Origin of the sequence: Novosphingobium sp. 17-62-19 (assembly GCF_002256775.1) — a bacterium.
GTDB lineage: Bacteria > Pseudomonadota > Alphaproteobacteria > Sphingomonadales > Sphingomonadaceae > Novosphingobium.
In genome coordinates this window covers 1-57,671 of record NZ_NCII01000020.1, presented here as the reverse complement: position 1 = coordinate 57,671, position 57,671 = coordinate 1, and the positions used below count along the sequence as shown (strand labels likewise).

The window sequence follows — 57,671 nt, the reverse complement described above, 5'->3', positions numbered from 1 at the left end:
TGCCAAAAGCGCTGGCGATTGCCGCCGATGCACAACGCTGGGGTGCCGATCACATCCATGCTGAATTTGCCGGACACCCCGCCACCGCCGCATGGATCGGACGGCGCATGGGGGGGCTGCCCTATTCGGTCAGTTGCCGCGCGCACGATATTTTCCGCACGCAACGCCTGCTGGATGCCAAACTGTCCGAAGCGGGCGGCATCCGCACCGTCAGCGAATTTGGCGCGGCCTTCCTGCACCGGACAGTCCCCGCCATTGCCGAACGCCCTATCCAGGTCATCCACTCCAGCGTGGACACAGCCCGCATCGCGCCTGTTGACACTGTGCCTTCAACCGACCCATTCCGCATCCTCTATGTCGGCGCGCTGGAACCCAAGAAGGGCGTCGAATACCTGCTCGAAGCGCTTGGCGCGGTAGGCGAGCGGTTGGGCAACTGGCAGCTGGACCTGATCGGCAGCGGCCCCAGCGCCGAAGCGCTGAAAGCGCAGGCCGCATCGCTCGGTGATCGCGTGCGCTTTCGCGGGATGCAGCCGTTCGAAGTGGTAGCCGAAAGCTATCGCACCGCCAGCGTTTGCGTTGCCCCCAGCGTGATCGGCCCTAGCGGCCGCCAGGAAGGCATTCCCAACGTGATGATCGAAGCTCTGGCCTATCAGCGCCCCGCCATCACCACTGCCATATCCGGCATCCCCGAACTGATCCGCGATGGAGAAACCGGCCTGCTGGTGCCGCAGCGCGATAGCGCGGCGCTTGGTCAGGCATTGTTGCGCGTTTTCACCGATCCTGTCGCCGCGCTGGAAATGGCCAAGCGCGGGCGACGTCATGTGGAACAGGAATTCGACCTCACGGCCAATGCTTCACGCCAGCTGGCCATGATGGCCGCTGCCTAATAGGCGGTGCGGTCTGGCTGCTTGCCCAGCGCCCGCTTGATCCCGTGCGTCACCGCCTTGAACCCGCGATGCGCGCTGACCTTGGCCTGATCGGCCAGCGGGCTTTGGCCGGGCAGGGCGGGTTGCAGGCCAAGTTTGCGCAACTGGTGGTTCACCAGATGCAGCCGCGCTTCGCCATCGCTCAGCCGTGAACGCCATGTAACGCTGAACGAGATCGATACCTCAGGCCCGTTCTGCACCCAATGCGGTGCCTTTACCGGCACGTAGACCGCATCACCGGGCTGCATCGCAAAGGGCCGGGCCTGCGCTTCGAAGGCATCGCGATGCACCAGATTGCGGTGCGCGCCGCGATGGAATGCCTCATGCGCCTCCTGCGGCACCATCTCGGTGCTGTCCGCCGGATAGACGTTCATCGTCTTACCGCCTTCAATTTGCAGCAGGATGTTGTGTTCGGGGTCCATGTGGAACGGCGTGACCGAATTTGGTGCAGACAGGAACACGAAGGATTCCGGGCGCACAATCGGCCCGGTCAGCGGAATCACCAGATTGGCGATATCGGCCAGCAGCGCGTCGAGCAGGCGGGCATAGGCAGGCACGTGCTCCACCTTCTTCATCACCATCCAGCACCGGTTGGTGTCGATCGTCCGCACCACGTCTGCCGCCGTCAGCGGCACAACCTTGGTCGCCGAAGGGTCCTGATTCACCGGCACATCGCCGATTGAATGCTCAACGTGGGATGCTGGCAGACTGGCAGCCAGTTCTTCAAGCGCGGCGCGCGTGAGCAGCGGATGGCCCACAAGGCCGTGGTTCAGGCCGCAGGGCAAGGCGGGGTAGGCCGAAACAAGTGCCGCGTGCCCGGCTGGTGTGAAAAGGACGGTGTTCGTCGTCATGGTTCAGTTCGTTTCCATCTCTGGAACAGGGGCGGTTTGCGCGTGCGATCTGGCCTTGCGCCGGTCCATCAGCGCGGTCAGCCCGATGATCCCCCGGCCGACCAGCGTGGGCTGGCCGATCACCACCGAGCAGACAGGCATACGATCCACCCACAGGCGGTTGATCATCGGATGGTCCGGGCGGGCGCAACTGTCGCACCGGGTCAGCCGGTCGCCGTCAAGCATGGCCTGCAGGTATTCCAGTTCCAGCAGCACCCCCGGTGAACTGGCGGCATGGCGCTCGTCATAACTGATCTTGTACTGAAAGGCCTGACCTTGCCCGTTTTCGAGGCAGGCCAGCATCGACAGCGGCTCGCCATCCAGCGTCATCCGCCAGAAATCGAGCCGACCCAGTCGGTGCGCTTCGTCCAGCAGACGATGCACGCATTGCTGCAACGCCGGATCGCAGGCAGCGGCCACCCCATCGCGGCCTTTCCAGCCTACGGTTTCAAGGCCAAGCAATTGTTCGGTCCAACTGGCCGCAGGCATTCCAGTGCCAAGCTGTTCCACACGCAACTCGCCTCGGTCCGCCAGCCGCCGCTTCAACCGGCGATATTCCTTCAGCACTTTGCCGCGGATGTTGCTCGCGCAATAGTCGGCGGCAGCAGGCCCGTGGTTCAGGACCGCCCGTTCCAGCCTGCGCGTCAGCCGGTGCGGCCACGCCCCTTGGCCCAGTATATTCAGCAGCGCGGCTCCCACCGGGCCTTGTTCATCCAGTGTGGAAAGCCGCAACATCGGCTGCCACCAGTCCCGCGCCAGCATCGCCAACATGGCTTGCCACACGTCTGTTTCCAGACCTTTGACGATCAGCGGATCGCCCAGCGCCCGCACGCGTTGGTCCCAGTTCTGCCAACCGATGGTCACGCCCCCGGCACGCCACGGCATCAGCGGCAGCAATCCGGCCCAACTGCCATCATGGTGCTCCACCAGCAGCAGTCGCAATCCGCGGCCTTCGGGAAGGGTCTGGCAGGCTTGCACTGCCCAGTGCTCGTAAAAAACGTTGGAATTGGCGCACCTTGCCGCCAGCGCCTGCCAGCGCGCTACGTCGGCCAGCGCATCTTGCGGCTCGATCCAGCGCGCGCTCAGCATCAGCGGGCCTTACCGGCAGGGGCCGTCACATCGATCTTCACATTGTCGACCCAAAGTTCCGCCGGTTCGGGGTTCGAATTGGCGGTCAGCCCCACTTGCACCCGGTCGATCCACTCCATGCGCTTGGTCATCAACGTGCGCCCTGTGCCGCCGACAACTTCACGTCCATCAAGAAAGGCCCGCGCCCAGCCATCGTCGCCCGCCGAAACAAGCATTTCATAAGCAACATGGTGCCAGCGGCCACGCTCCATCTGCGGCCCTGCATCGTTCATCCACGCCCGCGCAACATCGATCTTCGAACGGTCGATCCGCAGCCGCCCATGCCGCAGGTAAAGGCGCACGCCGGGATTGTGCGACCACCCGCAGTCCGCGCATTCCAGATCCACCAGTTGCAGCGAATTGCCGGGGCGGCCATGCGGCACCATCATGTCAAACGAGACGCGGATCACGCTGCCCTGGCCCGCAGGCGCAATGCGGGCCACCAGCGCCGCCTTGGCCACCGTCTCACCCCGCTTCGGCCCCGCCAGCGCATGAAGCGCCAGCCCGCCGCGCCCCGCGACCGGCTCTGCACGTACCTCACCATCGACGCGCTGCTGAAAATACCACGGACACTCATCCGATCCGGCGCACAGCCCATTGTCGAACGTGTCAGCCAAGTGCTGATCGCCCTGCGCCGGTTGGGCCGCTCCGGGGGCAAGCATAAGCCCGAAGCCGATCACCGCAGCGGCCCCGACAATCGCAATGCCCCACTTCACTTCGCAGGCGTCCACTGGCTGTAGCGGCGACCGGTGGCGAATTGCCACACGCCCGTCAGCTGTCCGGCAAGATGCAGCGCCAGCCCGTGCAGCATCCGTACCGGGCGCGGCCAGCCAATGCCCTCGGCCAGCCCGGCAACCCCGCACAGCACCAGCAGGCTGAGGCCCCCACACGTCGCCGCCCAGAACCACGCCGCCAACCCCTGCGCCGCCAATGCCGCCATCAGCGAAAGCGGCCACAGCGCCACAAGGAACAGCGGGGCCAGCCGCCGCAACAGCTTGTGAACGATCAGTCCGAAGGCATAGCCGCCAGTCACAAACGGATTCATCAAACGCCGCCGCCGCCACAGGCCGGTCATCCCCCGCACGGTAATGCGCACGCGCCGACGGAAGTTGCGGTGGCTGCCCGCAATGCTTTCCTCCACCACGCGCGCGGCAGGCTCGAACACGATGCGCTGCCCGCCCGCAACCGCTGCCGTGCTGATATAGAAGTCGTCGGTCACATCGCCCGGCACTACCGGAAACAGCCCGCGCCTTATGGCAAACAGCCCGCCATCGGCACTGCTGCACCCGATCAACCGGCTCTCAGCCGTGCGCAGCCACGATTCATACGTGCGGAAAAGCCCGTCAAACTGCGCCAGCCTGCGCTTCCCACCACTGGCCCGGTTGACCACAACCGCGCCTGCCACCGCACCCACTGCCGGATCGGCAAAGGGCCGCACAATAGCGTCGATCGTGTCGGGCAGAAACAGCGGATCGGCGTCGGTCAGGATCACGATATCGCCCTGCGCCAGATCGATGATCCGGTTCAGCACCGAAGCCTTCCCTCCGCGCGGGCAACGCACCACCGTCAAGCGCGCGTCATCAACACTCTCCGCCAGCAAAGCCGTGTCATCGGTAGAGCCATCGTCGCCAACGATCACGGCAACCGGCCAAGGGCTATTGTCCGCTGCGGCCAGCACCGTTTTCAACTTCTCGAGGATGCTGCCTTGTTCGTTATAGGCCGCGATAAGAACTGTGACCGAAAGGCCGTGGGGCAGGGCATGGCCCGCCCCATCATCGCGCCGTGGTTTGATGCCGTGCAGCAGCAATAGCGCCAGCGGATAGCCAAGGTAAGTCATGGCCAGTACAAGCACGAGCGCTAGGGAAACGGCAGCCGATGTCATCCTCCCGCGTTAGCCGGGCCGAGTTGAAAAGCGCTTAACAGTAGCGTGAAGTTAGTGTGGTGATTATCCGCAGCAGGCTTGCGCTGCAAAGGCGATCAGTTCCTGCTCCAGCCTACGATCATCACCGCCGATGTGCATGGTGATGCTATAGTGATTGTGCCCGCGCACCACGCCGCCAGCCGGAAGGCAGCCTTGATGCAGCAACCGGTCCTGCATCAGCCCCACCCATTCCGTCTGGAAACGCACCGGATCGAATTCAGCGCAACATGCCATGATCGGCAGCCGAACTGCGGCTAATGCATCCTTGGTCCAGCGCTGAGGATAGAGCGCCGGTTCGCCGGTATAAAGCGCGTCACGTGCATCGGGCGGCGTGTAGCCGTAAAGGCCCGACAACAGGATCAGCCCCCGCACATCCGCCTCTGCCTGCGCAGGGCCGACATGCTTGACATAGCCAGACACATGCACCGCCCCAGCCGATGTGCCGCACAGGATGATCCGCTGTGGATCGCCGCCATGATCCGAAGCGTTCGCTTTCAACCACGAAACCACAGCCCCAACGTCTTCTGCACCCGCAGGCCACACATGATCGGGCGCAAGGCGATAGTTGATGACCACGCCAAGGAACCCTGCGCGCGCCGCGATACGGCCCATGTTGGTGTTGGCCAGGCTGCCGTTGTCGCCCTTGTCGCCCTTCAGAAATCCGCCACCATGCACAAATACCAGAATGGGCGCGCTTGCTTTGCCCTGTGGCTTGTAAAGGTCGAACCGGTGCCGCTCGTGGGGGCCATAAGCCACGTCCTGCACCGAAACCGGCACCGCAGCGGCTAGCGCGCGTTGCTGATCGGCATAAAGCGTCCCCAAGGCTTGCAACACTTGCGGCCCCAGTTCCCGTCCCATTTCGGCAATGCGGGCGGCAATATCAGCAGGCTCTGTCATCACATGTCCCCTGGTTCCCGGCGCCGTGCTAGCCATTGCCGCTCATGCTGCATAGTACTACAAGGCAATGAAGCTATAACCATCAGGAATGATCATGGACATCGATACGCGCCACTGGCGGGCCTTGCGCGCGGTGATCGAGCACGGATCTTTCAACCGCGCCGCAGAGGCCCTTGGCGTCACGCAACCTGCCATTTCCAAAAGCATCGCGCTGATTGAACGTGTCGCCAAGGCGCAAGTTCTGGAACGCGGGCATCGCGGAGCGGTGCCCACACCGGCGGGCGTCATACTTGGACGCACGGCCATGGCGATGACCAACCTTGCCCGGCAGGCGCGCGATGAGCTGTCCTCGCTGGGTGAGGAAGCACTGGGGCCACTGATCGTCGGCGCAACGCCCAGCGCCATGCCCGGCCTGATGCCCGCCGTGTTCGGCCACCTGTGTACACGCGGTGGCCCCTTGCGGATTGGCCTGCGTGAAGGGCTGGATTCCGAACTCCAGCCCGCGCTCGAAAAGGGCGAGATCGGGCTGTTGGTCGGCCCGGTCACCGATATCGGCGGGACCGATGGCGGCAGGCCATCACCCAACATCGTCGAAGGCGTGCTGCTGACCGAACGTATGTATGTCGGCATGGCGCGCGGAAACCCGCTGGCGCAGGCCCCGACATTGCGCATTCAGGATTTGCTGGATCAGCCTTGGGTCTTGCCGACCGGTGGCAGCCGCTTTCACCAGTTGATCGAGGCCTTGTTCCTCAGCCGGGGCCTGCCTTGGCCGGCAGACGTGATCCGCACCAACTCGCTCTACCTGCAAAAGCACATCGCGCTGGCCAGCAACCGCCTGTTCCTGCTGACTGATGTGGAACTGATCGGACACGAACCGCAGTTCGCATGGGTTCCACTGGCCGACAGTCCGGTCCGCAAATTCGGTTGGAAGCGCTTGAAAGCAATCGTGCCCAGCCCGATGGCAAAGGCGTTCATTGACGTCATGACGGACCTGATCGCCGCCCACCGCTAAAATGCCAGCGGAAAATCAGACGTCTTCCCACCACCCGCTTCCGACAACCCGCCTCCCACAATCCGCTCATGCTGAGTTTGTCGAAGCATACTGCACGGCGCCGATGCAGACACCCTTCGACAAGCTCAGGGTGAGCGGGCCCTGGCAAGTCGAAGCAGTCAGCCCACGTGATACATTACACTTCGTCGATCACCGGGTTGGACAGCGTGCCGATCACACCGATGGACACTTCGCAAACATCGCCGCCCTTCATGTAAAGCGGCGGCGTTCGTTTGTCGCCCACGCCTCCGGGCGTGCCGGTGATGATTACGTCGCCGGGATTGAGCGGCGCGAACGTGGAGCAATATTCGATCACGAAAGCCACGTCCCAGATCATGTCCGAGATGGGCTGATCCTGCACCAGTTCACCATTCAGCCGGGTCTGCACGCGCTGGCTGGCAAGGTCGGCCACATCATCGGGCGTGACAAGGGCAGGGCCAAAAGCGCCGGTGCCGGGGAAGGTCTTGCCGGGCGTGAACTGGATGTTGTGGCGCTGCCAATCGCGCACCGATCCATCGTTGAACACCGAATAGCCCGCCACATGATCGAGCGCCGTGGCGCGGGGAATGCGGCGGCCACCTTTGCCGATCACCACGGCCAGCTCGCCTTCATAATCGAACCGAGTGGTTTCGGGCGGGCGCACCAGCGGTTCGCCATCAGCAACCAGACTGTCGGCCCAGCGGGTGAAGATTGCCGGAAATTCCTTCTGGTCGCGCCCGGTTTCGGCCACGTGGGTGGCATAGTTCAGGCCCACGCAGAAGATCTTGTCGGGGTTCGGCACCACCGGCAGCAAGCGCACATCGGCGCGGGCAAAGCTGGCGTTGGCGGCAAGCGCTGCCAGATCGCCATCCAGCACGTCCTTGAGGAAAGCAGACGCCCCTTGAACGCCAAGATCCTGCACGGTCTCGCCATCAAGGCGGCCAAAGCTGGGGGTGCCGTCAGGGCGTCGAAAACTGATGTAACGGGCCATTGTCTTTTCTCCCGGGAGGATTTGCCTTGCATGTCCGGTGGTTCCAGCCAGTGCAAGCGCGGCCGTGCCGCCAACAAATCCCCGTCTGTTGATGTTCAAAGCGGGGCAGGTTCCCAATCGCGGCGGCAACGGAAGCGTTCCTCGGCAACGCGCAGGGCCGCAAAGTCCTTGTCCGAAACACCCCACTGGTCAATGCGCTGTTCGGGCCAGGTCCAATCGTCCGGCTCACCAGCGCGATAGTCCAACGGGACTTTCTCGACGGCCGTCGAATACTCGATCACTGGCCCGAACGGCGCGATGTAATAGGCATAGACATTGTCGCCCGGCCCATGCCGCCCCGGCCCCCATGCAGGCGCAAAGCCATTGTCGCGCATCCAGCCAATGCCGCGCATCACCGCGTCCAGATCGTCCATCTCGAAAGCCACGTGGTTCAGGCTGGCAAAGCCCGCGCGGGCAAACGCAGTGGAATGGTGACTGTCGTTACAGCGCACGAAGACCATGCCCTTGGTCCGGTCAGACACGCGGAAGCCCAGCACGTCTTCAACGGCATGGCCCATCATTTCGGCATCGGCGGCGTTGAACACCACGTGCGTCAGCTTGACCGGGGAGACGCGCTTGCTGGCCTTGGTAAAGCCTTCAACTGGCGCAACCTCCTTGGTGCCCGCCAGAAAGCGCAGGATCGTGCCTTCGGGCAGTTCCACCACAATGCCCGAACCATCGCCGGGATCGGATGAATTCACTGGCCGTGCTGCCCAACCCTGCTGCGTCACGCGCACCTTCAGCGCGGCCATCTCCTCCTCTGAACACACGAAAGTGGTGGAACACACAAATTCTGCGTCCGATTTTTCAAACGCCACCAGATAAGGGGACGGTCCGGTGCCGCGCAGGTAATGCGTTTCGCCGCGCACTTCTGCGGGATAAAGGCCCCACACGTCCACCATCCACGCCGCCGCGCCCGCCGGATCGGGTAGTGCCAGTTCGATGCTGCGCAACTTCACTTTGCATTCTCCAGATTGAACCCGGCAGCGCGAATGCCCGCCAGCGCGCATTCCTCGTCACAATCGCCGGTATCGCCGCTGATCCCCACCGCGCCGATCACTGCGCCCGCGTCGCGGATCAGCACGCCGCCGGGCGAGAACGCGATATTTCCGCCTACCACTGCCGTAACGCTTTGAAAGAAAGCTGGATTGCCCTTGGCGCGCTCTGCAATCACGCGGGTATCATCGCCCATGCCGATGGCGCCCAGCGCCTTTGCCCGTGCGATGTCATGGCGAAACATGGTCGCCCCATCTTCACGGGCAAAGGCTACCGGATGCCCCCCGGCGTCCAACACGATCACCGCCAGAGCCTTGGCAGAGCGCGCGCGCGCTTCGGCCAGCGCAGCGGTAACAATGGTCTGTGCAGCGGAAAGGGAAAGGCTCACGCGGCAACCTCCTGCTTGTTCTTCAACAACATATCGCGCAACGCGAGAAGGTCGGCCGCCTTGCCCGTGCCGAACACATAGTGGTCAGGCCGCACCAGCACAGCTTCTGCTTCATGGGCGTCAAGCCACGCCGCCACTGCACCACCATCGGGCAGGTCGGCGGCGACTATCGCTCCGGTCGGCCCACCAGCACGCACGAACAAGCGCCAACCCTGTCCGGTCAGATCATCCAGCTTGCGCCCATCACACAGGATCGGCTGCACAAACCGCATACCCGCCCCAGCAGTGCCGGGCGCAACGAAGCCCGTTGAAATCGCCGGGATCAGATCCGCCGCCGTCTCGCCCGCCTTTTGCGCGGCCTGCTCACGGATTGCCGCATCGCGCGCCGTTGCCTTGGCAGCATCAAGCTCGCAAATATAGCGCCCCGCCGCCACCGCCGCACCAATCACGCCGCGCACATGCGGGTCGCGTTCGGGCTGATAAGTGCTGAGAATGGCCTCGTCCGAGCCATCATTCACAATCGCCGCCATTTTCCACGCAAGGTTGGCCACATCGCGCAAGCCATGACACATGCCCTGCCCAAAGAACGGCGGCGTCTGGTGTGCGGCATCGCCTGCCAGAAACACCCGGCCCACCTGCCATTGCTCGGCCACCAGACCGTGAAAGCGATACGTGGCGGCTCGCACGATCTGGTGCGGAACCTCCTTCGTCCACGAACCGATCAGCGCCGCGACGTTCTCAGGCTGCATCATCACCGCATCGTCCTCACCGGGCAGCAGCATGAATTCCCAGCGGCGGTGATTGCGCCTTCCGGGCACCACCGTGGCGGGGCGGGCAGGGTCGCACATCATCACCGACAGGCGCTGCAAATCAGCATCGGCGGGCACACCGGTCAGTGTTGGAAAAGTGACCGGGCCTTCCACTTCGGCATCGACGACAAGCCACGGCTCCTCGAAATCGAGGTCGTCCAGCTTCACGTTCAGCGCTTTGCGCACAGGGCTGCGTGAACCGTCCGCTGCGATCACCCAGCGTGCGTCCAGGTGCATCTTGGTGCGCTTTTGGTGCATTTTGGTGTCGTTCAGGAAATAGCGCACCCGAACGTGGCTATCATGCTGTTCCAGCGCGGAAAATTCGGCGCCAAGCAGCAGTTCGATGGCCCCGTTGTCCGCAAAGGCATCACGCAGGTGCGTTTCGAATTCTGGCTGGTAGAAAAAGTAGTCGTTGGACCAACCGAACGGCTTGGGCTTGCCCACGGTGCCCATGTAGCGGATCACGCCATGATCGGCGCCCACGTGCAGATGGCCGTCCGTGGCCACCATGTCGGGCAGAACGCGGTCAATCACGCCCGCGCTCTGGAAAAGGCGCATCATTTCGTGGTCGAGGTGAACTGCGCGGGGGAGGGGGTAATGCTCGGTCTCTTTTTCCAGCACTATGACCGAAAGACCCTGCTTTCCCAGCAGGTTGGCAGCCATAGCTCCGACAGGGCCGCAACCGATGATCGCAACGTCGATCATGCTGCAGGAGTCTTGTAGAGCGCGCCGCCCTGCATGATCATCACCAGCCGCGCCTTGTCCTGCAGGATGCTCACGTCCTGCGTCGGGTCCCCATCGACCAGCAGCAGATCAGCCAGCCAGCCTTCGCGAACGCGGCCCACTTGCAGGTCCATCAATTCGCCACCCAGTGCCGTCGCGGCCGTCAACGCCTCGGCTGGACTATAGCCGAAATGATCGACGAAGATCTGCAAGTCGCGGGCGTTGCGGCCATTGGGATTAAACGGAAATCCATAGTCCCCGCCGATCAGGATGCGCATTCCGCGCGCCTTGAGCGCCGGCACCAGCTTCGCCTCCAGCGCCATGCGTTCAGCAGCGCTTTTCTTCATGTGGCTCATGTCGATATGCGGCGGCGGGGTGGCTTCCAGCGCGGCGATGGAGACGCCGGGCGAGGGGGCGTAGAAGGTGGTGTCCTTGGCCGCAATCATCGCATCGGCGGCGGCTTCATCGGCATAGGATGCGTGGTAGATGATGCGCGCTCCGGCCTTCAGCGCAAGGTCGATGGCCTTTGGGTAATAGGCGTGCGTGGCAATCCACAGGCCTGCCTCACGCGCAGCCTGCCCAGCGGCTTCCATTTCCTCGTCCGTGTAGAGCACATCGCCCGCAGAGCCGGGCTTCAGCGCATCTTCGCCCGAAACCACCAGCTTGAGCGAGCCGACGCCCTGCTCCTTGCAATAGGCCACGAAATTGCGGATCGCGTCAGGCCCGCGCCCGTTGAAAACGTCCCCGGTTTCAACGCCTTCTGCGCCTTCGGGGCTGCGTTCCAGCGTGGAGGGGATTAGGCGTGGTCCCGGAGTTTCGCTGGATGCAATGGCCTTTGCCAGTTCAACTTCGATGCCATCGCCCAGCGCGCCTGCGGAAAAGGCGCTGGTGAAACCATGATCGAGCAGCACGCGCGCATTGCGCCACGCCGCCACTTTCAGCTCTTCAGGCGGGAGGATGAACTGGTGGTAGATTTTCTCGACCGAAGAACCCCAGGTGAGGTGGGCGTGCGATTCCACCATGCCGGGCATCAGCGTCATGCCCCTGCCTTCGATCACGTGGTCGAAAGCCTGCCCGTCAAACGCACTGGCGGCGTCTGCAATAGCCTCGATCCGGTCACCGGATACAACTACAGCGTTGTTTCCGCTGTGCATTGTCTCGCCATCGAAGATCGCGACATCTCGGATCAGGGTACGCATGGTCTTCTCCCGGAGTGCTTTGGCTTGTTCCGGGGTTCTAGGGTGACGAGACTATGCCGCCTAGTTCTATTGAATGATAAATGTATTCCGAATTGGAATGGTAAGAGACCGGACCAGTCCAGCTAGTAAAGCTTCACTTCGATCAACCGCGGCCCAGCCTCGCCGTTCGCGTTCAGCAGCGCGCGGGCCAAGTCTTCGGCAGTTTCCACGCGGACGCCGGGGACGCCCATCGATTTGCCCATCGCCAGCCAGTCTATCGTCGGGCGGTCAATATCGATCATGGTCAGCGCGCGTTCGGTGGGAGCGGGGCCTGCGCCCATGTTCGAATATTCGGCCTTGAGGATGTTGTAGCTGTTGTTGGCAAAAACCACCGTGGTCACCGGCAACTGTTCGCGCGCCTGCGTCCACAACGACTGGATCGTGTACATCGCGCTGCCATCGCCCACCAGGCAGATGGTGCGGCGATCAGGGCAGGCCATCGCCGCGCCGGTGGCCACAGGAGGGCTGTAACCGATTGAACCGCCGAGGTTGTTGATCATGTCGTGCGGCAGCGCGCCGAGCGTATAGCTCATCGATTCCCGGCCACTGGTGAGGGATTCATCCACTACGATGGCGTTTTCGGGGATGCCAGCGCACAGGGCGTGAGCAATGCTGATCGGGTCCAGCTTACCGGACGGGGCGATGCGTTCCGCCGCTGCCTGCAAACGCGGCGCGCTGCCGCCAAGGCCAAGCGCATCGACCAGCATTTCCAGCCCGAGAACGCTGTCCTCGTCCGGTTCGACCAAGGTATGAACGATGGCGTCGGGCGCTTTCATCAGGCTTGGCCGGTCAGGATAGGCAAAGAAGGCCACCGGCTCGCGCGTTTCGACCGTGATGATGTGCTTGAAATCCTTTAGGAAGGCCATCGCAGCGGGGACCGCGTAAGGAATGCGTTCCAAGGACACGCGGCCAGCGCCGCGCTCTATCCGGGTGGTGAAGAACTGCGATCCGAGCCTGCACCCGGTCCCTGCGGCTACCTTTCCGGCGAGTTCCAGTGGGGCGGTGCGCGCGGCCTTGTTGGCAAGGATCATCAGCGTTGGCTCGCCCGATCGCAAGACCTTGGCCACGGCTTCGATGCGGGCAGGATCAGGCGCTTTGCGGGGCTGTGCGGCAAAGCTTGGCGTGGCCGAGCCGCTGGCGTCCTGCCATGCTGTATCGCCCGGCAGGATCAACGTGGCGATCCGGCCCGGATGCTCCGATGCCTTTGCCACCGCAGTTGCGGTATCCCAAGCGATGCTCTGCGCGCTTTCGGCGCGGCGGACCCAGTGGCTCAGCGGGCGGGCCAGTCCTTCAATGTCGGACATGAGCGGCGGATCATACCGCAAGTGCGAGGCGGAATGTTCGCCCACGATGTTGACCATGCCTGAACTAGCGCGCCGGGCATTGTGGATATTGGCCAGTCCGTTGGCGAGGCCGGGGCCGAGGTGCAGCAGCGTGCTGGCCGGCTTGTCGCGCATCCGATACCAGCCATCGGCCGCCCCGGTGCAAACACCCTCGAAAAGACACAGCACCGATTTGATGCGCGGCGTTTCCAGCGCCGCCAGAAAGTGCATTTCCGACGTACCGGGATTGGCAAAGCAAACTTCGATGCCGGTGTCGGCAAGCGTCCCGACCAGAGCGTTCGCGCCGTTCATTCCGATCAATTCCTCGCCTTGTGGCCCTGACAAACAACGCAGCGGGACCACGCCGGGGGCCTTAGAGCACTTTCCGACCAATCTGGCTCACCACGATTGCCGCAGGAAGCTTCTCGGCAAGGAGCCTTGTGCAGGGCGGGCTGGTTGCCCGTCCAAACAAGGCGACGCGGTCCGAGGGGCTCCCTGCGGCAACCCCGCAGGGGCGGGCCCCTTTTGGCCGATTGCTGCGTCTCTCCTCGGTCACTATGCAATGGCATGGCTCCCTCCTCGATCCTTGCACTCGGCCAAAATCGGCTCCGTCGTGGTGAGCCAGATTGGTCGGAAAGTGCTCTAATAGACTAACGGTAGCCGTGTTTATTCGGTCGTTCAACGGCTCCATCTGGTTACGGCGGGAACCATGTCTTCGCGCGCTCGTTCAAATCGCGAACAGGAGGACATATGCTAGGCAAGATCATTTCCGCTGTTGTTGGCAAAAAGATTGCTGAACGCACTCCCGATATGAGCGAAGGTGGCGGCGCGCTTTTGGGCGTTGTTGCAGCCACGGCCATGCGGCGCATGGGGCCAATGGGCATGGTGGCAGCAGCGACCGGAACCTGGCTTGTTTCGCGCCATTTCAAGAAGAAGCAGGCGCGCCAGCGGCACCTGCCGTACTGATTGATCCTGACTGGCGGGCCGCCCGCTCCCTCACGGAGCAGGCGGTCTTGCCGCAGGTTCGATCCAGATAGATTTTTCGGCGCATTTGTATGGCGCGAACGGAGGTGGGGCGTTTCAGCCCTGCCTTCGTGTGTGCTTGCGCGCGCACACTTTCCAAGGGACATTTTCAATGGCCAAGACAGCACCTGAACCTTCCGCCGCCAGCCCCGCACTTGAAAACGGTCTGGCAGACCACCAGCCGGGCAGTGGCAAGGCCAGCTACGATACGGCATCCGGCAATGCCGGAGAGACGCATCAGAACGCCACGAGTGGCAACGATGCCTCAGCCTTTCTGACGGACAACTTTGGCCACCGCATTGCCGACAACCAGAACAGCCTGAAAGCTGGCGCACGCGGCCCGACGCTGCTTGAAGACTTCATCCTGCGCGAGAAGATCTTCCACTTCGATCACGAACGCATTCCCGAACGGATCGTCCACGCGCGCGGATCGGGCGCGCATGGCGTGTTCGAAGTGACCAAGGCGATCCCTGAACTGACCAAGGCAGGTCTGTTCCAGAAGAAGGGCAATTCCTGCCCGGTCTTCGTGCGCTTTTCCACCGTCGCAGGCGGGGCAGGTTCGGTCGATACGCCGCGCGACGTGCGCGGGTTTGCCGTGAAGCTCTATACCGATGAAGGCAACTGGGATCTTGTTGGCAACAACATTCCGGTGTTCTTCATTCAGGATGCGATGAAGTTTCCCGATCTTGTCCATTCGGTGAAGATGGAAGCCGACCGTGGCTATCCACAGGCCGCCAGCGCGCATGACACCTTCTGGGATTTCGTGGGGCTGATGCCTGAAACGATGCACATGATCATGTGGGCCATGAGCGACCGCGCCATCCCGCGCACCTTGCGGATGATGGAAGGTTTTGGCGTCCACACCTTCCGCTTCATCAATGCTGCGGGTGAAGGCAAGTTCGTCAAATTCCATTGGAAGCCTGTGCTGGGCATGGAATCGCTGATTTGGGACGAGGCCGTGAAGATTGCCGGGGCCGATCAGGATTTCCACCGCCGCGATCTGTTTGAAAGCATCGAGGCGGGCAACTTCCCGGCGTGGGATCTGGGCGTGCAGGTGTTTGACGAGGAGTTTGCGGCAAAGCAGCCTTACGATGTGCTGGATGCCACCAAACTGATCCCCGAAGAAGATGTGCCGGTGCAAATCATCGGCCGCATGACGCTCAACCGCAACGTCGACAACTTCTTTGCCGAGACCGAGCAGGTGGCGTTCCTGCCCTCGAACGTGCTTCCCGGCATCGATTTCTCCAACGACCCGCTGCTGCAGGGGCGGCTGTTCTCCTATCTCGACACGCAGAAGTCGCGCCTTGGCACGACCAACTTCCATCAGATCCCGGTCAACGCGCCCAAGTGCCCGTTCCACAATATGCAGCGCGATGGCCTGATGCAGACGCTGGTCCCAACTGGCCGTGCCAACTATGAACCGAACTCGCTGGACGAAGCGGGCGAGGATGCAGGACCGCGCGCGTCCGTGGACACGGGCTTCACCTCGTTCCGCGAAAATGGCGAGCGCAATGACCCGACCGAGAAGGTGCGCGTGAGGGCAGACCTGTTTGCCGATCACTACAGCCAGGCTGCGCTGTTCTTCCAGTCGCAGACGACAAGCGAACAGGCGCACATTGCTTCGGCAATGGTGTTCGAACTGTCGAAGGTTTCACTGGAACACGTCCGGGTTCGCGTGCTTTCAAGGCTGCGCAATGTTGACGAGGCGCTGGCAAAGCGGGTGGCCGATGGTCTGGCGATGGATCTGCCGGAAAAGGCCCCGGCGGCGCGTGAACCTGTGAAGATGAAGCCGTCGGATGCGCTTTCCATCCAGAAGCAGGCGAAGATGACGTTTGAAGGCCGCAAGGTCGGCATCCTGTTTGCCGAAGGTTCGGACAAGGAAACGATCGACAAGCTGAAGTCTGGCGTTGAAGCGGCAGGCGGCAGCGTGTTCCTTGTCGCGCCCAAGGTTGGCGGGATCGCGGTCAAGGGTGGCACGCTCAAGGCCGATGGCAAGCTGGAAGGTTCGCCCTCGGTGCTGTTCGATGCGGTGGCTGCGGTGCTGATGCCTGATGCTGCGGCAAAGCTCGCCACGCAAGGCGCGGCGGTGCAATGGTTCATGGACGCCTATGGCCATTGCAAGACCATCGCGCATTGCAAGGGGACACAAGTGATCCTCGACAAGGCAGGCGTAGAGAAGGACGAGGGCGTTGTGCCCAACGAGGAACTGCTGAACATCGGCCCGGTGCGCCACTTTGCGCGCGAGCCGAAGATCCGTGATCTGGCCTGAGGGAGTGATCAACATGGCAAGCAAAACCAAACGTGAAGCGCCCGCTGAGGCGAAATCCAAAGCTGTAGCCAAGGCCAAAGCCATCGCGCCCGATGTTCCGGCGCGGATCGGGACAACCCCGGAGACCGACCTGCGTGGGCTGCCCGATATCTTCGGGCGCCTGATTGAGGACCATGACCGACACCGCGCGCTGCTCGCCATGATCGAGGTAACCGAGGGCAAGAGCGCAGACCGCGAGGCTCTATTCGAGGAACTGGTCTATGAGCTGAAATCCCACGCCGCTGCCGAGGAGCAGGCGCTGTGGTCCACTGTCCTGCGCAACCCGGAAACCACCGAATTTGCACGCCACGCCGTGGCCGAGCACAAGGACATCGACAAGATGCTCGATGACCTGACCGCGCGCGACATGGGCAAGAAGAAGTGGATGGAGCGCTTCGCTGATCTGAAACACGAATACCTGCACCACATCCGCGAAGAGGAGCAGGAGCAGTTTGTGGAAAGTGAGAAGATTCTCACCGAAGCCGACCGCCAGCACATGCGCGATGTTTTCGAGCGCCGGAAGACAGAAGAGAAAGCGCGGGCCGAACTCAAGCCGAAGCTCAAGGTCGAAGACATCGCCTGACGATAACGTTGCGGCAGGGCCTGTCGTGTCTACTGACCGGCAGCGCCCTGTCGCGTGCGTTTCAACCGGGCCAGCGATGGCGTTACCAGCATTCCGTGGATCACCACCGAACTCACGATGATTAGGCCCATCGTCCCCCACAGGCTGTGCTCATGGTCAAACCTGCCGTGATTGATGCCGTAGCTCAGGTAATAGACCGAACCGAGCCCCCGTATCCCGAAAAAGGCGATGATCCCTCGTTCAAGCCCCTGAATGGGTGAACCGATCAGGCTCAACAGACCTGCCGCAGGGCGCACCACCAATAGCGCCAGCGCGGCGAATGCAATCTCTGCCAGCCCGATGCCAGCGAGGAGCCCCGCAGCGAGCATTCCTCCGAACAGCAACAACAGAAGCATCATCAGCAGGCGCTCGGCCTCGTCCGCGAAGTCGTGCAGGCGTGTGTTGAAGTCATGGCCTCGTGCCGCACGGCGCATCATCAGCCCGGCGATAAAGACGGCAAGGAAGCCATATCCATGGACGAATTCGGTCAGGGTATAGACCGTCAGGGTTGCCCCAAGTGCGACAAACCCGTCGCCAGTCCGTGAAAGACGGGTGTTGCTTGGCAGTCGGTAGATGATGACACCGACCAGCCAGCCGAGCCCCGCTCCGGCTGCCGTTCCCGCGCTAAGCCGCCATAGCACATCCACCAGCAACCAGTCGCCAAGCTTTGCCGAGGCGAAGCTCCCCGCAGCGGCCAGAGCAAGCGCGAGGTGGATGAAGGGAAATGCCAGCGCGTCGTTGAGACCGGCCTCGCTGGTCAGGGTGAATTCGGCCGGAGCGTCTTCCTCGCCGGGTTCGATCTGGATATCGCCGGCCAGCACTGGGTCGGTCGGCGCCAGCGCTGCTGCAAAGAGCAGTGCCGTGGCAAGGCCCAGCCCCAGCAACTGCTGCCCCAGAACCATCAGGGCAATGATGGTTACAGGCATTGCCACGGCCAATAGCCGCCATGTCGCGCGCCATTTCCTGTCGTTGACCGGCTTGCTGATCTTCAGCCCCGCTCCCATCAGCGAGACGATGACGATCAGTTCTGCGGCCCGTTCAATGAGGCCGGGCGTCTTTTCGGGATGAGGGGCAAGGGCGGAAAAGGGTGGAAGCGAAAATACCACGACGCCCAGCCCGAGGCAGATCATGGGAAGGGATAGCGGCCATTTGCGAAGCACCAGCGGCAACCACGCCACCATCAGGATAATCGCACCCAAGCCACAAAGGATCGGGAAATAGTAGTCTGCCAGCGCATCGACGTTTGCGCCGACGACCGCCGCCTCGGAAATGATCTCGATCAGCGCCATGGCCACGCACCGTTGCGGGGCGGGCCATGATGGTCAAGCGTGAAGCGTCAGGCCGATTGCCGAAAGCTATTCCTCCGCCTCTCCTGCATCACCCATGCGGAACTCGTTCCACATGCCGTTGATGATCCCGAACGATACGGCAAGGCCAAGGCCGAGTATCCAGGTGAAGTACCACATCGTCTTGATTCCTCAGTAGAAGTCGGGGCTATGCTGGATTTCGCGCATCGTCAGTCGCCCGAACATGACGCGCATTGCCCATGCGGTGTAGGCCAGGACCAGCGGCAGCATGACCACTGTCACCAGCAGCATGATCCACAGCGTCAGATGGCTCGACGATGCGGTCCACACCGTCAGGCTTGATGCCGGATCGATGGAACTGGGCAGGATGAACGGGAACATCGACAGCCCCACCGTCGCGATGATCCCCACCGTCGCCAGCGAGGAACCGCCAAAGTTCAGCAGGTGGTTGCGGCTGCGAATGCCCACCAGGGCCACTACCGGCCCGGCCAGCCCCAGCACCGGCGCGAACAGCGTCCACGGCTGCGCGCCATAATTGTCGAGCCATGCGCCCGCCGCCATCACGGCCCCGGCATAGTGCGGGTTCGAAGGCCCGGCAGTGTCAACCACGCCATCGATCCGAAAACCCAGCCCACCTTGCGCCACGATCAGTCCGCCCAGAGCAAACAGCACCACGGCTGCAATCGCCGAGACGCTGCCAAACCGGCGTGCGCGATCCAGCACAGGGCCGTCCTCGATCTTCATGGCCAGCCAACCGGCCCCATGCAGAACCAGCATCGCCACCGACAGCAGCCCGCTCAACAGTGCAAAGGGCGTGAACAGCCCCAGCAGCGTGCCTTCATAGAAGCTGCGCAGATCGCCATCCAAACGGAAGGGCACGCCCAGCAGCACGTTGCCCACCGCCACGCCAAACACCAGCGCGGGCACGATGCCGGACACGAACAGCGCCATGTCCCAACGACTGCGCCAAGCGGCGCCGTTATGCTTCGAACGATACTTGAACGCCACCGGCCGCAGGATCAGCGCGGCCAGCACCAGAAACATCGCAATGTAAAAGCCCGAAAAGCTCACCGCATAGACGAACGGCCAGGCTGCAAAGATCGCCCCGGCGCCAAGGATCAGCCACACCTGATGGCCCTCCCAATGCGCCGCTACCGAATTGATTACCAGCCGCCGCTCGGCATCGTCCTTTGCCACGAAAGGCAGGAGCGAGGCGACGCCAAGGTCATAGCCATCGGTCAGCGCAAAGCCGATCAGCAGCACGCCCATCAGCGCCCACCAGATGATGCGCAGCGTTTCATAATCGAGGGGAATACCCATCGCAATCGCTCCTTATTCGGCCGGCATCGGCGCAAAGCCGCCGCCGAAAGCTGTGTCCTTTTCAGGCTCCGGTGCATGTTCCACCGGCCCCTTGCGGATCGACGAAAGCATCAGCCGCACCTCGATCACCGCCAGTGCCGAATAGAGCGCGGTGAACCCGGCAATGGTCGTCCAGACCTGACCCACGGTGAGCGAGGAGGCGCCAAGGAACGTCGGCAGCACGCCTTCCACGGCCCACGGCTGGCGTCCGATTTCGGCCAGCAACCAGCCGAACTCGATGGCAATCCACGGAAGCGGGATCATCACCACAGCCAGCTTCAGGAACCAGCGCTTTTCAAACTGGCAGGTGGACGAGCAGTAGAACGCCAGCGCAAAGAAGCCGATGAACAGGAAACCCAGCCCCGCCATCAGGCGGAACAGCCAGAACATCACCGGCACGTTGGGGATCGTATCGCGTGCCGCCTGCAGGATCTGCGCATCGTTTGCAGTGCGCGGATCGGGGATCTGCCGCTTGAGCAGCATGGCATAGCCAAGGTGCGCCTTGTTGCGCTCAAACGCCTCGCGCGCCGCCACGTCGGTGCGGTTGGCTTTCAGCCGTTCCAGCGCATCATAGGCCAGAATGCCCGCCCGGATGCGCTCATCCGCTTTCAGCACCAGATCGTTGATGCCCGCCACTTCGCCGGTCAGGCTACGCGTGGAGATCAGCCCCAGCACATAGGGGATCTTCACTTCAAACGCAGTGGTCTGGCTCTCCATGTCGGGAATGCCAAAGATCGAAAGCCCTGCCGGAGCCTCCTCGGTGTGCCACATCGCCTCGATTGCGGCGAGCTTCATCTTCTGGTTGTCGGTCAGCGCATAGCCGGATTCATCGCCCAGCACGACGACCGAGAGGCTGGACGCCAGCCCGAACGCGGATGCCACCATCATCGACCGTTTGGCAAAGCCCACCCATTTGCCCTTGAGCAGATACCACGCCGAAACGCCCATCACGAACACCGCGGCACAGACATAGCCCGCGCTTACGGTGTGGACGAACTTGGCCTGCGCCACCGGATTGAACAGCACTGCGGTAAAATCGGTCACTTCCATACGCATCGTATCGGGATTGAAGCGCGACCCCACCGGGTTCTGCATCCACCCGTTGGCGATCAGGATCCACAGGGCCGAAAGATTGCTGCCCAGCGCCACGCAGAACGTGACGGCAAGGTGCCCCACGCGCGAAAGCCGGTCCCACCCAAAGAACATCAACCCGACCATCGTCGCTTCAAGGAAGAAGGCCATCAGCCCTTCAATCGCCAGCGGAGCGCCGAAAATATCGCCGACATAGTGCGAGTAATACGACCAGTTGGTCCCGAATTCGAACTCCATGGTCAGGCCAGTCGCCACGCCCAGCACGAAGTTGATGCCGAACAGCTTGCCCCAGAACCGCGTGATCTGTCGCCAGATCGGGCGGCCCGTCATCACGAACACGCTCTCCATGATGACCAGCATGAACGACAGGCCGAGCGTCAGCGGCACAAACAGAAAATGATACATCGCAGTCAGTGCAAATTGTAACCGCGATAGTTCGACGACGGCCATATCCATAAAAGGAATCCCCGGTACGTGACAGGTCGGATCAATGCCACGACAGGCCCGACTCGACTTGGCCCGCCATCTATCACACTTCCCAATATCAGAAAACGGTAATATACACTTGCAGTCACCCTAAGGGGCGGGCCATAAGCGCTTCGTGAAATGACCCAGCCCGCTTCTACTTTCCTGAAATCGAAATCGTCCCACGCGCGCCGCGCCGCTGTTTGGTGGCAAACAGACGTCGTTGGCGCGGCGCTCTTTGCGGGCGCGCTGGCGTTCTGGCTGGGTGGTGGAATGGGTGACCGACCCGCTTTGGTGGGGATGCTCGCGCTGGCTGCTCTTGCGCTCAGCGGTCCGGTGCGGGCGCTGGCACAGGCACGTGGCGCGGCGCAGGGGCAGGCCGCCGCGAATGTCGCAAAGCAGGCCTTGCGCACCCGCCTGTTCAGCGCCTTGTTGCCCACCGGGTTCCGCCGGGGCCGCTTGCCGGGAGAGGACTTGCGCACCGCTATCGACGATGTTGAAGTGCTCGATGGCTATGTTGGAAAATTCGCCCCGATCCGCAGCGCGGCCGTCGTCTCCCCGCTGTTCTGTGCCGCACTGGCCGCGCTCGCCAGTTGGGTCGCCGCCGCGATCATGCTGGCCACGCTGATCCCGTTTGCCTTCGGGATGATCCTTGCGGGCACCGCCGCGCGGGTTGAGGCAGAGCGCCAGCATCTTGCGCTTTCCCGCATGACCGGGCTGTTCGTGGATCGCGCCCGCACGCTGCCCACCATCGTCAGCTTCGGCGCAGAGGATCGCGTCACCCGCCAGATCGCCAGCGCCGCGCAGGATGTGGCAGCGCGCACCTTGCGCGTGCTGCGCATCGCCTTCGTCTCCAGCGCGGTGCTGGAATTCTTCGCTGCGCTCTCGGTCGCGCTGGTCGCGGTCTATTGCGGCTTCTCGCTGCTCGGCATCCTGCCGTTCCCCGCGCCGGAATCGCTCGATCTGACGCGCGCTTTCTTTGTCCTCGCGCTCGCGCCCGAATTCTATCTGGGAATGCGCCGCATGGCCGCCGCCTATCACGAAAAGCAGCAGGGTGAGGCCGCGATGGCCGCGACGGAACCTGAACTGGCGCGGGCCGAGGCGATGCTGGCGCAAGCACAACGGCACAACGCTGCGCCGGCCGGCCTTTCGTTGCACGAACTGCTTGTCCGTTATGATGATGGCTCCACCATCGGCCCGTTCAGTGTGCAATGGCCGCAGACCGGGCTTCACGCTGTCACCGGTCCCACAGGTTCGGGTAAATCCTCGCTGCTCCACGCTATCGTTGGCATGGTTCCGGTCGCTTCGGGAAAGCTGCTGACGGCAGATCAAGACGTTGCGCCCGGCGCGCTCAACCCGCACATTGGGTGGAGCGGCCAGCGCCCTTTGCTGCTGCCCGGCACGCTCGCTGACAACATCCTGCTCGGCAGCGTAGGTGATGCCGATTGGCGCGATTTGGCGCACCGTCTAGGCCTTGACGCGTTGCTCGGTGCACGCGGCGGCGATCTGGTGATTGACCCGGTCGGTTCGGGCCTCTCAGGCGGAGAGCGCCGCCGCATCGGCCTCGCCCGTGCGATCTTGTCTGAGCGCCCGATCCTGCTGCTCGACGAACCGACCGCTGATCTCGATGCCGACATCGCCCGCAAAGTCACCGCAGTTCTGCAATACGTGGCCCGCACCCGGCTGGTCATCGTCGCCACGCACGATCCGCTGCTGATCGAAGCCGCGCAAACTACCGTGCCCTGCGCATGAGCGCCGATCTTCCCATCGCCCAACTCGCAGGTCGCAAGGCTGGCTTCGCCGCCGGGCTGGCAGGCGCGCTCGCCGCGCAGGCGGGCGTCGGGCTGCTCGCGGTTTCGGGCTGGTTCCTGACTGGCGCGGCCTTGGCCGGGGCGGGCGGCATCGCTGCGGTGCAGGCATTCAATTACCTCCTGCCCAGCGCAAGCATTCGCGGCCTTGCCATCACCCGCACGCTCGCACGCTATTTCGAACGCCTGCTCAGCCATCGCGATGCGTTGAACAGCCTTGCAGACCTGCGCCCGCGCCTTTTCTCCCGCCTCGCCGCTGCCGATATGGCGGAGATGGCCAAGCGGGGCAGCGGCACCATCGCCGCGCATCTGGGCAGCGATGTAGAAGCGCTGGAAGATCTGGCAATCCGGCGCGTTTCGATCACCTCAGGCACAGCGGGTGCAGTCGCCGGATTGGTCGCGGCCTTGCTGGCCGGGCCGTTGGCTGCCGTCATTCTGGGAATAGGCCTCGCCACCAGCGTCCTTGCTACGCGCGCCCTGGCGCCGCGTTGGCTTGGCCAGCCTTGGCAGGATCATGGCGCTGCTCTTGAACGGCTCAAGGCCCTTTATGCTGAATATGCCGGGGCCAGCGTCGAACTTGCGCTCTATGGTCAGGCAGAGCGGGTCAGCGCGCTGCTCGGCGCGGAAGGGGCAAAGGTCGATCAGGCCCGCTCCTCTGTCGTCCGCGCAGAAGGCCAACTGCAGGCGGTGCAACTGACCATCGCGTCTTGCACAGTCGCCTTGATGCTGGCCACCAGCACCGCCCCGCTTGCCTTGCAGGCCTTGGCCGCGCTGGCCGGAGCCGCCGCGTTTGAAGCGCTGGGCGGTGTGAGCCACTCACTGCTCCAGCGTGCCCGCGTGGATGCCGCACTCGCGCGGCTTTCGCAAATTGCGCGAATGCCAGAGCGCATGGCTGATGGATCACCATTGCGGCCAACCTCGGCGATTACGCTGGGTGAGGGGGCGCAGGCCATCACACTCCAACCGGGCGACCGCGTGCGGATTTCCGGGCCATCGGGCAGTGGCAAAACGCGGCTGGTGCAGGCGCTGTGCGGTTTGTGCCACGATGTGTCGCAGGTTGTGTTGATTGACGGAAAGTCCATGGAAAGCCACAACGTCAACCAGTTACGCGGTCTTTTTGCCATGTCTGCTCAAGATGCTCCGCTGCTCGCAGGCACCGTCGCTGACAACCTGCGGCTTGCGCGACCGGGGGTGAGCGAGGCCGAAATGTGGACCGCACTGCAAGTCGCCTGCCTTGCCGACACTATCCACGCCATGCCTGCCGCACTGGAAACATGGCTTGGCCCAGACGGCGCGCGCCTGTCCGGCGGCCAGCGCAAACGCCTGTCGCTCGCCCGCGCGCTGCTTGCGGGCAAGCCCTGGCTGGTGCTGGATGAGCCGAGCGAAGGCCTTGATCTGGAAACGGAAAGTGAAGTGGCCAAGGCGCTCGACACATGGCTGCGCGAAACCGGCACCGGCCTCGTGCTGGTCAACCACCGCCCCGGCCTCGATTGGCTGTCAGAGCGGGTCTATGCGCTGAACGACAGCCAGTTGCGATAGAGCATGTAGGCGGCCACCACCACGATCAGCCCCGCAAACACGGTGTTGAGCAATCCCTTGCCCCCGAAAGCCGCTTTGCCGCCACTGCGCCAAGGACCGAGCCGACAATCCCTCCCGCAATGAAGGTTCCGGCGAGCGGGAAGTCCAACAGACCAGAGGCGGCGTAGTTGGCGGCGGTCGTCAGGCCAAACGCTGCGACAGCGATCAGCGAGGTGCCGATGGCGCGGTAGATCGGCATGGCGGTGGAGGCGACGAGGGCAGGGACGATCAGGAACCCGCCGCCGATGCCGAAAAAGCCCGACAGGATGCCAGTGCCAATGCCGAACAGCACCACCTTGGGCAGGTTCTCGCGGTTGCACTGCACGCCCTCGATCCCGGTATCGCCGCGCCCGCGATACATCAGAACGGCAACTACGAGCATCAGCAAGGCAAAGAGAAACAACAGTTTTTCGCCGTCAAACGCCTTGCCCAGCGACGATCCGCCCAACGCGCCCATCACGCCAGCCAAGGCGAACGAGCCACCGCAGCGCCAGTTCACGTTCTGCTCGCGCGCATGGTTGAACAGACCCGCCAATGCATTGGCCGCAACTGCCAGCGCGCTGGTGCCGATGGCGAGGTGGGGGCTTTTCACGCCGACCACATAGACCATCAGCGGCACCGCGAGGATCGATCCTCCACCGCCAACGAGGCCCAGCGTGAAGCCGATCAGAACCCCGCTGAGCGCGCCGAGCACATACTGTATTTCACTGTACATTTTGCAGGTGTCCGGTGGGGTTCAGAGCGGCTTAGGTGCATCTTTGGTGCGTTTAGGTGCATTTTGGTGCGCATCAGAGAATATTGATCGGAAGCTTCAGATAGCGGCTGCCGTTGTCCTCCGGTTCGGGTAAATGCCCGGCGCGGATGTTGATCTGGATCGAGGGGAGGATGAGGCGCGGCATACCCAACGTGGCGTCACGTGCCTCGCGCATCGCCACGAAGTCGTCCTCGCTCACATCGCTGTGAACATGCACGTTGCCGGTGCGTTCGGCGCCAATGGTGGTTTCCCTTGCATCAGGCGGCGGATCGAGCGGAACAGCGTGCGCGCATCGCCGCCGGGGAAATCGGCGCGGGCGGTGCCATAGTCCGGCATGAACAGCGTATCGCCGACAAAGGCCGCATCGCCAATGACATAGGCCATGCAGGCAGGCGTATGGCCCGGCACATGCAGCGCCACGGCGGGAATATTGCCCAGCGCAAAAGCTTCACCGTCGCCCATCAGCTGATCGAACTGCGAACCATCGCGGGCAAAACTGTCCGGCTCGTTGAATATCGTTCCGAACACGCCCTGCACGGTGAGGATATCGCGCCCGATCACGATCCTGCCGCCCAGATGCTCCTGCAAATAGGGCGCGTCTGACAGATGATCAGCGTGGGCGTGAGTTTCGAGCAGCCAATCGACGCTCAAGCCTTCGTCGCGGACATAGGCTATCACGGCGTCCGCCGATGTGTGCGTGATGCGGCCGGAAGGTTGATCGAAATCCGCCACGGAATCAATGATTGCGGCACGCTTCGTGGCCGGATCGTGGACCACGTGGGTTGCGGTGAAGGTTGGTTCATCAAAGAAGGTGCGGACCACTGGCGCGGCTGATTCTTTAACCTGCGCAATGGCTTGCTGGAGTGCGGTGTCGGTCATCAGTCGATGTTCCCTGTCAGCGCGTTGAGCCGCCATGCGGCGACAGTCTGCATGGCTTCGGCCTGTAGCAATGCTGCTTCGGCCTCGATTGCCTCACGCTCTGCATCGAGAACGGCGAGGGTGGGCATGGCCCCGACTTTGGCTTCGAGCCGCTTGCCGCGCAAGGCTTCGGCGGAGGACTCGTTGCGCAAGCGCGAGGCTTCGAGCATCTGGCGCGCGGTGGCGAGGCCCTGCCATGCCTCGATCACCATGCCGTCGAGAATGAGGCGGGCCTGCCGCAGGCGGGCTTCGCTGGCGTCAACATCGGCATCGGCGGCGCGGGTCTGTGCGGACACACGGCCACCGGCGAACAGCGTCCAGCGGCCGCGCACGCCGACCGACACGGAGTCGGCGCGGTAGCCGGGGAAGAACTGGTCACGCACGTGCGCGGCTTCGGCAAAGGCGCCGACGGAGGGCAGCCCTTCGGCGCGCGCGGCGCGGGCACCGGCCTTTGCCACATCGACGCCCGATTGCGCCTGACGCAGCGCCGGGTTGGCGTTGCGGGCAAGATCGGTTGCCTCGTCCAGCGAGGGCGGGACGGCGGGGAGGATGGGCAGGGGCGCGAGGTCTCCGGCGGGCTTGCCGGTGAGGCGTTCGTAGCTTGCTTCTGCGGAGATGCGGCGGCCTTGTGCCTGGGCGAAACCGGCCTGTGCCTCGGCCTTGCGGGCGCGGGCCTGCGCCAGATCGGAACTGGCGATTTCGCCAACCTTATAGCGCAAACCGGCCTGCCGTTCGGTTTCGGTCAGCGCGGTGACGAGCGTGGCAAAGCGGGTCTCCAGCTTTCGTGCGGTGAGCACTTCGGCATAGGCGCTGACCGCATTGACCACGGTCTGCAACCGGGCCTGTTCGGCGCCGAAGCGCGCCATGTCTGCCCCGCCTTTGGCCTGCGCCACGGCAGCGGATACCCGGCCCCCGGCGTAGAGCGGCATCTCTGCCGTGGCCATCAGCGCGGTGGGGGTGACGTTGTCTGCCGTCAGGCCGAAGTAGCCGCCGTTGTCGATGCGGCCCACGCTATACGAGCCTTCGACGCGCAGAAGCGGGTTTCCCTGCGCCTTTGCACCTTCCAGCCGGGCGCTCGCCGCCGCTTCACCAGCATCTGCCTCAGCCAAGACGGGGGTATTGGCCAGAGCATCGGTGATAGCGGCGGCAAGGTCCTGCGCGGCGACCGAGGGGGTGGCAGCCGCGCATGACAGGAGGGCGATGAAGGACGTGAACAGGCGCATTTCAGGCTCGATTTACTTGAAGGAACTGCCGGGGCGGACGCCAAGCTTCTTGAAGATCATCGCCGCCAGGCAGAACCCGGTGAAACTGGCCTGAAACATGTTCAGCCCTGCAAAGGCGGTGAGCCAGAGGAAGCCGGGGTGGACCCAGTGGGCCAGCGCAAGGCTGGCCAGCACGACCAGCCCGGCGAAGCGAAATACAGCGGAATCGAGAGTCACTAATGGTGTCTCCTTACTTGAAGCGCAGTTTGCGGATGCCGAGGGCGTGCATGGCGAGCTTTTCGTAGAATGGCTCGCTGGTGCCGCGACGGACCTTGTGCAGGAAGTACTTCTCGAACCCGATCTTGGCGACGTGGACCCATTTGCCGCTGGACGACCAGTTGAGATTGCGCGGCGGGATCTGCGGCTGGGCGACGAAGGCCACGCCGCCATCGCCGAAATCTGCAAGGCACACCGCGTTCCACGTGGCTTCCTCAATCGGCTCTTTCCCTGCGAGTTCGAGCGCTAGGTTGTGAGCGATGGCGGTGACCATCGATTCGATCATGAACCCGGTCTTGGGCACGCCGACCGGAACCGGCGTGGGGCCGATGGGCGGGATCGCCACGCAGACGCCCAGTGAATAGACGTTCTTGAAGGTGGGGTTGCGCTGGTGCTTGTCTGCCAGGATGAAACCGCGCGGGTTGGTGAGGCCTTCGATGCCATGGACTGCATCGACGCCGCGAAACGCGGGCAGGATCATCGAATAGCCGAAGGGCAGATCATGCTTTTCCTTGACCGCGCCGTCATCGGCCACTTCCTCGACGTGCATCATGCCCTCTTCCACGCTGGTGATGCGGGTATTGGTGATCCATTTGATGTGCCGGTTGCGCAGTTCGCTTTCGAGCAGGCCTTTGGTATCGCCCACGCCATCGAGGCCGAGGTGGCCGACATAGGGTTCGGGGCTGACGTAGGTCATCGGCACGCGATCGCGGATCTTGCGGCGGCGCAGTTCGGTATCGAGGATCAGCGCGAATTCGTAGGCAGGGCCATAACATGAGGCACCCTGCGCCGCGCCAATGACGATGGGCTTGGGGTCTTCGCAGAACTTGTCAAAAGCATCGGCGGCGTGGGAAGCGTGATCGGTGCGGCAGACCGAGACAGTGAAGCCATCGGGGCCGAGGCCTTTAACTTCATCGAACGCGAGTTCGGGGCCGGTGGCGATGACCAGATAGTCGTAAGGCATTGAAGTGCCATCGTTCAGTTCCACGCGGTTTTCGGTGGGGTGGACGCGCTTTGCGCCGACCGACGTGAAGCCGATGCCCTTTTTCTTCATGATCGGGGGTAGATGAACCTTGATCGCTTCAGGTTCACGCCAGCGCACGGCAACCCACGGGTTGGAGGGCACGAACCAGTAGTCCTCCTGATCGCTGACCACCATGACCTGAGCCTTGCCCTTAACGGCATCGCGAATCTCATAGGCGGCAATAGTCCCGCCAAGGCCTGCACCCAGGACGATAATCTGCGGCAACGACATCGAACTTTCTCCCGTTTGTCCGCGCAATGCCGCCAGACAGGGCGGACATCAGTGCGGCAATCGCTTTGACTGACCGGGCCGCAGCGCCTTTCGGAAATTCGTGCATTGGCCTGTATCTGGCTTGACTTATATAAGGGTTTTCGATTATGAGCAAGTCATAATGTTAGAGGCTCCGAAACAAAGCGTTGAGGAGCAATGCCAGAGAAAGGCCGAGCAGATGGTTTTCGGATTTGGAAAGAGCGCCCCTGCCCACAAGGAAGTGAGCGCGCAGCAGCTTCAGGACATGATCGCGGCGGGCGAAGCGCTGGTCGTGGACGTGCGCGAAGTGAACGAGTTTGAAGAGGGCCACATTCCGGGCGCGGTCAACATGCCGCTGTCGAGCTTTCAGGCATCGAAGCTGCCCGACGCGGGCGGCAAGACGCTGGTGCTGAACTGCCTTGGCGGCAAGCGTTCGGGCATGGCGCTGGACAAGTGCGCGACGGCGCAGGCCTCGGTCGACACGCACCTTGCCGGTGGTTTCGGCGCGTGGGCATCGGCCGGTTTGCCGGTTGAGCGTTGATCTGACGGGATAGGAAACAGGGCGATGCGGGCGATCTTCATGGCAGCTAGCGCACTGGCGCTGAGCTTGCAGTTGGCCGGGTGTGGCAGCAGCGAGGAGGCGGCTGTGGTCGCCAAGGCTCCGGCTGGCCCGCGCATTGTTCTGGGCGCTGCCGACACGGTGGAGTGGCAGGATGTCAGCGCGGAGATCGCCACGGTCGATCAGGCGCAAGTCATGGCGCGCATCCCCGGTATCCTCACGTCGCTGTCCGTGAAAGAGGGCGACATGGTGGCCAAGGGGCAGGCCATCGGACGGATCGTGGACAGCCAGTTGGGCTATCAGTCGGGCGCTTATGGTGCGCAGGCAGCGGCGGCGCAGGCGCAGGCCGCGCAGGCGGCGGCGGAATTGCAGCGCGTGAAGTTCCTGCATGACAATGGCGTCTATGCCAAGGCGCGGCTGGAGCAGGCGCAGGCAGGTGCGGCGGCGGCATACGCTCAAGTGCGTGCGGCGCAGGCGCAGCAGGCGGCGGTGGGGGCCGTGGCGGGGCAGGGCGTGATCGTGGCTCCTGCCAGCGGGCGCGTGCTGCGGGCGGACGTTCCGGCGGGATCGCCGGTTGCGCCGGGTATGCCGATTGCGGTGATTACGGCGGGGCCGACGATTGTGCGGCTTGAATTGCCGGAATCGCTGGCGGGGAAAGTTCACGCCGGTTCGCGCGTGACGGCTCCGGGTTTGAGCGAGGGGCGCGTGGTGAAAGTCTACCCTTCGGTCATGGCCGGGAAGGTGACGGCGGATGTGGACATGCCGGGCATCGACAATTCGCTGATCGGGCGGCGCGTGGCGGCAAAAGTGGAAACGGGTATGCGCAAGGCGCTGCTGGTTCCGGCCAGCTATGTCACCACCCGGTATGGCATCGATTATGTGACCGTGCTGGCCAAGGATGGCAGCGCGGCCGATGTGCCGGTGCAGACTGCGCCTTCGGGCGAGGCGGGCAAGGTGGAAGTGCTTTCGGGCGCGAATGCCGGTGACACGCTTATCGGGGCAACTGGCAAATGAATCTGGGCATTTCGGGCAAGCTGACGCGGGCGACGATCCAGTCGCCGCTCACGCCGCTGTTCCTGCTGGCGGCGATGATCGTGGGGCTGATTGCCACGATCACGATCCCGCGCGAGGAGGAGCCGCAGATCAAGGTGCCGATGGTGGACATCATGGTCCAGGCACCGGGGCTGTCCGCGCCGCAAGCGGTGGAACTGGTGGCCAAGCCGCTGGAAACCATCGTGAAAAGCGTGGACGGGGTCGAGCATGTCTATGCGCAGGCGCAGGATAACGGCGTTCTGGTGACCGCACGCTTTCTGGTCGGATCGAACCCGGAAGATGCCGCGATCCGCATCGGGGACAAGATCGAGGCGAACAAGCACCGGATTCCGGTGGGCATCCCCAGCCCCCAAGTGACGGTGCGCGGGATCAATGACGTGCCGATCGTGGTGCTGACTTTGACGCCCAAGCCGGGGGCTGCTGGCCAATGGGACGATCAGGCCTTGGCCGAATTGGCGGGCAAGCTGCGGACCGAGATTGCCAAGGTCGATGACGTGGGGCTGACCTTCATCACCGGCGGGCAGCGCATGGCGCTGCGCGTGGTGCCCGATCCGGCCAAGCTGGCGCTCTATCGCGTGCCGTTGGGCAATGTGATCGAGGCTGTGTCTCAGGCCAACCGCGCCTTTCCGGCGGGCACTGTGCGCGAAGGCGGGCAGGCGGCGCTGGTGGTGGCGGGGCAGACCTTGCGCGATGCGCAGGAGCTTTCGGCGCTGACGGTGCGGTCGGTCGGTGGCGCGCCGGTGCTGCTTTCGGACATGGCGCGGGTGGAGCAGGCAGCGACGCAGGATCAGGCGCGATCATGGCGCTGGGCCAAGGGTGAGAACGGCGCTTGGGATATGGCTCCGGCCGTAAGCCTGGCTGTGGCCAAGCGGGCGGGCGCGAACGCGGTGACTGTTTCGGAAAGCGTGGTTCGCCGCGTGGAGGGGCTTGAGGGCAAGCTGATTCCTGCGGGCGTGGAAGTTTCCGTCACGCGCAATTACGGCGAGAGTGCGAACGACAAGGCCAACGAACTGATCTTCCATCTGGCGTTGGCGACGGTCTCCATCGTGGTGCTGATCGGCTTTGCCATAGGCTGGCGCGAGGCGGGGGTGACCGCCATCGTGATCCCCACCACGATCATGCTGACGATGTTTGCCTCCAATGTGATGGGCTTTACCATCAACCGCGTCAGCCTGTTCGCGCTGATCTTTTCCATCGGCATTCTGGTCGACGATGCGATCGTCATGATCGAGAATATCGCGCGGCATTGGGGCATGAATGATGGGCGCTCGCGGATAGATGCCGCAGTTGAGGCCGTGGCCGAGGTGGGCAATCCGACCATCGTGGCGACGCTGACGGTGGTGGCGGCGCTACTGCCGATGCTGTTCGTATCGGGACTGATGGGGCCATACATGGCGCCGATTCCGATCAACGCTTCGGCGGCGATGATCTTCTCGTTCTTCGTGGCGGTGATCATTGCGCCTTGGCTGATGATCCGCTTTGCCAAGAAGGCCTTGACGCATGGCCATGACGAACATGGCGGGAAGCTGGGCGCGCTCTATCGGCACTGGGCGGTGAAGGTGATCGCCACCAAGCAGGGGGCCAAACGCTTTCTGATCGGCGTGGGCTTGGCGACGCTGGTGGCGTGTTCAATGTTTTACTTCAAGGCGGTGACGGTGAAGCTGCTGCCGTTCGACAACAAGAGCGAAGTGCAGCTTGTGGCCGATCTGCCCGAAGGCACGAGCCTTGAGGCGACCGCGCGCGTGCTGGAGCAGGCCGCAAGCGTGGCGCGTGGCGTGCCCGAAGTGGTGTCGATGGAGGCCTATGCGGGCACTTCGGCTCCGTTCAACTTCAACGGTCTGGTGCGGCACTATTTCCTGCGCAATCAGCCCGAAATGGGCGATCTGATGATCACGCTGCTGCCCAAGGAAGACCGTTCGCGGTCCAGCCACGAGATTGCCGTCGTGCTGCGTGAGAAGCTGAAGGCGGTGCCGCTGCCTGCGGGGGCTTCACTCAAGGTTGTGGAAACGCCGCCGGGGCCGCCGGTCATGGCCACGCTGCTGGCAGAAATCTATGGCCCAGACGAGGCGACGCGGCGCAAGACTGCTGCGCAAGTGGAGAAGATCTTCAAGTCGGTGCCCTATATCGTCGATGTGGACAACAGCTTCGGGCAGGCACGGCCCACGTTGAAGCTGATCCCGGACCGGGCCAAGCTGGACCAGTATGGCCTGTCCGAACGGCAGCTGTTCGATAGCATCGGCGCGCTGATGGGTGCGCAAGTGGTGGGCTATGCCCCGCGCGAGGCCGACCGCGATCCGCTGCCGATTGAGCTGGCGCTCGACCAGTCGCAGCGCACGTGGTCTGCCGCGATGGCGGCAACGCCGGTGGCGGTGACGCCTGCGGGGCAACTGATCCAGCTAGGCGAGCTTGTGACCGCCAAGATGGAGCCGGGCAGCCACGCGATCTATCGCCGCGACGGGCGCGGAGCGACGATGGTGACGGCGGAACTGGCCGGACGCTATGAAGCGCCGATCTATGGGATGCTGGCAGTGGATGAGGCCATCGAGGCGTTCGACTGGAAGGCGCAGGGGCTGACCAAGCCGACCATGATCCTGAACGGGCAGCCTGAGGACGAGAGCGCCCCGTCGCTGCTGTGGGATGGCGAATGGGAAATCACCTGGGTGACGTTCCGCGATATGGGGGCGGCGTTCATGGTGGCGCTGCTGGGCATCTATGTGCTGGTGGTCGGCCAGTTCCGCAGCTTTACCCTACCGCTGGTGATCCTGACGCCGGTGCCGCTGACGCTGATCGGGATCGTGCTGGGCCACATGCTGTTCGGCGCGCCATTCACCGCCACATCGATGATCGGGTTCATCGCGCTGGCGGGCATTATCGTGCGCAATTCGATCCTGCTGGTCGATTTCATCAACCACACCCGCAGCCCGGACAAGTCCTTGCGCGATACCTTGCTGGAGGCGGGCATGATCCGCTTCAAGCCGATTGTGTTGACAGCAGCGGCAGCGATGATCGGGGCATCGGTGATCCTGACCGATCCGATCTTTCAGGGGCTGGCGATCTCTCTGCTGTTCGGGCTGGCATCATCCACCCTTTTGACGGTTCTGGTCATTCCTGCCATCTACGTAGTCTTGCGGGATGATGATCGTCCTCTTACGGAGCATCGGCCATGAAGCCGACAGACCTGACCGAACTGAAGACCAACGCGAACCGCATGTCGGGGCGTATGCGTCTTATGAGCCATCCTGAACGGCTGTTGATGATGTGCCGGATGGACGAGGGCGAGGTTTCGGTGACGGAACTGGTCGAACTGACGGGCCTTTCACAATCTGCCGTATCGCAACACCTTGCGCTGCTGCGCGAGGAAGAGGTTGTCACGATCCGGGGCGAGGCGCAGACCCGCTATTACAGCCTGAAAGATCCGATCGTGCGCGGAATTATCCACGCGCTGTGCGAGCTTTGCAGCCAACATCAGGTGTGAACGGGCGGCGGCATAGCGCCGCCCGTGACATCAAGCGCCCTTTCGCAGTTTGCGCTGCCGTTTGATGTCGAGCCACAGGCCGATCCCGGCCATCAGCACGACGAGCGCCAAGGCAGCCCCGCCGACGATGCCGTTGAGCGCCAGCTTGCCCACCGGGTACAGGAAGTTCCATTTGTGGATGAAGCTGAACACCACACGTTCGGGCTTCTGCCAATTCTCCACACGATCAGCCAGCACGCCGGTGGCGGTGTCGACGAACAGGCTGGCGTTGACTGGCGCGCCAAAGTCCACTTTCCACACCGGCAGGCGCTTGTTGCGGAAATCGTAGGCGGTGCCGAAGCGGGTGATAAGGCTGGTGCCGGTCACCGGAGCATCGCTCCCGGCAAAGCGCTTGGCGATGACCAGTGCCAGTTCGCGGTCGGCCAGTGGCAGGGCCTTTCCTGTGGTTACGTCGACATAGACCGATGCGCCGCCGGGCTGGAGTCCATCAAAGCGGGCCTTTCGGATGGCGTCGGGGGTTTTGGGCGCGTGGTGGGCGTGGTGATCGTGTTCTCCGCCGCCTGCCATCGGTGCAGCGGCGAGATCGAGGCGATAGAGTGGCTGGCCTTGTGGACCTTCAATCAGCGAGAGCGCGCGGACGGACTGGCCACCGGCCAGCACGGCCCAGTCCTGCTCCACCGGATAGCGTCCGGCGGAAAGATCGAGCGGGCGGCCCATGCGCAACTGGCTGACGGGCGGTTCAAGCGAGAACTGCACGAGGTGGTAGATCCCGCTGAGCGAGAACATCAGCAGCGGCAGCGCGAGGACATAGCCCGAAATGCGGTGCCATCCGCGTGCACCGGGCAGGCGCTTTTTGCGTCGGATAGCCACGAGCATCATGATGCCGGTCACCGCCAGCGCGGCAAGACTGGCGACCATCAGACCGACGATGGCCACGCGGAGCCATTCGGCCTGCTGCGGAAACCAGTCCCACGTGTGCAGCCAGCGGAAGACGCGCTGCTGCACGGCCTTTGTGTTGGTGCTGACGGCGGCCAGACTGCTGGTTTCGGTGTGGACATAGGCGATCACGCTGTCATCCCCGGCAAAGCGAACTTTCCACACCGGCAGCAGGCGGTTGACCCACGGGTAATCGCCATCGAACGCGGTTTGCAATTCGATGCCGCTGACCGGGCGCATTTCAGCGAGGTAATGTCGGGCGAGATATTCGGCTTGCTGCCGGTCCTGCCCTGCCACTTCGGCCCCGGTTGCGGGATTGAAATAGCGGCGCTCGGCCAGCGGATCGACGGTTGCCTGATAGAGCGTACCTTGCGCCGAAGGCACGGTGCGCACGGCGATGGGGCGGGTGATCCCGGCGGCGGCAAGGGTTTGCGCCACCGGTTTCGAACCCGCCAGATCAACCGGTTGGGTGGGCGGCATGAACACCGCCTGTTGCGGCCCGTAAAGCGCGAGCCACACGTGGGTGAGGCCGGAAATGCCCCAGATCAGCAGCGAGATGCCGCCGATCATGGCCAGCCACTGGTGCTTGGAAAAGGACCAGCGGCCCATTTTTGCCTTGGTGCTCATGCTGCCCGCTCCCGTTAAAAGCCGAAGCTCAGGCCGCCATAGATGGCGCGGCCCTGACCCGGAGTGTAGATCGCCGCACGCTCACGCGATTGGTTAGTGACGGTGGAGACGTTGGAAATGTGGACAACGTCGAACAGGTTCTCGACCGAGGCGAAGAGCTTCAGCCCATCCATAAGATAGACCCCGGCGGTCAGCCCGACCCATTCGTAGCCATCGGGCCGTTCAGTGTTAGCATAGTCTGCCCACGAGCCTTGCGGCACCCAGCGCAGATTGGCCGAGACATAGAACTTGTCCTTGCGGTCAAACCGGGCCTCGGCGTTCAGCACGTGGCGGGGTACGCCGGCCAGCGCGTTGTCACCGAACAGCGCATCGTTGTCGAAGCGAAAGTCGTTGAGGGTGTAGGCAAGGCTCAGCCGCAATTGCTCGCCGCGCGCCTGCAGCGTGTCCTTGGCCACGAACAGGTCCAGCCCGGCCTCAATGCCTTGATGGACCGTGCGGTTGGCATTGACGGTGACGGTGGTTGCGCCGTTGTTGATCGCGTTGTCGATGAATTCGTTTTCGATTTCAGCGCGATAGAACGCCACGTCCCACGACAGCGCGCCTTGCTGGCCGCGTGTGCCGATTTCGAACGTGGTGGCGCGCTGCGGATCGAGCGGGGCGAACGGCGTTGCGCCGCCCGAGGTCAGGTCTGACAGTGTTGGCGGTTCAAAGCTGCGGCTGACATTGCCGAAGACCTGTGCGTTCTGCCCGATGCTGGCGACAAGGCCGAAGCGCGGGTTGAACTGATCATATTCGCCGCGCCCGCTGACCGTGGCGACTTGCCCTTCGACATCGCGGACCACGCGCGAATATTGCCCGCTGCCCACAGCATTGAGCCATCCGGTGAGCGGAACATCCAGTTCGGCAAAGCCGGTGGTAGTGCTGGAATCCTGATCCGAACGCGTGCGCAAGGCTCCGCGTTCGCCCGCCACGTTGGCAAAAGTGCTGGCGTTGTTGGTGGAAAAGGCGTGCCAGCCGCCTACGGTCCAGCGCGCATCGCCTGTGCCCATCGGCACAGTGCCAGACAGGCGCAGCGAGCCGCCGACTTCGTCCTCGGTCTGGGCGATGATCCCGGCAAAGCGGGTGATCGCGTGATCGAGCACACGGCGGGCGTACCAGCCACCCAGTTCCAGCTTGGACTGGCCGAGGGTGAAGGCGGTGACGTTCGAGAGGCGCAAAACGTCAAGATTTCGGTCCCAGTCATCTGCGACCGGGCCGGGGTCAAGCGTTGTCACCGGGCCGCCGGGGAAGAAGGGGCCAACGGTGACGCGGCGTCCTGCCGCGCGCGGATTGGCCAGTGCATCGGCAAGGCGCAGCGATCCGGCGAGTTCGAAATTGTCGCTCAGGCCAGTGAAGTAGAAGCGGGTTTCGATGTCTGGCGATAGTTTGATGCCAAGGTTGCCGTGGGCGTAGACGCTTTTGACAGAGCTGTGTTCGCGGTAGCCGTCGCTGGTCAGGCCGGTCACGCCAACGAAGTAGTCCACCACATCGCCCGCGCCTGAGACCGAGAGGTTGCCGCGCAGGGTTTCAAAACTGCCGCCTTCGATGCGGGCAGTGAACGGAGCGTTGGCTGTGCGTCCGGTGGGGCTGACGACATTGACCGCGCCGCCGAGCGAGGCCGCACCAAAGCGCAGGCCATTTGCGCCCTTGTAAACTTCAAGATAGCGGATCGTCAGCGGATCGACTTCCTGAAATTCGGTGCTGCCGCTGGCCCGGCTGATCGGCACGCCATCGCGCAGCACGGTGAGGCCACGCCGTTCGAACCCGGAATTGAGGCCCGATCCACGCACCGAAATGCGGCTTTCGCGCTGGGCGCTGATATCGGCAAAGACGCCGGGCGTGAGCGCGAGGGCATCGCCGATGCTTTGGGTGAAATCGTCGGCAAAGCTGCTGTCTTCGACAAAGCCGATGGCACCGGGGATGCGTTCGAGCGCGGCGCGGGCTTCGCCGGTAGTGGGGGCGGTGAGCGTGCCGGTGCGCGAGGCGGTGACGATGATGACGTCCTGCTGCTGGCCAATGCCTTGGGCGTGGGAGGCGGCGGAAACGAGGCAAAGCGTGGCGGCACCGGCCATGAGGGCCGGGCGGAAAGTGGAGTTCGACATTCTGGGCAATCCTGATTGCGGATCGGAACAAGGGTTCGATGCAAAGAGGCTGTGCGGAGGGTGCGCGCAGTGGTGCAGCGCGAGCCTTGACGGCGGGCCAGATGCGGCCCGCGTCACCGTTCAGCCTGTCAGGCCAGCGCCGGTGGGCCGCGCAAGGGCGGGCGCAGGAAGGCAATGCGGGCTGCGCGCGGGGTGGTGGCGGGCGCAAAGCCCAGCGCTAGGATGAAGGCCAGCGCCAGCACCAGCAGCACCGGATCGATGCCGCCAAGCGCGGTCATCGAATGTCCAGCGAAGGGGCATTCCCCGCTGGCGCTTTTGCCTGCCTGCTTGGCTCCGGCATCGATCAGGCCGGACTTCATCGGAATCGCAATCTGCCGGACCGCGTGGTTGCCGATCTGATCGTCGCAGATCTGCACGGTGAACACTTTGGCGGTAGGGCTGATCATGAAACCGGTGGGCACCACGATCTTCATGCATAGCGCAATCAGGACCACCAGCAAGGCCAGATTGCGGTTGTTGCAGAGAAAGGCGCGAAGCGACGTCATGCCGCGCGGCGGTTAGCGGCGGTCGCCGGGATTGTCACGCACGAATTGATAAAGACAATCACTGTCGATTTCAGCCAGCGTCCGGCATCCGGTGAGTGCCATCGCCAGCTCAAATTCAGCGCGCAACACGCGCAGTGCATGAGCAACGCCGAGCGCGCCGGCGGTGGCGAGGGCGTGGAGAATCGGGCGGCCGACCAGCACGGCTTTTGCACCCAAGGCCAGCGCGCGCAGCACATCGGTGCCGCGCCGCACGCCACCGTCCATCAGCAGCGGCACTTGTCCGCCGACGGCTTCGGAAATGGCGGGGAGCAGGTCTATCGCGGCAGGCACGCCATCAAGCGTGCGTCCGCCGTGGTTCGACACGATCAGGCCATCGACCCCGCAATTGAGCGCGCGGCGGGCGTCTTCGGGGTCGACGATGCCTTTGAGCAGGATCGGCAGTTTGGTGAGGGTGCGCAGCCATGCAATGTCCTCCCACACCGGCACGCTTTCCAGCAGCGGCGTGCCGAACAGCAATGCGCCCTCCGGGCCGGGGGCAGGGTGGTTCATGCCTTCAAGGTTCACGGCGCGGATATGCGGGGGCAGGGTAAAGCCCGCGCGCGCCTCGGCATTGCGCACGCCGTTTACCGGGGCATCGACGGTGAGCACCAGCGCGCGATAGCCCGCAGCCTCGGCGCGGGCGACGAGGCGTTCGGTGAAGGCGCGGTCGGGCTGGATATAGAGCTGGAACCACAGCGGGCCGGGCGTGCCTTGCGCGATCTGTTCGATGGGTTGGCCTGCCTGCGTGCTGACGATGAGGGTTGTCCCGGTGGCTCCGGCAGCCAGCGCAGTGGCGGCTTCGCCATCGGGATGGCACAGGCCGTGGAAGGCCATCGGCGCGATCAGGATGGGGGCATCCATCGTGCAGCCGAACAGGTTGAGCGCGGTTGAGGCACCTTGCATTGAACGCAGCACGCGGGTGCGCACGGGCAGGCGGGCGAAGGCGGCGACGTTCTCGCGCAGGGTCCATCCATCGCCCGTGCCGCCATTGATATAGGCCCATGCGCCGGGGTCTAGGCGATCCTTCGCAAATGCCTCGTAATCAGCCAGCGCGGCGATTTGCGCGGGGATTTGCTTGAGCGGGGCTGTCACAGCATGGCTCGCAGTGCCGGGCTGAGCCACTCTGCGCCAGAGCGCAAGACAATGCGCGCGGCCAGATCATGACGGATGGCCAGCGCCTGCGCATCGGGGAGTTTGACCACGCTGAGCGCGGTAGCCCAGGCATCGGCCTCCATGCAGTGGCGATGCAGCACGCTGACCGCCGTGGTGCCGTGGATGGCGGGCCAACCAGTGCGCGGATCGAGCGTATGCGCGCCGCGTAGATAGTCGCCCGAGGTGGCGATCGAAAGCTGGTGCAGCGCCACGCGCAGTGGCGGCAGGGCAAGGCCGGGAGGGTTTTCCAGATCGACCCACCACGGGTCTCCATCAGGCCGCATCCCGCGACCGGTGCATTCGCCGCCGATCTCCACAAGTGCATCGCCTATGCCGTATGTGCCGAGCAGATCTGCGACGGCGTCCACGGCGTAGCCTTTGGCGATGCCGGATAGATCGAGCCAGAGACCGCCGGGCTGGTGGAGCGCTGCGGTGGCGGGATCGAAGGCCAGCTTGCGCCAGCCTGACACATGCAGCACCTCTGCAATGGCGGTGGCTTCAGGTTCTGCGAGGGCGGGGTTGGGACCGAGGCCCCATAGGTTGGTCAGGCGCCCCTGCGCTGGATCGAATGCTCCGTCACTTTCGCGCGCAACGTTCATGGCGCAGGCCATGACTTTGGCGAAATCGGGCGGAAGTTCGACGGCGGAGCCAGCCTCGGCGCAGTTAAACCGGCAAAGCTCTGACCGGGAGTCCCAGTGGCTCATCTGACCAACGACAGCGTCCAGACGCGCCTGAATTTTCGCCTTCAGGTCATCTGAATCAAGCCTTAGTCGGTGTGACAAGGCGGCCTGCACTTGCCATGTCGTGCCCATCGTCTTGCCAACGAGCGTGCAAACCGGCGCTGCGGGATCAAGTCCCCGCAGCGCCGCAGCATCAATCTCGGCCGGCACCGCAATGCGCGGCGCCGGGGCTGTGTCCATCACGGGGCAAGCACTTCCAGCGTTGCGGTATAGCTCATGCGGCGCTTGGCTGCCTTGGGGTTGGACGGTTTGTCATCGGTATGGCTGGCGTTGATCCAGTAGAACCCGGCAACCGGCCATTTGACGGTGAGCAGGCCTTCGGCATCGGTTTTCAGCTTCTGCGCCTGATCGGCCTCGCGGAAGCGGCGGCCACCGGGGACTACTTCCACTTCAAGATCAGCGGCGGGTTTACCATCGACGAGGAAGCGGAACTGGCCGGGTTCGTTGGAGACAAGATCGGTCGGCAGCGTGACGGGAACGAATTCCAGACCCTTGCCGGTGGGCTTGAACAGGGTATCGCTGGGCTCGCCCGCCGTGACGAAGAATTCGTTGCGGCCAGTCGTTTCGGTCAGGACGAGGTCGGTTGCGCCTGCGGGGATTTCGTCAATGGTGGCGACGATGTGGCTGGGGTCGATGCGGGGGCGTCCGCCCTGTGGACCATTGGGCGCACCCGCTGCTGGCGCAGCAGAAGGGGCAGGTGGCGTTGCCATCGCACGAGCGGCCCCACCCGGAGCGGGCGCAGGCCCCCGGCGGCGGCCGACCATCCATGGCTCACCATTCACTTTGAACGTGCCGCCAATTCCATTGTTTTCCATGCCGATGCGCCACGTGCCCGGCTTGTCGATCTTCACATCGAAGGTGGAGCGATAGCGCCCGCGCGATGCGTTTTCGACTTTGCCCATCGAGCCATCGGGTGCCCAGACCTTGATCCCGTCAATGCCCATAGCGTTGTGGTTGGGCTCAAACGGTGCTGTAGACGTCCCGGCATCCACGGTCACGCTCTGGACAGTGTCAGACAGCACAGTGATCGAGGGCAGAAGCCAAGCGTTGTGTGCGCTGGCGGGTGCTGCAATGCCAAACGCGGCGGCTGCGAGCAGAAGATACTTTGCGGTCATACGAGGAACCTTTCAGCTTGGAATTCAGCGGGCGGAAATGGTGATCGCACCCAGTTCGGTCTTGCCGCTTGCGCGGCCATTGGCGGCAGGAATGGTCAGCGGTACGGAAACCAGTTCGCGCCCGCCGTCTTCACGTGCGGCTTCGACGTGGAGTGTATAGGCTCCGGCCTTGACGTTGGTGGGGATGGTGATCCGGTGCGCGCCCGGCGCACGGGTTGCGCCGCTGACGCCGTTGGCGGGCAGCTTCAGGCTGCGGCCTCCCTTGCGCCACCACGTGCGCAGGTCCGCCAGCCACTTGGTGCCCGGTTCATTGCCAACTTTGTCCACATCGTACCACACTGCCAGCGTTCGCGCCTGCCCGCCGCCGACGGGTTCGATCCATGCGGCCACATAGGGCACATGATATTCCGAGGCATTGATGCGCGGAATCGTGATGGTGATGGTTCCGGCAGACGCGGCAGTGGAAACCGGGGCGGCGATTATTCCGGCAGCAAGAACTAGGCTTTTCTTCATCGGTCGAGGTTCCGTTCTTCGAAAAAGGTCAGTTGTGCATGAACAGCAGAATGATGATGAGCGGCACTGCCGTACCCAGCCCGACGAGCGGCCAGGTGGAGGGGCGATGCTTTGCGTGAAGCTGCAGCAGCAGAAAGCCGGTGATGGTGAAGATCACGCAGGCCACCGCCAGCGCATCGATCAGCCAGAACCATGCGGTGCCGGTATTGCGGCCCTTGTGCAGATCGTTGATGAAAGAGATAAATCCGCGATTGGTGCGTTCAGCTTCCATCGCGCCTGTCGCACGATCAATGCTGACCCATGCATCGCGACCGGGGCCGGGTACGGCAACATAGACTTCTGCGTCTGACCATTCGGCCGCAACGCCCCGCGCGTTGACGCCGACAAGGCGCTGAACATCGGCAGCCACGGTCGCGGGCAGGGGCTGGGCATCTGTCAATTCCGCAACTGCCGGCCCTTTGGCAAGAACGGCAAGCGCGGGAGCAGGCAATTGCGCCTGCGCGGTTTCAACCGTCGGTTCTGCTCCGATCGATGCGGCGTGGTTCAGCGTGAACCCGGTGATGGAAAACAGAAACATCGCAACCAGCGAGACAGCAGCACTGACCCAGTGCCATGTGTGCAGTTGCTTCATCCAGAATTGCCGTGATGATTTGCGCGGCCTGCTCTGCTTCATCTGGGCGACATTTGTACGCGCGACATTGCCGTCTGTGCTGCGGGTGTGTGCCGCATCCTGCGTGCCGCCAACGGCCTTCCGGTGTTCAACTACTTCCAAGAAATATCTCCCGCAGTCATGAGTCTGCGCACAATCCAGTTTGCCTATCCGACTATTGCGAACGATATGCAAGAGCGGAAATCGCAACGTTGTAGCAACACCACACACATCGGAATCGGCAAACTCTGTGACTGTTCCTCGGCGATTCCAGTGTTTTAACTGTTCAGAGAAGTTTGAGGAGGCAAACAACCCTCATTGACAATGCGAGTGACTCGCAATAGCGAATGGGGCACCGCGAAACATTTTGTTGCGATTGCAGGGGTAATGCATGTCCGATTCCAAGACCATTCCATCGTTTCTGGCGCTGAGCTGCGTAGGCGCCATGGCGTTCACCGGCCCGGCCCACGCGCAGGAGGCTGAAGGCAATCAGCGCCTTGGTGGCATGACGGTGACAGACACCGTGATCGAAGAGCCGCAGGTCAAGGTGGAGCGCGCGGCATCGCCCAAGTATACTGCGCCTTTGCTCGATACTCCCCAGACCATCACCGTCATTTCATCAAAGTCGATCCAGCAGCAGAACCTGCTCACGCTGCGCGATGTGTTGCAGACGGTGCCGGGCATCACATTTGGCGCGGGTGAGGGGGGCTTCGGCTATGGCGACCGCATCATCCTGCGCGGGCAGGACGCGAAGAACGATGTGACCATCGATGGCGTGCGCAGCGGTGCTTTCCAGAACCGCAACGAAACCTACAACATCGAACAGATCGAAGTCGCCAATGGAGCGAACTCGGTGTTCAATGGCGGCGGTTCGGTTGCGGGTAACATCAACCTGGTGACGAAGAAGCCACTGGCCAACGACCAGACTGTAATCAATGCAGGGGTTGGCACCGACAACTACTATCGCGGCACGGTGGACATCAACAAGCGCGTGTCTGATCTGATCGCGGTGCGTCTGAACGCCGTCTATCACGAGAATGACGTGCCCGGCCGTGATGTGGAATTCTATAAGCGATGGGGTGTTGCGCCTTCGGTCACGATCGGCGTCGATAGCCCGACCAACCTGACCCTGCAGTACGAACATATCGATGATAAGGGGATGCCGCAGTACGGGCTTCGCTATTATGCGAACCTTGGCGGGTTCCTTTCTGACTTCGATCGCGCGGGCTATTATGGCTTTGCCAACCTCGACAAGCAGAATTCGAAGACCAACGCAGTGCAGGCGATCTTCAGCCACGAACTGGGCGAAGGCGTTAGCGTTCGCAACCTTACGCGCTATGAACACATCGCGCAGGATACCGTCACCAGCCAGCCCACAGGCTCGTTCTGTCTTGCTTCAACCGGTCGGCAGCCGGGTACTGTTGCCGTGCCCCCGGTAGAGGCGGCCTGTCTTGCGACGGTTCCGGCAGGATTTTACATGCCCACCGGAGGGCGCGGCAATCAGCGCTTTATCAACAACAGCACGTTCTACGATCAGCTTGATCTCACGGCGACATTTTCGACCGCAGGGATCGAGCATTCGCTGGTGATCGGTGGTTCGGCGCTGTGGGAAGATTTTGACCAGACGCAGGGTAACCTCCCGCGCAATGCCGATGGCACGACACCCGCGTTCCCGCTAGTCAGCATTTCAAACCCCGGTGAAGTGGTGCAGGGGCCTGCTGGCTTTACCTATGGCAGCAATGTCTACACGGGGCCGGTCAACTTCATTCTGGGCAGCGTCAATCGGGGCAAGCGCCGGGCGATTTCGGGCTATGCCTTTGATACGATGAAGTTCGGCGAGATGTTCGAGCTGAACGGCGGCGTGCGGTATGAAAACGTGCGCGGATCAAACCGGACGGTTTCCTATGCCACGACTGGAGCCACGCTGGGGCAGGTCAGCGGCACGACTGGGCCGTTCGAGAACAACAACAATCTGTTCTCCTACCGCATCGGCGCGATTTTCAAACCGACGCTGGACACCAGCGTCTATATTGCCACGGGCACGTCGAAGAATCCGTCGCAGACGGCGGTCGATGGCTCGTGCGCCGCAGCATCCTGCAATCTCGCCCCTGAGACGACGAAGAACTATGAAGTGGGCGCTAAGGCTGACCTGTTCGACAAGAAGTTGCTGGTAAACCTTGCGTGGTTCCGCAACGACCGTGACAGCATCCGCGTGCCGTCGGGCGATCCCACGATCCCCGAACAGCGGCTGGACGGCAAGCAGCGCGTGCAGGGCATTTCGTTCGGCGCATCGGGCAATATCACCGAGAACTGGACGATTTCGGCCAACTACATGTACCTTGATGCCAAGATCCTGCAGGGCGTTTCGGACCTTGCACTGGCAGCGGGCGCGCTTGATCCAACGGGTGGCACGCAACTAACAAATACGCCTGAACATTCGGGCAGCCTGTTCACCACCTATCGCTTCGGCTTTGGTCTGGAATTGGGTTATGGCATCACATATCAGGGCAAGTTCCTGTTGAATTCGCCTTCTGCTGCACAGGTGACGGATGGAACCTATGTTCCGTATTACGTCCCCAGCTACACGATCCACCGTCTGATGGCATCGTATCCGATCACGGATCGTCTGATGGCGCAGGTCAACGTGCAGAACTTCACCAACGAGAAGTATGTCACGACCGTTCGGAACAACGTCAACAACAGTTGGGCGCAGCCTGCGCCAACGCGTTCGGCGGTGTTGAGCCTGAACTACAGCTTCTGATCCGGGGGGCAGAACTGAGCGAAGGGCCGTTCTGCATCCGCAGGACGGCCCTTCGTGCAATCACTGGCTTGTTTTGACCGGTGTCAATTCCCTATAATGCGAATGCGTTGCAAATAGCTCTTGCTTTTGCCACTGATTCGCAGTTGGAGTGCGGACATGTTTCTGGAACGCGAAACCTTCGTTGCGGCCGATTGGCTTGACGGGTCGCCCGCCGATCAGGAGTGCGTTGTCACGCCCGCAGCCGCCTATGTGCCATCGGGTGGCCGCTATGGCGAAGGGCGCAAGTCCAGCTTCTCAGGCATGGCTCTGGCGGTTGGCGTTCACCTCGCGGCGCTGCCGGTCCTCTTGGGTCTCGGCTATCAGGCAAGCGTGCAAAAGGAAGAGCGACTGGTTGCGGTCAATCTGACGCCGCCTGCGCCCCCACCACCTGCGGCTCAGCCGGAAAAGCCGCAGCAGCGCAAGCTTGAAACCAAGATCATTCCGCCGCCGATCCAGTTGGCCACCCCGGTGACGCAGCCACTGGTGTTGGCGGTGGCTGATGCTCCGGCACTGATGCAGACGGCGGCGATTACCGCACCGCCTGCGCCTCCGGCTCCTCCTGTGCCGCCCGCGCCGCCTTCAATCGTCAGTTCGGATTCGCTGGGTGCGCGCATGGTTGCGGGAAGCCCGCCGCGCTATCCGGTTGAATGCCGCCGCCGCAAGGAGCAGGGCACGGTGGAACTGCTGTTGATCCTGGGGATTGACGGTGCGGTGGAAGCGATCTCGGTGGCAAAGAGCAGCGGCTTTGCGCGGCTCGACGATGCCGCCCTGTCGGCGGTACGACGCTGGCGCTGGCAGCCTACATCGCGCAACGGCGCGCCGGTGAAAGTGCGCGGCGTGGTCGAAATTCCGTTCGTGCTGAAGTCAGCCTGAGGCACCGCCATGCTGTTGCCCATTCCCGCTCTTTTGGGGCCAGAAACGGTTTCGTCCCTGCGCTCGCTGATCGATGCGGCGGAGTGGGAGGATGGCAATGCCACTTCCGGTCATCAAGCCCGGCTGGTAAAGCAGAACCTGCAATTGCCTGAGGACAGCGACGCGGCGCGCGAAGGTGGCCGCATGATCCTTGCCGCGCTGTCAGCCAATCCGCTGTTCATCGCTGCCGCGCTGCCGAACCGCATTTATCCGCCCATGTTCAACAGTTATGCGGGAGGGCAGACTTATGGCCTCCATGTCGATAACGCCATGCGTCTGCGCGCAGGCACTGACTGGCGCGTGCGTTGTGATCTGTCGATGACGGTGTTTCTGGAAGACCCGGAAGCTTATGACGGTGGCGAACTGACTATCGAAACACGCTTCGGTGCGCAGACGGTCAAACTCGCAGCAGGGGATGCGGTGTTTTACCCCTCGTCATCGCTGCACATGGTCCAACCTGTTACGCGGGGACGGCGGGTTGCCAGCTTCCTGTGGATTCAGTCGATGGTGCGCGATGACGCGGCGCGCGCAAATCTGTTTGAGCTGGATCAGGCGATTCAGGCCCTTGGGCAGCAAGTAGGGCAGGGCGATCCGGGGATTGTTCGCTTGACCGGAGTTTACCACAACCTGCTGCGTCAATGGGCAGAGGTCTGATCCAGCTTTCGGTCAGCGCTTCTTCGCGGCAATCGCTTCAATCTCGATCAGGAACTGCGGCGCGACAAGCGCACCGACCTGAAAGGTTGAGCGGGCAACGGTTGTCGGGTTCTCAGGCGTCTTGAAAAACATCTTGAAGCCATCGTTGGCACCTGCAAAGTCCATTTTGCCCAGCGCCGGATCTGCCGCAACAAACAGCGTCAACTTGATTACATCAGCCATTGTATAGCCGCGCGCTTCGAGCAGTGACTTGATCTTCGTCAGCACGCTGATCGTCTGCGTCTTGGTATCGCCATAGTCTGCCAGAGTGGTGCCGGGCTTGGTGGGATCAATCGGCGAGGCAAGCTGCCCCGACAGGAAAATCATGTCCGTTCCGGCCTTCACCTCAGCCGAATCAAGCAGCAGCGCGTTTGGGTTGGACTGCACTTTGACCACTTGCGCCGATGCGGTGGCCGGCAACGCAACTGCGGCCAGAGCGAAGGCGGCGAGTGTGATGCGGTGGGGGAACAGGCCTGGCTGCATTGAAAATCTCCTCTGCTTCACCTGAACCTTAGGTGGGCAAAGCCGTCCGCTCGACTCCTTTGTTGGGCATTCAAGCGACCGCCAGATGACGGAAGCCAAAGCGCCTTGTCATGTAATTCGGCGGCAGGCGGATACGAGAGCTTTCCAGTTGCCTCAGTCAAGGCTGCGGCTGAGCAGTTGCAGGATGGCCGAATAGTAGTCCTGCGCCAGCGCATCGGGCTGTGTGGTTCCCAGCGTGCGTGCGAGCACGGCCATTCCACCTGCCGAAAGTGCGTAGGGAGCGTTCTCGCCCGATTGCACATCGATCCATGCTGGCACCTGCGCCCCGCTTGCCAAGAGACCGCGCCACCAAGTCACGACCGTTTCGGCCACCGCCATGCGGCGGCCTGCGCTGGCGTAAAGCGGAACGCGGATCGCGTCGAAGCCGAAGCGTGCGGGCTTGTCAGTGGCGGGGGAGAGCTTGCCATCTGCTGCCAGTTCGAACCAATCCACCGGTAGTGCCAGCGGGCCAAATCGCGCTGCTGTTAGCAGCTTTACGCCATCATCAATCACCGGCGCCCAGACGGCATCCCCATCCAACGCGGCGAACGCATCAAGCGCGGACCAGATGTAATAGGACGGGTTGATAACCGTGCGGCGCGCATCGGCAAAGCCCTCCAGACCCGGTAGCAGCACCAGATGGCCCGCCCGCTCCACCACCAGACGCGTGCGGATCGCGCTGCGGATTTCCGCTGAGCGCCGGGCATAGGCGGAGTTATTCCACTGCTTGGCTGCGCGGGCGAGCGCCCATGCAATCAGGATGTCACCATCGGTTGCATTGTTGCGGTCGGCCACGGCGACGGTTTCGCGCGGATCATACTTCCATGCGTGGAGTGCCATGTCGTCACGTGCCAATGTCTCAAATGTCCATCTGGCAAGCGAATCAAAGGTTTCGCGGTCATTGTTCAGGCAGGCCAGCAACATGCCATAGCCTTGGCCTTCGCTGTGGCTGATGTTGCCATTGCCATTGTCGATCACGCGCCCGACCGGCGTTATGAAGCGGTCGCGGAATTCGGCCCAGAAGCCTTTGCGCGGTTTGGCGTTGCCATTGGGAACCTTGGCACAGGCAGCGGTCAGCACGGCCATGCCGCCAAGAACGAATTCGCGCCGATCAAAGCGCAGGGAATCAAAGGCCATGACGCAGTTCGATGGTCCGTTCATGCCACGCCGCAGAAGTCTGAACGCCCGGCGCGCTGCCGAGGGCGCGGAAGCAGGCATCGCAGGCACCGCGCAGCATTTCCAGAAGAAGGGGACGAGCCGATGGAGAAAGCACGTCCGGGCGCATGAGGCCCGGATCATGTTCAACGACCAGCGCCATTTCTTCGGCGCGCAGGCGGCATTCACCAAGGCCCAGATCGCTCCAGAGGCGGTTTAGGTGCATCTCAAGGTCGTTTAGGTCCGTGACCTGATCTACCCGCAAACGTGCCGCCAGACGCTGCCCCAGCGCAAAGCCGAAGCCTGCAATCTGCTGCGCCGAAGCTGCGTCTGACAGTTCTGCAACCACTTCGGATAGGATCAGCGGAACGCCGGGCGAGCGGGTGCTGCCAAAGGCTTCGCGCAGGGGCATCTGGATCACCGGGTTCCTCCAATGGCTTGCCGAATTCCTATCAGCGAGCGGAATTCCTCGTATTGTCCGAAGCTTGTGAACGAAACGTTGCCACCTACCTGCGTATTGGGCGAAACCTTGTAATAAACCTCACCACCTGCCGAGATGGCAAATCCGGTGCGGCTCAGGCTGTCGTACCGCGCCCTTACATCAGTGTTGAGATCCTTCAGCGCATCAAGATTGGCCTGCAGCGCCGGATCGGTTGGGTAAAGCGCGCTTTCGTCCTGGCTGAAGCTCTGGAAGCCGGGCGTCAGGTTGGCCTTGATATCCAGCGTTTCGCTTTCCAGCGTGTAGTTGATCGGGAAGCCGATGGAGAGGAAGCTTTGCGGGCTGAAATAGCCGCCGTGGCCGTATGTGAAGTAGTTCTGGTTGTTGTCGTAGGTCTGATAATTGGCGTTGATCCCGCCCGTCAGTTGCGAGCGTTCGCCTTTGATTAGGCGCAGATAGCCGCCAACGTTGGCCTCAATCCCGCGATTGTTGCGCACACTGGTGCCGCGATATTGGTTGTAGGCCGCTTCGCCATAAACGCCGCTGCCGTTGCGATCATAGGAAAAGCCGCCGCCGCCGCCGGTGCGCATGACTTGCCCCCAGCGTTCGCCCGTCACCGGATCGCGCGTTCCGGCGTAGGAGACGATGGAATCGGTGACTGGCTTGCGTTCGACCCACGCTTTGGCCTGAACGCCGGGAGAAAGTTCCGGGGTGATGGCGGCGCGGAACGTGGCCTTGGTTTCGCCCATGCCAAGCGGCGTGGTGCCGCCTTCGACCTGTACGGTGCTATCGGCGTAGCCGAGTGTGAAAGCCACGCCTGAGGCCTGCTGCGTCTGTGCTGGCTCCAGCACAGCGCGTTCTTCATCGACGATGGCCTGAGCTTCGATCGTGGCGTTCTGGCCGAAGCGCGAGAGGCCAGAGCCGGTGGGGCGGCCGGAATCGATCACAACCGCTTCGGCACGGGCGCGAACGCGACCGCCGGCAAGGCCTGTCGAAAATTCGGCGGTGCCTTTGAGTTCGCTCAGTGCGCTGAGGCCGGTCTCGCCCTTGCGGCTGCGGTAGCCGGTCTGGAGATCGGCTCTGGGGCGGGAATCCTCGCTCAGCGTTTCTATGTCAGATGCGATGGAGGCAAGGACGGGATCGACCGGGCCGGTCGGGATGGCAGAGCCGTAGGCCATTTCCGGCGCTGGTGCCGTGGGCGCGGGCATTCCGAACGAGCCTGCGGGAACGCCACCCCAGCCAGAGGGCGCTTGCATGGCAACGGATGGGACCGGGGCAGCAGGCATGGCTGATGCATAGGCTTGCGGGGTGTAGGCAGGGCTGGTGAAACCGCCGCTGGCCGGGGCCGAAGGCAGGCGAGTGCCATTCCCCAGTGCGAAGGGATTGACCGCTGCGGGAGCGGGGGCGGCATAGACTTGTGCGCGGAAGGGGTTGCTGTCAGCCGTTCCGGGCATGGCGGCAAAGGGATTGGCGCCGGGCGCAATGTCTGTCGTGCCACCATTCTGGCGGGCGTAGAGTTCCCGCGCTTCCTTCAGCAGGCGCAGCGCAGTGCCCTTGTCGCCCCGATCCTGCGCCACACGGGCTAGCGTGAGGAGGACCTGATAATCGTTTGGATAGGCGGTCAAGGCGCGGTCGGCAGCCTGCTTTGACAGATCGCGGTCACCGGCTGCCTGTGCCGATTGGGCAAGGCCGAGCAGGGCTTCGCGGTTGCGCGCTTCGCGGACCAGCACGAGTTGATAGGATTGCGCGGCACGGGCGGGCATTCCGCCACTTTGGTAAAGGCGGGCGAGGGCAGATAGCACTTCGGCATTTTCAGGCGCAGCGTTCCAAGCGCCTTGGAGGAGATCGAATGCAGGGGCGAACTGGCCGGCAAGACGCATCCGGTCTGCCTGCGCAATGGCAAGGCCCGCCGACATGCGCCCGACTTCACGCTGGGCATCGGGCGAGGAGCCACCGAGCGCGGATGCCTTTTGCAGTGCAGCGCGGGCAAGGTCATCGCGCCCGGTAGCTGCCAGAACGCGCACCAATGCGTCGTATCCGCCCAGATCCGTAATGTCCCCATCAAGAGCGGATTGGGCGAGACTTGCGGCGGTTGCTTCGTTGCCCAGTTCATAGAGCGCACTCGCCACTTCGGCGCGGCGAGCGGCTGGTAGCGAGGGCTGGCTGGCGATTTGGCGCAGGGCCGATACAGCCCCGGCTTTCTGCCCGGTTTCGGCAAGAGCCTTGGCGCGGGAGATCGCCGCCTCGATCTTGATCGAGAGGGCAAAGTTGCGCATCGCGGGGCTGCGGCGGCTTTCGGGCACGCGTTCTACTAGGGCAGAGGCGGCGAGCAGGTTGCCGAGATCCTTGTTGATCAGCGCGGCGGCATAGAGCGCGTCGGGATCGGTCGATTGCGAAAGCGAGGCCACCAGCGATTCCGCTTCGGCGCGGCGTCCGCGACCGATCATGAAGCGGGCGAATTCATAGCGGATCCACGGATCGTTGCGATCGATCAGCAATCCGCCCTGAAATTCCTGTTCTGCGGCATAGTCGTCGCCACGCGCCATGGCGGCTAGCGCACGACCACGCGCAGCGCGGCTGGCAAGGCGGGCTTCGTCAGCCCCACCACCAGCGCTTGCCTGACGGTACAGGTCGGCGGAATCAGCAAAGCGGCCCTGCTTTTCATAGATCTGCGCCAGCAATTCGAGCGCGGGCTGCGGATCGGCATAGCCGAGGCGCACGGTATCTTCGGCAATGGCTTGCGCCTTGTCGAGGTAGCCTTTGCCGAGCGCTTCGCGTGCGTCCTCAATCCCACCAAAGAAGCGGGCAGAGGATAAAGCGTCGGCCCAACGGCTTGCACCTGGAAGGCGTGAGGCGCGTTCGAGCAGATCGCGTGAATCGGCAAAGCGGCTTTGCCGCAGACGCACGATGCCAAGGCCGCCAAGCGCATCGCCATCGTTACGATTGGCGGCAAGCGCGCGTTCGAAGCGCGTGGCAGCAGTGACAAGATCGCCGGAATCGAGCGCGGAAAATCCGGCGACACGGGCGGTTCCGGCAGTTGCGGTGGCTGGACGTGCAGGGGCCTTGCGCGGGGCAGGTGGGGCCTTTGTGACAGGCGCAGCCGCCTTCGGTGCCGATGCGGGCGCGCGGGCTGGTGCGGGAGCGGGCGCCGGCTTGGGCCGCGCGGGTGCCGCTTCCTTGGCTGTCGGATCAATTGCACGGGCGCGCCGCAGCGCCTGATCGGCAAGATCGTTGCGCCCCTTGCTGCGCCAGTAGGTTGCCTGATCCAGCAGCGCCTTGACCGCCGGGGTTTCTGCCAGCGCGACCGACGGAATTGCCACTCCGGCCAACAGCGCGGCGATGAGTCCGAGCCGGACCGAGCTTTGCATCAGGCGCATATCAGGCGTCCTTCTCATCATTGGTCGCAAGCCGCGCCTTGGCCTGACGGCTGAAGAACAGATAAGCAGGGCCGGTCAGCAGGAGGGCTAGCAGCAGCGTGGACAGCGCCATTAGCAGCGGGCGCTTGCTGAACCAGTAAGCCACCTTCATCCAGACTGGCAGTGAGCCTACCCAATAGGTCGGCCCGACCGCATAGCTGGCCATGCCATCGCCAGACGTGACCGAGAGATCGCCCTGAATCTGAGCATTAATCTTTGGATCGGCCATGCCATTGACCAGCAGCGGCAACTGGCGCACGTCATCCGCCAGCAAGGCGACGACGGTGCGGTCGTTGGCATAGGGCGAGCGGAAGCTGGCGATGCCAGAGAAGGCGCGGGCGCTCTGCACGATGGCAGCGACGTCTTCCGGGTCAGCCTCTTCGCGGTTGCTCAACAGCGCGCCGACATATTGCAACGGGGAGCGCTGTGCGACCTTGAGCGCGCCGCCTTCATAGCGGACAGGGGCGCTTGCAAAGAACTGGTCAGCGCCAGCCAGTGACGAATTACCGATCACCAGGATGTCCTGATCGGCAAGGCGCGAAGGCTCGATCCGGTCGGTCACGGTAACGCCGGTAGCGGCCGCGCCGGTGGCATCACCAAAGCGGCCCATCAGTCCAAGGAATGCCTCGACCGATGCGGCCGAAGGCGCGCCAGACATGATAACCGTTGTTTCGGCAAGATCAGGGCGCACGGTGAAGGGGTAGCCTGCGCCGGCAAATGGCGCGAGGTCGGGCATTTCGATGCCGTGGTAAGCATCGGTCAGATCGATCACCGATTGCGGCAGGACCGAGACGCGCACGTTATCAGGCAACATGCCGGTGCATTTCTGCTTGTTCGCCACGATCAGGTTGTAATCGAACACGATTTCGTTCTGGCCGAACAACGCGTAGCGAGGCAGGACGACGCTTTGGTCGCTGTCGTGGCTGGCGGCACCCTTCGTGCCGAACAGGCCGGTCCACCAGTTGCCCGACAATGGCAGGGTTTTGAGATACTGGCCGTTCAGCGAAACATCGAGGCGTGAGGCGTCGCGATCAAGCCAGTTGGCAACCGGATAGCGGTAACGCAGGTCGATCTCGCCACCTTGGCGCGGCCAGAAAAACAGGTCGGGCGCCACGCGAAAGCGCGCGGTCAGCGGGCCGGGAGGAAGCCCCATACCTTGCAAGGCGTAAGGTTCCACCAGTTCGCCGATGCGGATTGGACGGTCGGTGCTAAGCCAGCGTGGCGCGCCATAGCGGGGCCATGTGGGGATCCGCGCGCCGTCAAAGCTCATGCGCGTGCCGCCGAACACGCCTTTGCCGGTGGCGATGGCGCTGGCGGCAAGGCGTAGTTCGGCGTTGTCGCGACCCATGATGACGAGCAGCGTACCGGTCTTGTCACGTGGGTTGGCGATCACCGCCGCCGATGGGCCGGTGACGGCAAGGCCGAGTTCGGGCATCGCGCCGTTGCGATTGAGGAAGACCACCGCGTTGCCCATGGGGATTTCGCCGAACGCAGGCTTGAACGCAAAGCCGCGATAGCTGGCGAGGCTGCCGAGCCACGATGCGATGGGGGCGGCGGATTCCAACTCTCCGGCGCGGGGCTGGGCCGCAAAGACGAAGGGCACCTTGAGCGCGGAGTTGATGCCCTTGTCAAAGAACGGGGCGGGCAGGCGGGAAAGGTCTGGCCGCAACGGCAGATGCTGCGTGGTGAGATCGAGCCATGAGCGGGTATTGCTGATATTGGCCCAAAGCAAGCTGCTGAACGGGTCTTCACAATCGCGCGCGTAGTGGCCGATCAGGCGCAGGTTGAGCTGATTGTCGCCGGGAAGGAACAGCGCCGGGTTGACCGGAACGGTGATCACCTGCCCGCCCGAATTCTCCGAACGCAGCGGCACGATCTGCGCCACTTCGCCGTTAACGATCACCACAAGCTGGCTGCTGTCACCCAGCAGGGCCGGGGACCATGCCGTCTGCAACGTGATCGACGCCGCGCTGACTACCTGATCCTGACGAAGGCCAAACGGAATGCTTATTTCACCGCGTGTGCCCTGCAGGCGGATCGCGTTGCGGATGCGCAAGTCCTTGAAGGTGAGGCGTTCGGCGTTGAGGGCGGTGGTTGGCGCGGATGTGGTAGCGGCTGCCGGGGCGACCGCTGGAGCGGCGCGAACAGCGCCAGGCAGCATGACGTATCCCGCTGTGGCCAGCGCAAGCGCCAGACCGGCGGCCTTGGCGAGAGACGCTGCGGCAAAGCCGGTCGTCTTTCCTGCAGATGCTGCAGCAGCCTTGGCGTTTGCGGCCTCTTCAGCTTTCAGTGCGCGGCGCTCGGCAAAGTTGAGCCGTAGGGCACGTTTGACGGTCATGGCGTCGATCACGATTATGTCCTGAAGCGAGCGTAGCCCTGCGACGCGTTCTGGCGGTGCGGTGCGCTGCCAAGCGTCGGCCCGGCCCATGATGGCGCGTACGAGCTGGCGCGTGGCGATGTTTTCCAGCGGCAGGAACTTGACCGAGACAAAACCGTCGCGGCGGCGCACCTGATCTACGCGGATCGCAAGGTTTTCCGACCCGGTGGAAAGGATGACGTGCGTGACAGGCACATCCAGCGGAGCAGCGCCAGTGGGTAGGTCTAATGCTGCACCGCCCATTGAGATGTCTGACGTCACACCTTTGGCGACGTGGCCGGACGCGAAGTGGACGGTGACCGGCAACCGAGCCTGAAGGCGGATTTCCTGCCGTGCCTGCCGCGTCTCGCGCGCTACGGATACGGCGGCGAGCAGGAGGATAAGGCTGAAGCTTGCCCAGGCAAGGTTGAGCGCCAGCGTATCAAGCTGGACGTTGAAGTATTGCGGGAAGAACAGATACTTGCCGATCGCGAGCAGCATTCCACTCACCAGCAGGCCTACCGTGATCAGGTGCGGCTTGACGATGGCCCAATCGAAATAGGTCCGATCCAGCAATCCGCCCTTGTCGGTCACGTTGAACTTGCCCTTGCGTGGCTGGAACCACGTGATGACCGTGGGCGCGACAAGGTGGAAGGCCAGGATCGTCTCGTAGATCTCGCCCCAGAACGGACGCCGCCAGCCAACCTGCTGCCGTTCCGACGCCACTTGCGAGCAGAACAGGTGGGGCAGGGCATAGGCGAAGATCAGCGAGGCCGAGGCCTGAATGATGTTCTGACCGAAGATCAGATAGGCCAGCGGGCTGGTAAGGAACACGATGCGCGGCAGCGGAAACTGGAAGTGCAGCATGGCATTGAGGTAGCAAAGCCGTTGCTGCCACTTCAGGCCTTTGCCCATCAGCGGGTTATCGATGCGCATGATCTGCGTCATCCCGCGCGCCCAGCGGATGCGCTGGCCGATGTGGACGACGAGGCGTTCGGTGGCGAGCCCCGCAGAAAGGCGCGCCGAGATATAGGCGGTGTTCCAGCCCATGCGCTGAAGCTTGAGCGCGGTGTGGGCGTCCTCGGTCACCGTCTCGCCCGCAAAGCCGTTGGTCTGCATCAGCGCTTCGCGGCGGATCACAGCGCACGATCCGCAGAAGAATGTGGCGTTCCACAGGTCGTTGCCGTCCTGCACGGGGTTATAGAACAGATCGCCTTCGCCGGGCATATCGCGCACGGGTGCCAGATTGCGCTGCACCGGATCGGGCGAATAGAAGAAGTGCGGCGTCTGCATCAGCGCCAGCTTGGTGTCCTTCTGGAACCAGCCCAGGGTGAGTTGCAGGAACGAACGCGTGGGCACGTGATCACAATCGAAAATTGCGATCAGTTCGCCATCGGTCTTCTTCATCGCGGCGTTGAGATTGCCGGCCTTGGCGTGCAGGTTGTTGTCCCGGGTGATGTAGCCGCAGCCCGCCTCACGGGCGAAGGCGCGGAATTCGGGGCGGCGGCCATCGTCGAGGATGTAAACCCGGAACCGGTCCGCCGGATAATCCATGTCCATCGCTGCGTAGACCGTGTTGCGGACGATATCGAGGCTCTCGTTGTAGGTCGGCACATAGACATCTACGGTCGGCCACTGGTGCGGCTCGCCCTCGATCTCCACCGGCGGGCGTTCAAGCGGCCAACTTGTCTGTAAGAAGCCCAGCAGCAGGAGAACCCATGCATAAAGCTCGGCCAGATATAGCCCGCTGCCGAACAGAAATTCGGGGAGGGTGTTGAACTGCAGCGTCTGCGTGGTGCGCCAGAACATGTAGCGCGATGACGTGAGGATCGCGAGGATACCCAGCGTCAGCGCAGCCCTGCGCGAACCACGGCGCGAAAGGATCATCGTGCCGATTACAGTGCCACCAGCCATCAACCACTGTTGGTGCAGATCGAGCGGAACGCCGATCACGACGATCGCCGCAAAGATCACAGCACCGATAGCAAACCATGGCGCAAGCTTTTGGTAAAGGCGGTTCATGCGGCGTTGCTTCTGTCAGGTGTCTCAGTGGACAAGGCCGGGATGCCAAGCACCGCAATCCGTGCGGCAATGGCTGCAATATCGGCAAGAGCTGCGCTGGCCGGAGAATGCCGCGCAAGGGGCTGCATCATCGCACCCGCTTCTGCCACCGCTTCGTCGGCGTGGACGGTGGCGATCAACCGGGGGCCAAGCAGTTCGCGCACAAAGCTGGCTGCGTGCCGTCCAAGCCGCCGGGTATCGTCGCAGCGATTGAGTAGGAAGAACGTTTCGGCAGGCAGGCTATCAAGCGCTGCCGGCATATCGTACAGACATTCCGCCGAGGGCACGAGCACGCAGATTTCAAGATCAGCATGAGGCCGCAGTTGCGCCGCCGCACTGGCATCTGCGCCGGAGAGGTCGGCTATGTGAATCACATCTCCAGCGAAACTGAAATCTGGAGGGTTCTGTGAGGTCGCGCGTCGCTGAGGGTCGGGTTTGGCGCTGTGCGCGACCTCATTGAAGCCGGATTGAGCGAACCCGTTGACGCGCG

Annotated in this window: 46 protein-coding genes and 2 pseudogenes (1 of these 48 running past the window's edge); 14 read left to right on the top strand and 34 right to left on the bottom strand. The window is 63.1% G+C overall.

Annotated features, from left to right (window positions below):
* On the top strand, positions 1-887 hold the 3' portion of the coding sequence (locus B7X90_RS05705) for a glycosyltransferase family 4 protein (protein ID WP_292622517.1). The gene continues 319 nt to the left of window position 1, outside the view; the window shows 887 of its 1,206 coding nt (coding positions 320-1,206); the start codon falls outside the window, past its left edge; it ends in the stop codon at positions 885-887.
* On the opposite strand, the gene B7X90_RS05700 is transcribed toward B7X90_RS05705, so the two are convergent.
* The 5 genes from B7X90_RS05700 to B7X90_RS05680 all read right to left on the bottom strand — a co-directional run bounded on the left by B7X90_RS05700 (position 884) and on the right by B7X90_RS05680 (position 5,762).
* Positions 884-1,777 (bottom strand): cupin domain-containing protein, encoded by an 894-nt coding sequence (locus B7X90_RS05700; protein ID WP_292622515.1) that lies wholly within the window; start codon positions 1,775-1,777, stop codon positions 884-886. The genes B7X90_RS05705 and B7X90_RS05700 overlap by 4 nt on opposite strands.
* Before the next feature lie 3 nt (positions 1,778-1,780).
* Entirely contained in the window at positions 1,781-2,905 is a 1,125-nt protein-coding gene (locus B7X90_RS05695) for a GNAT family N-acetyltransferase (RefSeq protein WP_292622514.1), read from the bottom strand.
* Positions 2,905-3,675, bottom strand: a complete 771-nt coding sequence (locus tag B7X90_RS05690; protein ID WP_292622512.1) for a heparin lyase I family protein — start codon at positions 3,673-3,675, stop codon at positions 2,905-2,907. Before B7X90_RS05690 ends, B7X90_RS05695 begins: the two co-directional genes overlap by 1 nt.
* Positions 3,657-4,826 carry a glycosyltransferase gene (locus tag B7X90_RS05685; RefSeq protein ID WP_292622511.1) on the bottom strand — a complete coding sequence of 390 codons (1,170 nt, stop codon included), beginning with the start codon at positions 4,824-4,826 and terminating at the stop codon, positions 3,657-3,659. The genes B7X90_RS05690 and B7X90_RS05685 overlap by 19 nt, the downstream gene beginning before the upstream one ends.
* Positions 4,827-4,889: 63 nt before the next feature.
* Positions 4,890-5,762, bottom strand: coding sequence for an alpha/beta hydrolase (locus tag B7X90_RS05680; RefSeq protein ID WP_292622510.1), 873 nt, complete (start codon positions 5,760-5,762; stop codon positions 4,890-4,892).
* A 94-nt stretch (positions 5,763-5,856) separates the two neighbouring features.
* Between B7X90_RS05680 and B7X90_RS05675 the strand changes: the two genes are divergently transcribed.
* Entirely contained in the window at positions 5,857-6,774 is a 918-nt protein-coding gene (locus B7X90_RS05675; protein ID WP_292622508.1) for a LysR family transcriptional regulator, read from the top strand.
* 175 nt (positions 6,775-6,949) lie between these two features.
* On the opposite strand, the gene B7X90_RS05670 is transcribed toward B7X90_RS05675, so the two are convergent.
* The 6 genes from B7X90_RS05670 to B7X90_RS05645 form a co-directional block, all read right to left on the bottom strand.
* On the bottom strand, positions 6,950-7,783 hold the full coding sequence (locus B7X90_RS05670) for a fumarylacetoacetate hydrolase family protein (RefSeq protein ID WP_292622506.1): 834 nt from the start codon (positions 7,781-7,783) through the stop codon (positions 6,950-6,952).
* Between the two features lie 95 nt (positions 7,784-7,878).
* Complete coding sequence (locus B7X90_RS05665) at positions 7,879-8,781, bottom strand: VOC family protein (RefSeq protein ID WP_292622504.1); 903 nt, start codon at positions 8,779-8,781, stop codon at positions 7,879-7,881.
* Positions 8,778-9,206 carry a heme-binding protein gene (locus B7X90_RS05660; RefSeq protein ID WP_292622502.1) on the bottom strand — a complete coding sequence of 143 codons (429 nt, stop codon included), beginning with the start codon at positions 9,204-9,206 and terminating at the stop codon, positions 8,778-8,780. The genes B7X90_RS05665 and B7X90_RS05660 overlap by 4 nt, the downstream gene beginning before the upstream one ends.
* Positions 9,203-10,720 (bottom strand): bifunctional 3-(3-hydroxy-phenyl)propionate/3-hydroxycinnamic acid hydroxylase, encoded by a 1,518-nt coding sequence (locus B7X90_RS05655; RefSeq protein ID WP_292622501.1) that lies wholly within the window; start codon positions 10,718-10,720, stop codon positions 9,203-9,205. Before B7X90_RS05655 ends, B7X90_RS05660 begins: the two co-directional genes overlap by 4 nt.
* On the bottom strand, positions 10,717-11,937 hold the full coding sequence (locus B7X90_RS05650) for an amidohydrolase family protein (RefSeq protein ID WP_292622500.1): 1,221 nt from the start codon (positions 11,935-11,937) through the stop codon (positions 10,717-10,719). Before B7X90_RS05650 ends, B7X90_RS05655 begins: the two co-directional genes overlap by 4 nt.
* 122 nt (positions 11,938-12,059) lie before the next feature.
* Positions 12,060-13,610, bottom strand: a complete 1,551-nt coding sequence (locus B7X90_RS05645) for an acetolactate synthase large subunit (protein ID WP_292622499.1) — start codon at positions 13,608-13,610, stop codon at positions 12,060-12,062.
* Between the two features lie 438 nt (positions 13,611-14,048).
* Here B7X90_RS05645 and B7X90_RS05640 point away from each other — a divergent pair, with 438 nt between their 5' ends.
* The 3 genes from B7X90_RS05640 to B7X90_RS05630 all read left to right on the top strand — a co-directional run bounded on the left by B7X90_RS05640 (position 14,049) and on the right by B7X90_RS05630 (position 17,212).
* Positions 14,049-14,264, top strand: a complete 216-nt coding sequence (locus tag B7X90_RS05640) for a hypothetical protein (protein WP_292622498.1) — start codon at positions 14,049-14,051, stop codon at positions 14,262-14,264.
* 169 nt (positions 14,265-14,433) lie between these two features.
* Entirely contained in the window at positions 14,434-16,590 is a 2,157-nt protein-coding gene (locus tag B7X90_RS05635; protein WP_292622496.1) for a catalase, read from the top strand.
* 13 nt (positions 16,591-16,603) lie between these two features.
* A complete protein-coding gene (locus B7X90_RS05630; protein ID WP_292622495.1) occupies positions 16,604-17,212 on the top strand; it encodes a hemerythrin domain-containing protein in 609 nt (202 codons plus the stop codon).
* 29 nt (positions 17,213-17,241) lie between these two features.
* Here B7X90_RS05630 and B7X90_RS05625 read toward each other — a convergent pair whose 3' ends face one another.
* The 4 genes from B7X90_RS05625 to B7X90_RS05610 all read right to left on the bottom strand — a co-directional run bounded on the left by B7X90_RS05625 (position 17,242) and on the right by B7X90_RS05610 (position 21,465).
* Positions 17,242-18,540: a cation:proton antiporter gene (locus tag B7X90_RS05625; protein ID WP_292622494.1), complete on the bottom strand. Its 1,299-nt coding sequence runs from the start codon at positions 18,538-18,540 to the stop codon at positions 17,242-17,244.
* A gap of 66 nt (positions 18,541-18,606) precedes the next feature.
* A complete protein-coding gene (gene cydX, locus B7X90_RS05620; protein ID WP_292622492.1) occupies positions 18,607-18,717 on the bottom strand; it encodes a cytochrome bd-I oxidase subunit CydX in 111 nt (36 codons plus the stop codon).
* A gap of 12 nt (positions 18,718-18,729) precedes the next feature.
* Positions 18,730-19,878 carry a cytochrome d ubiquinol oxidase subunit II gene (gene cydB / locus B7X90_RS05615; protein WP_292622490.1) on the bottom strand — a complete coding sequence of 383 codons (1,149 nt, stop codon included), beginning with the start codon at positions 19,876-19,878 and terminating at the stop codon, positions 18,730-18,732.
* 12 nt (positions 19,879-19,890) lie between these two features.
* A complete protein-coding gene (locus B7X90_RS05610; protein WP_292622487.1) occupies positions 19,891-21,465 on the bottom strand; it encodes a cytochrome ubiquinol oxidase subunit I in 1,575 nt (524 codons plus the stop codon).
* Between the two features lie 150 nt (positions 21,466-21,615).
* Between B7X90_RS05610 and B7X90_RS05605 the strand changes: the two genes are divergently transcribed.
* On the top strand, positions 21,616-23,226 hold the full coding sequence (locus tag B7X90_RS05605) for an ATP-binding cassette domain-containing protein (RefSeq protein WP_292622485.1): 1,611 nt from the start codon (positions 21,616-21,618) through the stop codon (positions 23,224-23,226).
* Positions 23,223-24,821 (top strand): ATP-binding cassette domain-containing protein, encoded by a 1,599-nt coding sequence (locus B7X90_RS05600; protein WP_292622483.1) that lies wholly within the window; start codon positions 23,223-23,225, stop codon positions 24,819-24,821. Before B7X90_RS05605 ends, B7X90_RS05600 begins: the two co-directional genes overlap by 4 nt.
* Here the strand turns inward: B7X90_RS05600 and B7X90_RS05595 are convergent.
* The 5 genes and pseudogenes from B7X90_RS05595 to B7X90_RS05575 all read right to left on the bottom strand — a co-directional run bounded on the left by B7X90_RS05595 (position 24,791) and on the right by B7X90_RS05575 (position 29,265).
* Positions 24,791-25,575: pseudogene (locus tag B7X90_RS05595) on the bottom strand (sulfite exporter TauE/SafE family protein). The gene B7X90_RS05600 and the pseudogene B7X90_RS05595 overlap by 31 nt on opposite strands.
* A 73-nt stretch (positions 25,576-25,648) precedes the next feature.
* Positions 25,649-26,493: pseudogene (locus B7X90_RS05590) on the bottom strand (MBL fold metallo-hydrolase).
* A complete protein-coding gene (locus tag B7X90_RS05585; RefSeq protein ID WP_292622481.1) occupies positions 26,493-27,755 on the bottom strand; it encodes a TolC family protein in 1,263 nt (420 codons plus the stop codon). The pseudogene B7X90_RS05590 and the gene B7X90_RS05585 overlap by 1 nt, the downstream one beginning before the upstream one ends.
* Positions 27,756-27,767: 12 nt before the next feature.
* A complete protein-coding gene (locus B7X90_RS05580; protein WP_292622480.1) occupies positions 27,768-27,971 on the bottom strand; it encodes a DUF2892 domain-containing protein in 204 nt (67 codons plus the stop codon).
* Positions 27,972-27,984: 13 nt separating this feature from the next.
* Positions 27,985-29,265, bottom strand: a complete 1,281-nt coding sequence (locus B7X90_RS05575) for an FAD/NAD(P)-binding oxidoreductase (protein WP_292622478.1) — start codon at positions 29,263-29,265, stop codon at positions 27,985-27,987.
* Between the two features lie 217 nt (positions 29,266-29,482).
* Here B7X90_RS05575 and B7X90_RS05570 point away from each other — a divergent pair, with 217 nt between their 5' ends.
* From B7X90_RS05570 to B7X90_RS05555, 4 genes are read left to right on the top strand one after another with little or no spacing between them, the layout of a single operon-like run.
* Positions 29,483-29,824 (top strand): rhodanese-like domain-containing protein, encoded by a 342-nt coding sequence (locus tag B7X90_RS05570; protein WP_292622477.1) that lies wholly within the window; start codon positions 29,483-29,485, stop codon positions 29,822-29,824.
* 39 nt (positions 29,825-29,863) lie between these two features.
* Entirely contained in the window at positions 29,864-30,856 is a 993-nt protein-coding gene (locus tag B7X90_RS05565) for an efflux RND transporter periplasmic adaptor subunit (RefSeq protein ID WP_292622476.1), read from the top strand.
* Complete coding sequence (locus tag B7X90_RS05560) at positions 30,853-34,062, top strand: efflux RND transporter permease subunit (RefSeq protein ID WP_292622474.1); 3,210 nt, start codon at positions 30,853-30,855, stop codon at positions 34,060-34,062. Before B7X90_RS05565 ends, B7X90_RS05560 begins: the two co-directional genes overlap by 4 nt.
* Positions 34,059-34,370: a metalloregulator ArsR/SmtB family transcription factor gene (locus B7X90_RS05555; protein WP_292622472.1), complete on the top strand. Its 312-nt coding sequence runs from the start codon at positions 34,059-34,061 to the stop codon at positions 34,368-34,370. Before B7X90_RS05560 ends, B7X90_RS05555 begins: the two co-directional genes overlap by 4 nt.
* A gap of 30 nt (positions 34,371-34,400) precedes the next feature.
* Here B7X90_RS05555 and B7X90_RS05550 read toward each other — a convergent pair whose 3' ends face one another.
* The 8 genes from B7X90_RS05550 to B7X90_RS05515 form a co-directional block, all read right to left on the bottom strand.
* A complete protein-coding gene (locus B7X90_RS05550) occupies positions 34,401-35,933 on the bottom strand; it encodes a PepSY domain-containing protein (protein WP_292622470.1) in 1,533 nt (510 codons plus the stop codon).
* Between the two features lie 14 nt (positions 35,934-35,947).
* Complete coding sequence (locus B7X90_RS05545; protein WP_292622468.1) at positions 35,948-38,074, bottom strand: TonB-dependent receptor; 2,127 nt, start codon at positions 38,072-38,074, stop codon at positions 35,948-35,950.
* A 128-nt stretch (positions 38,075-38,202) separates the two neighbouring features.
* Positions 38,203-38,619 carry a hypothetical protein gene (locus B7X90_RS05540; protein ID WP_292622466.1) on the bottom strand — a complete coding sequence of 139 codons (417 nt, stop codon included), beginning with the start codon at positions 38,617-38,619 and terminating at the stop codon, positions 38,203-38,205.
* 12 nt (positions 38,620-38,631) lie between these two features.
* The gene (locus tag B7X90_RS05535; RefSeq protein ID WP_292622464.1) at positions 38,632-39,750 is read right to left on the bottom strand and encodes an alpha-hydroxy acid oxidase; all 1,119 of its coding nucleotides are present in this window, start codon (positions 39,748-39,750) and stop codon (positions 38,632-38,634) included.
* Positions 39,747-40,730: an FAD:protein FMN transferase gene (locus tag B7X90_RS05530; RefSeq protein ID WP_292622461.1), complete on the bottom strand. Its 984-nt coding sequence runs from the start codon at positions 40,728-40,730 to the stop codon at positions 39,747-39,749. Before B7X90_RS05530 ends, B7X90_RS05535 begins: the two co-directional genes overlap by 4 nt.
* Positions 40,730-41,665 carry a DUF4198 domain-containing protein gene (locus B7X90_RS05525; RefSeq protein ID WP_292622459.1) on the bottom strand — a complete coding sequence of 312 codons (936 nt, stop codon included), beginning with the start codon at positions 41,663-41,665 and terminating at the stop codon, positions 40,730-40,732. Before B7X90_RS05525 ends, B7X90_RS05530 begins: the two co-directional genes overlap by 1 nt.
* Positions 41,666-41,689: 24 nt before the next feature.
* The gene (locus B7X90_RS05520; RefSeq protein ID WP_292622458.1) at positions 41,690-42,178 is read right to left on the bottom strand and encodes a DUF2271 domain-containing protein; all 489 of its coding nucleotides are present in this window, start codon (positions 42,176-42,178) and stop codon (positions 41,690-41,692) included.
* A 28-nt stretch (positions 42,179-42,206) separates the two neighbouring features.
* Positions 42,207-42,851 (bottom strand): PepSY-associated TM helix domain-containing protein, encoded by a 645-nt coding sequence (locus B7X90_RS05515; RefSeq protein ID WP_292622532.1) that lies wholly within the window; start codon positions 42,849-42,851, stop codon positions 42,207-42,209.
* Positions 42,852-43,218: 367 nt separating this feature from the next.
* Between B7X90_RS05515 and B7X90_RS05510 the strand changes: the two genes are divergently transcribed.
* The 3 genes from B7X90_RS05510 to B7X90_RS05500 all read left to right on the top strand — a co-directional run bounded on the left by B7X90_RS05510 (position 43,219) and on the right by B7X90_RS05500 (position 47,193).
* The gene (locus B7X90_RS05510) at positions 43,219-45,588 is read left to right on the top strand and encodes a TonB-dependent siderophore receptor (protein ID WP_292622455.1); all 2,370 of its coding nucleotides are present in this window, start codon (positions 43,219-43,221) and stop codon (positions 45,586-45,588) included.
* Positions 45,589-45,744: 156 nt separating this feature from the next.
* Positions 45,745-46,500, top strand: coding sequence for an energy transducer TonB (locus tag B7X90_RS05505; RefSeq protein WP_292622454.1), 756 nt, complete (start codon positions 45,745-45,747; stop codon positions 46,498-46,500).
* A gap of 9 nt (positions 46,501-46,509) precedes the next feature.
* Positions 46,510-47,193 (top strand): Fe2+-dependent dioxygenase, encoded by a 684-nt coding sequence (locus B7X90_RS05500; protein WP_292622452.1) that lies wholly within the window; start codon positions 46,510-46,512, stop codon positions 47,191-47,193.
* 12 nt (positions 47,194-47,205) lie between these two features.
* Here the strand turns inward: B7X90_RS05500 and B7X90_RS05495 are convergent, their stop codons facing one another.
* The 6 genes from B7X90_RS05495 to B7X90_RS05470 all read right to left on the bottom strand — a co-directional run.
* Positions 47,206-47,715: a Rid family hydrolase gene (locus B7X90_RS05495; protein WP_292622450.1), complete on the bottom strand. Its 510-nt coding sequence runs from the start codon at positions 47,713-47,715 to the stop codon at positions 47,206-47,208.
* Between the two features lie 153 nt (positions 47,716-47,868).
* On the bottom strand, positions 47,869-48,891 hold the full coding sequence (locus tag B7X90_RS05490) for a glycosyl hydrolase family 8 (protein ID WP_292622448.1): 1,023 nt from the start codon (positions 48,889-48,891) through the stop codon (positions 47,869-47,871).
* Positions 48,881-49,330, bottom strand: a complete 450-nt coding sequence (locus tag B7X90_RS05485; protein WP_292622447.1) for a hypothetical protein — start codon at positions 49,328-49,330, stop codon at positions 48,881-48,883. Before B7X90_RS05485 ends, B7X90_RS05490 begins: the two co-directional genes overlap by 11 nt.
* Positions 49,327-52,725 carry a cellulose biosynthesis protein BcsC gene (locus B7X90_RS05480; protein ID WP_292622446.1) on the bottom strand — a complete coding sequence of 1,133 codons (3,399 nt, stop codon included), beginning with the start codon at positions 52,723-52,725 and terminating at the stop codon, positions 49,327-49,329. The genes B7X90_RS05485 and B7X90_RS05480 overlap by 4 nt, the downstream gene beginning before the upstream one ends.
* 1 nt (position 52,726) lies before the next feature.
* Entirely contained in the window at positions 52,727-57,142 is a 4,416-nt protein-coding gene (bcsA, locus tag B7X90_RS05475; RefSeq protein ID WP_292622445.1) for a UDP-forming cellulose synthase catalytic subunit, read from the bottom strand.
* The coding region (locus tag B7X90_RS05470) for a cellulose synthase operon protein YhjQ/BcsQ (RefSeq protein ID WP_292622443.1) at positions 57,139-57,671 on the bottom strand (533 nt) is incomplete at its 5' end. The genes bcsA and B7X90_RS05470, both read right to left, overlap by 4 nt.

Excerpts from the sequence above, each read along its gene's own strand:
- B7X90_RS05700 (WP_292622515.1), bottom strand. The coding sequence starts at position 1,777 with ATGACGACGAACACCGTCCTTTTCACACCAGCCGGGCACGCGGCACTT.
- B7X90_RS05695 (WP_292622514.1), bottom strand. The coding sequence starts at position 2,905 with ATGCTGAGCGCGCGCTGGATCGAGCCGCAAGATGCGCTGGCCGACGTA.
- B7X90_RS05685 (WP_292622511.1), bottom strand. The coding sequence starts at position 4,826 with ATGACATCGGCTGCCGTTTCCCTAGCGCTCGTGCTTGTACTGGCCATG.
- B7X90_RS05680 (WP_292622510.1), bottom strand. The coding sequence starts at position 5,762 with ATGACAGAGCCTGCTGATATTGCCGCCCGCATTGCCGAAATGGGACGG.
- B7X90_RS05675 (WP_292622508.1), top strand. The coding sequence starts at position 5,857 with ATGGACATCGATACGCGCCACTGGCGGGCCTTGCGCGCGGTGATCGAG.
- B7X90_RS05670 (WP_292622506.1), bottom strand. The coding sequence starts at position 7,783 with ATGGCCCGTTACATCAGTTTTCGACGCCCTGACGGCACCCCCAGCTTT.
- B7X90_RS05655 (WP_292622501.1), bottom strand. The coding sequence starts at position 10,720 with ATGATCGACGTTGCGATCATCGGTTGCGGCCCTGTCGGAGCTATGGCT.
- B7X90_RS05650 (WP_292622500.1), bottom strand. The coding sequence starts at position 11,937 with ATGCGTACCCTGATCCGAGATGTCGCGATCTTCGATGGCGAGACAATG.
- B7X90_RS05645 (WP_292622499.1), bottom strand. The coding sequence starts at position 13,610 with ATGAACGGCGCGAACGCTCTGGTCGGGACGCTTGCCGACACCGGCATC.
- B7X90_RS05640 (WP_292622498.1), top strand. The coding sequence starts at position 14,049 with ATGCTAGGCAAGATCATTTCCGCTGTTGTTGGCAAAAAGATTGCTGAA.
- B7X90_RS05635 (WP_292622496.1), top strand. The coding sequence starts at position 14,434 with ATGGCCAAGACAGCACCTGAACCTTCCGCCGCCAGCCCCGCACTTGAA.
- B7X90_RS05630 (WP_292622495.1), top strand. The coding sequence starts at position 16,604 with ATGGCAAGCAAAACCAAACGTGAAGCGCCCGCTGAGGCGAAATCCAAA.
- B7X90_RS05625 (WP_292622494.1), bottom strand. The coding sequence starts at position 18,540 with ATGGCGCTGATCGAGATCATTTCCGAGGCGGCGGTCGTCGGCGCAAAC.
- cydX (WP_292622492.1), bottom strand. The coding sequence starts at position 18,717 with ATGTGGTACTTCACCTGGATACTCGGCCTTGGCCTTGCCGTATCGTTC.
- cydB (WP_292622490.1), bottom strand. The coding sequence starts at position 19,878 with ATGGGTATTCCCCTCGATTATGAAACGCTGCGCATCATCTGGTGGGCG.
- B7X90_RS05610 (WP_292622487.1), bottom strand. The coding sequence starts at position 21,465 with ATGGATATGGCCGTCGTCGAACTATCGCGGTTACAATTTGCACTGACT.
- B7X90_RS05605 (WP_292622485.1), top strand. The coding sequence starts at position 21,616 with ATGACCCAGCCCGCTTCTACTTTCCTGAAATCGAAATCGTCCCACGCG.
- B7X90_RS05600 (WP_292622483.1), top strand. The coding sequence starts at position 23,223 with ATGAGCGCCGATCTTCCCATCGCCCAACTCGCAGGTCGCAAGGCTGGC.
- B7X90_RS05585 (WP_292622481.1), bottom strand. The coding sequence starts at position 27,755 with ATGCGCCTGTTCACGTCCTTCATCGCCCTCCTGTCATGCGCGGCTGCC.
- B7X90_RS05575 (WP_292622478.1), bottom strand. The coding sequence starts at position 29,265 with ATGTCGTTGCCGCAGATTATCGTCCTGGGTGCAGGCCTTGGCGGGACT.
- B7X90_RS05570 (WP_292622477.1), top strand. The coding sequence starts at position 29,483 with ATGGTTTTCGGATTTGGAAAGAGCGCCCCTGCCCACAAGGAAGTGAGC.
- B7X90_RS05565 (WP_292622476.1), top strand. The coding sequence starts at position 29,864 with ATGGCAGCTAGCGCACTGGCGCTGAGCTTGCAGTTGGCCGGGTGTGGC.
- B7X90_RS05560 (WP_292622474.1), top strand. The coding sequence starts at position 30,853 with ATGAATCTGGGCATTTCGGGCAAGCTGACGCGGGCGACGATCCAGTCG.
- B7X90_RS05555 (WP_292622472.1), top strand. The coding sequence starts at position 34,059 with ATGAAGCCGACAGACCTGACCGAACTGAAGACCAACGCGAACCGCATG.
- B7X90_RS05550 (WP_292622470.1), bottom strand. The coding sequence starts at position 35,933 with ATGAGCACCAAGGCAAAAATGGGCCGCTGGTCCTTTTCCAAGCACCAG.
- B7X90_RS05545 (WP_292622468.1), bottom strand. The coding sequence starts at position 38,074 with ATGTCGAACTCCACTTTCCGCCCGGCCCTCATGGCCGGTGCCGCCACG.
- B7X90_RS05540 (WP_292622466.1), bottom strand. The coding sequence starts at position 38,619 with ATGACGTCGCTTCGCGCCTTTCTCTGCAACAACCGCAATCTGGCCTTG.
- B7X90_RS05530 (WP_292622461.1), bottom strand. The coding sequence starts at position 40,730 with ATGGACACAGCCCCGGCGCCGCGCATTGCGGTGCCGGCCGAGATTGAT.
- B7X90_RS05525 (WP_292622459.1), bottom strand. The coding sequence starts at position 41,665 with ATGACCGCAAAGTATCTTCTGCTCGCAGCCGCCGCGTTTGGCATTGCA.
- B7X90_RS05520 (WP_292622458.1), bottom strand. The coding sequence starts at position 42,178 with ATGAAGAAAAGCCTAGTTCTTGCTGCCGGAATAATCGCCGCCCCGGTT.
- B7X90_RS05515 (WP_292622532.1), bottom strand. The coding sequence starts at position 42,851 with ATGAAGCAGAGCAGGCCGCGCAAATCATCACGGCAATTCTGGATGAAG.
- B7X90_RS05510 (WP_292622455.1), top strand. The coding sequence starts at position 43,219 with ATGTCCGATTCCAAGACCATTCCATCGTTTCTGGCGCTGAGCTGCGTA.
- B7X90_RS05505 (WP_292622454.1), top strand. The coding sequence starts at position 45,745 with ATGTTTCTGGAACGCGAAACCTTCGTTGCGGCCGATTGGCTTGACGGG.
- B7X90_RS05500 (WP_292622452.1), top strand. The coding sequence starts at position 46,510 with ATGCTGTTGCCCATTCCCGCTCTTTTGGGGCCAGAAACGGTTTCGTCC.
- B7X90_RS05495 (WP_292622450.1), bottom strand. The coding sequence starts at position 47,715 with ATGCAGCCAGGCCTGTTCCCCCACCGCATCACACTCGCCGCCTTCGCT.
- B7X90_RS05490 (WP_292622448.1), bottom strand. The coding sequence starts at position 48,891 with ATGGCCTTTGATTCCCTGCGCTTTGATCGGCGCGAATTCGTTCTTGGC.
- B7X90_RS05480 (WP_292622446.1), bottom strand. The coding sequence starts at position 52,725 with ATGCGCCTGATGCAAAGCTCGGTCCGGCTCGGACTCATCGCCGCGCTG.
- bcsA (WP_292622445.1), bottom strand. The coding sequence starts at position 57,142 with ATGAACCGCCTTTACCAAAAGCTTGCGCCATGGTTTGCTATCGGTGCT.